This window comes from Jannaschia aquimarina, from assembly GCF_000877395.1.
GTDB classification, from domain to species: Bacteria; Pseudomonadota; Alphaproteobacteria; order Rhodobacterales; family Rhodobacteraceae; genus Jannaschia; species Jannaschia aquimarina.
In genome coordinates this window covers 1-54,904 of record NZ_JYFE01000049.1, presented here as the reverse complement: position 1 = coordinate 54,904, position 54,904 = coordinate 1, and the positions used below count along the sequence as shown (strand labels likewise).

Below are 54,904 nucleotides of genomic sequence, written 5' to 3'. Positions count from 1 at the left end.
GGCCCACCAGCCCCAGCCCGTCCATCGCCGCCCAGCCGTCACGGATCCCGTCCTCGGCGCCCACGTTCAGCAAGACGGACCGGCGAAAGGGCGAGCCGCTGTCGGTCAGCACGACGCCGGTCACGAAGGTCAGGCCGGGCGACAGGCGGACCTGGTTGAGATCCAGCAGGCGCGCATTTTCCTGCTCGAGCTGGATCGCCGCCTCCTGCCAGGCCTTCATCTGCTGAAGCTCGCGGCGCAGTTCCTGGTTCTGCTCGTAGACCCGGGCGTAGCCGCGGAAATCCTCGATCAGACGCCCCGCCCAGGTCACCGGCGCCAGCGCCCATTCGAAACTGGGCACGACCCGGTCGACCAGCCCGGCGCGGATCCGTTCGGCGCGCGGGTTGTCGATGCGCCACAACAGGACCAGCCCGATCAGAAGCAGGCAGGTCAAAGCGACCAGCAATCGCCGCAGCGGCCGGCCATAGACTTCGTCGTGGGATCGGGTGCGGGCCATGGCGCCCCCAGTTTGAACGACTTAGCTCTCGTAGTCGATGACGTGGGACAATTGGCGCTCGTATTCCAGTGCCTTCCCGGTCCCCAGAGCCACACAATGCAGGCTCTCGTCGGCGACGCTGATCGACAGGCCGGTCTGTTCCCGAAGGGCAAGGTCCAGCTCCCCAAGAAGAGCGCCACCTCCGGTCAGCATCACGCCCCGGTCGACGATGTCCGCCGCCAGATCCGGCGGCGTGGATTCCAGCGCCGTCATCACCGCCTCGCAGATCTGCTGGACCGGTTCGGCCAACGCCTCGGCGACCTGAGCCTGACTGACCTCGGTCTCCTTGGGGACGCCGTTCAGCAGGTCGCGGCCGCGGATCGTGACCACCTCGCCGCGTCCGTCCTCCGGCATCCGCGCGGTGCCGATCTCCTTCTTGATGCGCTCGGCGGTGGCCTCGCCCACCAGCAGGTTCTGGTGGCGCCGCAGATAGGAGATCAGCGCCTCGTCCATCCGGTCGCCGCCCACCCGGACCGAGCGGGCATAGACGATGTCGGCCAGCGACATGACGGCGACCTCGGTGGTGCCGCCCCCGATGTCGACGACCATCGAGCCGGTCGGGTCGGTGATCGGCATCCCCGCCCCGATGGCCGCGGCGATGGGCTCCGCGATCAGGCCCGCCTTGCGCGCGCCCGCGCCCAGCACCGATTGCCGGATGGCGCGCTTTTCCACGGGCGTCGCGCCATGGGGCACGCAGACGATGATCTTGGGCTTCGTGAAGGTCGAGCGCCGGTGCACCTTGCGGATGAAGTGCTTGATCATCTCCTCGGCGGTGTCGAAATCGGCGATGACGCCTTCGCGCATGGGGCGGATCGCCTCGATCGAGCCGGGCGTGCGCCCGAGCATCAGCTTCGCATCCTCGCCCACGGCCAGCACTTCCTTGCGGCCGTTCTTCATGTGGTAGGCCACGACCGAGGGTTCGTTCAGCACGACTCCCTTGCCCTTGACGTAGACGAGCGTGTTCGCCGTCCCGAGGTCGATCGCCATGTCGCTGCTGAACAGGCTGCCGAAAATGCCCATGAATTGCCCCTTGTTCCCCCAAACGTAACGACCCGGCGAACGGGGCCGGGCGCGGGTTTTGCTCTCTCTAGCGGGGGCCGCGCATGGGCGAAAGGGCGCTCATGCAGGGTGTCGGCTGCAAATCGCCGGTCTTTCATGGCGGGATCGGCGGCCGGGGCGCAGGGCACCCCGGCGGAGGTTTCATCCAATTGGCCCCATGCGCGACAGCGCGAGGGTGAAGAATGACTGCCCATTCGACTCGTCGTAGGTCCCGAAGATCAGCATCGTGTCATTGTCCGGCTGACCGCCGATGTCGAAATCCTGGTTCTTGCGATAGCGGCAATAGCGCGCCTGCCCTCTCAGCCGGGCGTTGCCCCAGGAATGCAGGACGATTTCGACCCGTCCCGATTGAGGATGCAGGATCACCGTGCTGCGATCCGTCCGCGTGTCGAACTCCTCCTGCATCCTCTGCGCCTGCAACGTTCCGTTCGAGGCGCGGACGAACGTGACATTCGCCGTCGAGTTGTGCGTCACCGCTCCGCGATCCTTGACCCGGGCATAGCTGCCGACGTACCACCCGGTCTCGCTGCGCAATTCTTCAGACATGTCCGCCAGCATGTCGCTGCACCGGACTTCCTGAGCAGCCGCGGGCGCGGCAAAGCCCAGCGCGGCCACCAGGATTGCAATTCTCGTTCTCAACATCTTCGACCTCTTCCACCTGATACGACGGACCGAAACATTCGATCCGCCAACAAGTTATCGAGATCGGGACTCATCGCATAAGTAAGCCATACCCTACTTCCGCGCGGCCGCGGACCGACGTGTCACCCCACATCCTTGTAGCTGACCTCGCGCGCGTCCTTGCCGGCCTTCTCGCGCCGGACCAGCAGGCGGTTGAGCGCGTTGACATAGGCCTTCACGCTGGCGACCACCGTATCCGTGTCCGCCGACTGGCCCGAGACGATGCGACCGTCCTCCTCCATCCGGACGGTGACGGTGGCCTGCGCGTCGGTGCCCTCGGTCACGGCGGAGACCTGATAGAGCTGCAGGCGCGCGCTATGATCGACCAGCGCCTTCACCGCGTTGAAGGCGGCATCGACCGGCCCGTCGCCCGTCGCGGTCGAGGACCGCTCTTCGCCATCGACGGTCAGCGTCAACTCCGCCTCCTGGGGGCCGTCGGTGCCGCAGACCACGCGCAGCCGCTCCACCCGGATGCGGTCCTCGGCGGCGCGCTCCTCGGCCTGGACGAGCGCGATCAGATCGTCGTCCATGACCTCCTTCTTGCGGTCCGCCAGCGCCTTGAAGCGCACGAACACGTCCTGCAACTGGTTGTCCGCCAGATCGTAGCCCAGATCCTTCAGCTTCGACCGCAGCGCGGCGCGGCCCGAATGCTTGCCCATCACCAGCGAGGTCTCGGTCAGACCCACATCCACGGGGCGCATGATCTCGAAATTCTCGGGATTCTTCAGCATCCCGTCCTGATGGATGCCGCTTTCGTGGGCGAAGGCGTTCTTGCCGACGATGGCCTTGTTGAACTGCACCGGAAACCCCGAGACGGCGCTGACACGGCGACTGATCGCCATGATCTTGCGGCTGTCGACGCCGGTCTCGTAAGGCAGGATGTCGCCGCGCACCTTCAGCGCCATGACGACCTCTTCAAGTGCGGTGTTGCCCGCCCGCTCGCCCAGACCGTTGATCGTGCACTCGATCTGCCGCGCGCCGCCCTCGACCGCAGCCAGCGAGTTGGCCGTCGCCATGCCCAGATCGTTGTGGCAATGGGTGGCGAAGGTCACGTCCGCCGCGCCGGGTACCTCGGCGATCAGGCGGCGGATCAGGTCCGCGCTCTCGACGGGGGCGGTGTAGCCCACCGTGTCGGGGATGTTGATCGTGGTGGCGCCCGCCTTGATCGCGATCTCGACGACGCGCGCCAGGTAATCCCACTCGGTCCGGGTGGCATCCATCGGCGACCATTGCACGTCCTCGCAGAGGTTCCGCGCATGGGTCACCGTCTCGTGGATGCGGTCGGCCATCTCGTCGCGGGTCAGGTTGGGGATGGCGCGGTGCAGGGGCGAGGTGCCGATGAAGGTGTGGATGCGCGGGCGCGCGGCATGGCGCACCGCCTCCCAGCAGCGGTCGATATCCTTGAGGTTGGCACGCGCCAGCCCGCAGATGATGGCCTGTCTGGCGTTCTTCGCGATCTCGCTGACGGCGGCGAAATCCCCGTCCGAGGCGATGGGAAAGCCCGCCTCGATGATGTCCACGCCCATCTCGTCCAGCATCGAGGCGATCTCGAGCTTCTCGTCGTGGGTCATGGTCGCGCCGGGCGATTGCTCGCCGTCGCGCAGGGTGGTGTCGAAAATCTTGACGCGATCCTTCGATGCGGTCGCGGAGGCGCCTCTGGGCTGGTCTGCCTGGGTCATCGTTCTGGTCCTTGTTCGCTTCTGCTTTCCCCGGCGCTGCGCCTATAGAGCGTGTCGCGCCGGATGGGCCACGCTCAGCGGAGGCTAAGAAGCAGAAGAAGGTCCAAGGTCGCCATGCGCGATAGGATACGGATCGCGGCGGCCATGTGAAGCCCCTTTCGCGCCACTGGCCGCGCCGCGTCCGGCGCGCTACACCGCCGCCGAACATATCTTCCGGGAGGCTGCCATGAAATTCTTCGTCGACACTGCCGATATCGACGCCATCCGCCGCCTGAACGAGATGGGCATGGTGGACGGCGTGACCACCAACCCCTCGCTCATCAAGAAATCGGGCCGCGACATCCTCGAGGTCACGAAAGAGATCTGCGACCTCGTCGACGGTCCGGTCTCGGCCGAGGTGGTGGCCACGGATTACGACCAGATGATGAAAGAGGGGCGCCATCTGGCCCAGATCGCCCCGAACATCTGCGTCAAGGTCCCGCTGACCTGGGACGGGCTGAAGGCGTGCAAGACGCTTTCGGACGAGGGGACCAAGGTGAACGTGACGCTCTGCTTCTCGCCGAACCAGGCGCTGCTCGCGGCAAAGGCCGGGGCGACCTACATCTCGCCCTTCATCGGCCGGCTGGACGACATCGTGCTCGACGGGATGGAGCTGATCCGCGACATCCGCGAGATCTACGACAATTACGATTTCAGGACGCAGATCCTCGCCGCCTCCATCCGCAGCGCGAACCACATGAAAGAGGCCGCGCTGATCGGCGCCGACGTGGCCACCGCACCGCCCAACGTGATCGAGGGCATGGTCAAGCATCCCCTGACCGCCGCGGGCCTCGACGCCTTCGTCAAGGATGCGGCCGATGCGGGGATCAAGATCGTCTGATCTGCACGGCGTCGGCGCCCCGCCGCCGGGGAGCGCTGCGTCCAGCCGGCGCTCCGCCCTCCCGGACGGCGAATGCTGTCCCGGATGCCAGACCGGACGGGGAGGCCGCGTTGCGGCCCCGTCACGGCGCCCCATCGGATCGCACCCCGCGGCAGGACATTGCCCTGCTTCTTCTCGGCTCAAATACTCCCGCCGGAGGCCCGGATCGGACGGGGCTCGATGCCCCGTGCGATCCGCTCCCGGGCGTGCCGCGCAAGGCGGCGCGCAACCGTCCCGGTGCCGATTTGTGCAGACGGGGGGTGCACAGGGGGTGCACAGAGGGTGTACGTAACATATCGGCAACAGAGGCCGCTTCTGATGCAAGCGCGCACCGCATCCGGCAGACCGCTTCGGGGCGGATATCCCGACCGCCCGACCTGTGCTAAACGACCCGAAAACGGCACTAGACCGGAGCAGAGGCAGATGACGGCAGATACCGCGCAGGACGCGTCCGATTGGCGTGACCGCATCCTCACCGACCCAGAGATGATCCTCGACGATCGCGACCTGATGCGCGCGCTGATCGCCGCCAACGAGGCGCAGATGGGCAAGAACATCGTGGACATGCGCGGCATCGCCATGGAGCGGCTGGAGGCCCGGCTCGACCGCCTGGAGGACACCCACCGCAATGTCATCGCCGCCGCCTACGAGAACCTCTCGGGCATGAACCAGATCCACCGCTGCGTGCTGCAATTGCTGGACTGCGCGACGATGGGAGAGTTGCTCGACGCGTTCGAGACGGACATCGCCCCGATCCTTCGGGTGGACCGGATCCGCCTCGTCCTCGAAAGCGCCGATCCGGCCTCCCCGCACCCTTCCGTCACCACCGTCCAACCCGGCGAGGTCATGCGGCTGGTCGGCCGCGGCGGCAATCTTCGCCCCGCCGTCCTGCGCCAATGCGCTCCGGGCGAGACCATGGTCTTCGGCAACGATGCGCAGGACCTCCGCTCCGAGGCGTTCCTCACGATGAACCTCGGCCCCGGCCGCCTTCCGGCGCTGCTGGCGATGGGGTCGGAGGACCCGCACCAGTTCCGCTTCGGCCAAGGCACCGATCTGCTCGTGTTCCTCGCCGAGACCCTCTCCCGGATCCTGCGACGCCATCTCGACGGATGAGTCTGGAGCTGTCCGCCGGCCTGCGCGACGCCCTGCAGGCTTGGGGAGAGCACCTTCGCGCGCTCGACGATGCGTCGGACGCGACGCTGCGCGCCTATCTGGCCGATCTGCGGCATTTTCTGACATTCCTCGCCGAGCATCGGGGCGGCCCGATGGGCGTGGCCGCCTTCAACGGGATCGGCGCGACGGACATGCGGGCCTGGATGGCCCATGAACGTCGCCGCGGCGTCGGCGCGCGATCGATTGCGCGACGGTTATCGGCGGTGAAGGCCTTCACACGGTGGTTGTCGGAGCGCGAGGGCTTCGACCCCTCCGCGATCCTCTCCACCCGCGCGCCCCGGTTCCGCGCGCCCTTGCCGCGCCCGCTGCCCTCGGACGCGGCGAAGGACCTGATCGACACGATCGGCCACCAGCATGCGGAGCCTTGGATCGCCGCCCGCGACGTGGCGGTCGCGACCCTGCTTTATGGCTGCGGGCTGCGGATCTCCGAGGCGCTCGGCCTCACCGGGGCGGCCCGGCCGCTGCCGGAGGTGCTCCGCATCACGGGAAAGGGCGGCAAGGAACGTCTTGTCCCGGTTCTCCCCGTCGCGGCCCGCGCGGTCGAGGCCTACGCATCCGCCTGCCCTTTCGACCTGGCGCCGGACGCGCCTCTGTTTCGCGGCATGCGGGGCGGCGCGCTGAACCCGCGTCTGATCTCTGGCGTGATGGCCCAGGCCCGGATGCAGTTGGGTCTGCCCGCGACCGCCACGCCGCACGCCCTGCGGCACAGCTTCGCCACGCATCTGCTCGAGGCCGGGGGCGACTTGCGCGCGATCCAGGAATTGCTGGGCCACGCATCGCTGTCGACCACGCAGGCCTATACGGCGGTGGACACGGCGCACCTGATGGAGATCTACGCCAAGGCCCATCCCCACGGCTGAAGCACGTATCTCTGCGCGTCAGACCGTGTAATTCAGCGCCAGCCGCCCGCCATCGACAAAGACCGTCTCGCCCGTGACGTAGCCGGCCTTGTCGGATGCGAGAAAGGCCACGACGTCGCCGATCTCTCTCGGAGTGCCCGGCCGGCCCAGCGGCGTACGGCTCATGGCGCGGCGATAGGCTTCCTCGTCGGCATTGACGGCGGCCATCATCGCGGTGTCGATGCTGCCGGGTCCGACCGCATTGACGCGGATGCCGTGGGGGGCCAGTGCCAACGCCGCGACCTTCGTCACCTGCGCCACCCCGCCCTTCGAGGCGCAATATCCGGCGATCGCAGGGATCGCGACCTGCTGGTTGATCGAAGACATGTTGACGACGGCGCCCCGGATCCCGTCGCGGACCATCGCCTTGGCCGCCCGCTGCGTGGCGAGGAAGACGCCGACGAGGTTGATGTCGAGCACCTTGCGGAATTGCACCTCGGTCATCTCCAGGAAATCGGCACCGATGGCGATCCCGGCATTGTTGACCAGCACGCTGGCCGTCCCGACCTCGGCCTCCATCCGGTCGAACAGATCCGCGATAGCCGCGCTGTCGCCCATGTCGACCACATAGCCGGTCCCGCCCAGCGCCTTGGCAGCCTCTTCGACCTCAGGCTTGATGTCGGCCAGGACAATCCGGCAGCCATCTTCCTTCAGCGCCTCGGCACAGGCATATCCGATCCCCTGTGCGCCACCGGTGACGAGTGCGATACGGTCCATCGTGGCCCCTCCCTGTTTATGCCTGCTTGAACCCGGCGGACGGGGGCGTCAACGTGAGCCCATGAAGACAGCCGAACAGATGGTCGCCGAAGCACGCACGCGCATCCGCGAGATCGACGTCGCGGATTTGCGGGCGATGGATCCGGACGACGTGGTGATCGTCGATATCCGCGACGTGCGCGAACGCGCCAAGGGCCGGATCCCCGGTTCGGTCCACGCGCCGCGGGGCATGCTGGAATTCTGGTGGGACCCGGAAAGCCCGTATCACCGCGATGTCTTCGCACAATCCGGCAAGACCTACGTGCTGCATTGCGCGATGGGATGGCGCAGCGCGCTTGCGGCCGACACGCTGACCGGGATGGGCTTCGACGTCGCCCATCTGGACGGGGGGCTCGACGCCTGGAAAGAGGCCGGGGGCGAGATTGAAATGCCGGAGCGATGAGTCGGTTCCGAAGGCGCCCTGTCAGCCCCCGGTGAAACGGTTTCCGGCCGCGTAGTCCGGCGGATCCTCCTGCATCTCCAGGTGCAGACGGTCGCCGGTAAAGGGATGCGCCCGCGCCAGATCCTCGTCGAAGGCCAGTCCCAGACCGGGCGTGTCCGGCACGGTCACGCAGCCGCCCTCGACACGGGGACCGCCGCCCAACGCGTGGTGAAACGGCGACTCTATGGCCTCGACCATCAGCAGGTTCGGGATCGCCGCACCGAGTTGCACCGACGCCGCGAACTCGACCGGTCCCGCGTAGAGATGGGGGGCCAATTGGACCCCGAATCCCTGCGCCATGGCCGCGATCCGCAGCCCCTCGCCCACGCCGCCCGCGCGTCCCAGGGCAGGTTGCAGGATCGACGCGCCCCCCGCCCGCAGGAGTGCTGCGAACTCGCTTAGGCCGCAGAGCCGCTCTCCACTGGCGACGGGCACCGGTTGGCCCGCCGCGACGGCCGCGTGGCCGGGCATGTCGTCGGGGGGCACCGGTTCTTCGAACCAGAGCGGGTCATGGGGCGCGATGGACCTGCCCAGCCGGATCGCGCCGGATGCCGTGAACTGTCCGTGGGTTCCGAACAGCAGGTCCGCGCGATCCCCGACGGCCTGACGGATCGCGCGACAGAACGCGACCGAAAGCGCGATATCCCTCTGCCCCGGCTCATGGCCCCCGCGGATCGTGTAGGGACCGGCCGGATCGAACTTGACCGCCGTCCAGCCCTCTTCGACGCGCTGCGCCGCGACTTCCGCGGCCATGTCCGGCGAAATCCAGAAGTCATCGCCCATACCCGGGTCGGGATACAGGTAGGTATAGGCCCGCAGACGATCGTTCAGCCGCCCGCCCAGCAGCTTGTGGACAGGCCGGTCCAGCGCCTTGCCCAGAATGTCCCAGCACGCGATCTCGATCCCCGACCATGCGCCCCAGACGGTGAGGTCGGGCCGCCCGGTAAAGCCGGAGCCCCAGACCCGCCGCCCCATCAGGGCGGTGTCGGCCGGGTCGCTCCCCTCGCAATGGCGGTCGAAGACGTCGGCGATGACCGCACTCATCACTTCGGGGCCTATGGCTGCCGCGTAGACCTCGCCATAGCCGGAGATCCCGCAGGCGGTCGTCACCTTGGGGAGGATCCAGTAGCGCCCGCCCCAGCCCGGCGCGGGTGGCGCGACGACGAAGACCTCGCATTCCGCAAGCTTCATGCGGGCCCCCCGATCCGGATCACGTTGCGACGGCCCCTCCCGGCTTCGGTCTCAGCGAATGCTTCATTGATGCGGTCGAGGGGGAAGACGTCGGACACCAGCTCCTCCAGCTTCAGCCGTCCCTGCGCGTAGAGGTCGAGGATCCAAGGCATGTCGCGCCGCAGCACGACATCGCCCATCCGCGTCCCTCGCAGTCCCTGTCCGTAATAGGAAAGCAGCACGGGATCGTAATGGCCGACCGTTCCCAGATGCGGCATTCCCACCAGATAGGCCGTTCCTTGCGGGGCGCACCAATCCAGCGCGCCGTCGATCACCGGTCCGGCGCCCACGGTCACGAAGACATGATCCGCCAGCCGGCCGAGACGCTTCAGCGCGTCGGGACCGTCCTCGGCGAGCGCCACGTCGGTCGCGCCGAATTCGCGGGCCGCTTTCAGCTTCGCGTCACTCAGATCCACGGCGAGGATGCGCGCGGCACCCGCCAGACGGGCGGCCTGGATCGCGTTCAGACCCACGCCACCCGCACCGATGATGACGCACCAGTCACCCGGCCGGACGCGCGCGGTGTTCACCACGGCGCCCAGGCCCGTGATCACCCCGCAGGACAGGATGGCGGCCGCCTCGGGCGGGATCGTGTCCGGGACGGCGGCAAGCTGGCTCTGATGCACGGTGACGGCCTCGGCGAAGGCCCCGCAATTCATCGCAGCCACCGCCCCGTCGAGGCCGGGATGGTCGCCGGGTGTCGCGCATTGGGCTGGCGCGCCCCCGGCGCAGGACGGGCAGTCGCCGCATGACCGCATCAGGGTGACCAGCACGCGTTGACCCACCGCCATGCGCGTGCCCGGCCCGACCGACGAGATCCGCCCCACCGCCTCGTGCCCGTAGATCGCAGGCAACGTCCCGCCCCAGCCTCCACGCCAGAAGGTCACGTCGGAATGGCAGACGGCGCAGGCGTCGACTTCCACAGTCGCCTCCGATGGACCCGGCGCCGGAAGGCCGACCTCTTCGATCGTCATGGGTTCGCCGAAAGCGCGGCAGATCGCGGCACGAATTCTTCGCAAGCGTTTCCCCTCGTTTCGTCCGAGCCTGAAAGCCTAGCGGCTTGCGGACAAGCCCCCGACCGGCCAATCAGGCCGGTGTTCCGACATCGGAGGCACGGATGACACAACGGATCGCAGCAACCGACGGAACCGGGCTTCACGTGACGGTCGACGGGAACGGGCCGCCGATCCTGATGGCGAACTCGCTGGGAACGGACGTCCGCCTCTGGGACGGGATAATCCCCTCTCTTGAAGGATACCGGGTCATCCGCTGGGACAAGCGAGGGCATGGGAACTCGGAGGTTCCCCCGCCTCCCTACAAGATGGGGACGCTGGTCTCGGATGCGGAAGCGGTTCTGGACGCGCTTTCGATCAAGGCCGCCGTCGTAGTCGGATGCTCCATCGGCGGCATGATCGCTCAGGGCCTTGCCGTGAAGCGACCCGATCAGGTCCGCGCCGTCGTCCTGTCGAACACGGCGGTCAAGATGGGGACGGCGCAGATGTGGCAAGAACGGATCGACGCGGTCCAGGCCGGAGGGATGGAGGCCGTCGTCGACGCCGTGCTCGACCGCTGGTTCGCGCCCCGCTTCCCGGATCGCGCGCTATGGCGGCAGCGCCTGCTCGAGACGCCGGCGGAGGGGTATGCGGGATGTTGCGCCGCGCTCGCCGGGGCGGATTTGCTGACCCCCACATCAGGGCTGAGGCTGCCTGCCCTCTGCGTGGCGGGCGACCGGGACGGCGCCTCGCCCCCCGACATGGTGCGCGAGTTAGCGGACCTGATTCCGGGCAGCAGGTTCCACCTAATCCGCGGCTCCGGTCATCTGCCGATGGTCGATGCCCCGGACGCCTTCGCCAACGCTCTGACCGACTTCCTGACGGCGATCGGACACTGACGCGGCATCTCGGCCAGACCCATGGGAAAGCAGCGGGGCTGGAATACCCCGCGCGGTCTTGCCAGAACCCGGCCAGACCCGATCCGGAGCGCGCCATGTCCGTCACCCCCTTCGACGCCCCCCTTCATCGCGATCTCTTCGGCGATGCGGAGATCGGACGCCTGCTTTCGGACAGCGCCGAGATACGGTCCATGCTGATCGTGCTGGGCGCGCTGGCGAAGGCTCAGGGCGAGGCCGGGCTGATCCCGGAGACCGCTTCCGCCTTCCTTCACCGTGCGACGCTGGAAGTGCAGATCGACCCGGAGGGCCTTGCGGACCGCACCGGGCAGGACGGGGTCTGCGTTCCCGCCCTTGTCGAAGCGACCCGCAAGGCTCTGGAGGCGCCGGAGCATGCCCAGTACCTGCATTGGGGCGCGACCAGTCAGGATGTCATCGACACCGGCTTCACGCTAAGACTGCGCCGTGTGCTGGACGTGATCGCCGAACGGCTCGACCGGACGCTCGAACGGCTCGCGGACCTTGCGGAAACCCATGCCGAGACTCCGATGGCTGCGCGGACCTACGGACAGATCGCGACCCCGACCAGCTTCGGCGCCGTCGTCGCGGCCTGGGGCGAGGGGTTGCTGGCCGCGCGCGCCGCCTTGCCCGACCTGCGCCAAAGGGTCGAGATCGTCACGCTGAACGGTGCGGCAGGAACCCTGTCGGTCATGGGAGAGGCGGGTCCGGAGATCCGCGCCCACATGGCTCGCGCCCTGGGGCTGCATGTGCCGGATCGTGTCCCCCACGCGGACCGGAGCCACGTCGCCGAGCTCGCGGCCTGGCTGACGCGCCTGTCCACGGCCTGCGGCAAGATGGCGACCGACCTCTTGCTGCTGACACGCGATGGAGATGTGCGTCTCGAAGGCGGCGGCGGGTCCTCGACGATGCCGCAGAAGGTCAACCCGGTCGGCCTCTCGGTGATCCGCGCCCTCGCCCAGCATGCGATCGGCCTGAACGCCTCTCTGCAATCCGGTGCGATGACGTGGGACCAGCGGGACGGAGCGGCCTGGTTCGCGGAATGGCTCGCACTACCCCAGCTCGTCCAGACGGCCGGCCGGGCGGTCGGCCTGACCGCGGAGCTTTCGGTCGCTCCCGACCCCGCCCGCCTGCGCGCGCGCGTGGACGATCCGTCCGGCCTGATCCATGCCGAGGCGCTGCAGTTCGACCTTGCACGAGAGATGTCCCGCCCGGAGGCGCAGGCCCGAGTAAAGGAACTGGCCGCCGAGATCCGTTCGGAGGGCGGGAACCTGATCGAGACCGCGGGCCGCGACCCCGGAGCCTATGCGCCCGAAGCGCAATGGGGCGGGGCGCCAGAGGTCGCCCGGACCTTCGCGAGGCGCGTGCGGGACCTCTGACCCCGCAGGAGTCCCGGTGCAGGCCTGAAACGCCCGCGCTGGCGCGAGCCGCAGCAAGAGGCTACCGAAGGGGATGACCAGCGCCGAGATCCCGCGCGACACGCGTTTGCCCGTCCTCTTCGTCATGCTCACCGTCATGATCGAAGCGATGTGCATCGGCCTTATCCTTCCGGTGATGCCCGCGCTTCTGGAAGAGGTTCAGGGGACCGACCTGTCCGGCGCGGCACTCTGGGGTGGGCTGCTTGCGGCGGTCTACGCCTTCATGCAGTTCCTCTTCTCCCCGACGATCGGCAACCTGTCCGACAGGTTCGGACGGCGCCCGGTGCTCTTGCTGTCGCTCGCCGTGATCGCCGTGGATCACGTGATTCTCGCCCTCGCGCAGTCGATCTGGGTTCTGCTGCTGGGTCGCATCATCGCGGGGATCGCGGCGGCCACGATGTCGACCGCGCAGGCATTCATGGCCGATATCTCGACACCGGACAAGAAAGCCCAGAACTTCGGCCTCGTCTCGGCCGGCTTCGGACTCGGCTTCGTTCTGGGCCCGGCGATCGGCGGGTTGCTGGCCGAATACGGGTCTCGCGCACCGTTCTGGGCGGCAGTCGTCCTCGGCACCGCGAACCTGATCTTCGGCTTCTTCGTCCTGCCAGAGACGCTGCGCACCCGCCGGCCCTTCGACTGGCGGCGGGCAAACCCACTCGGCGGATTGAAGGCCATCGGATCGCTTCCGGGGGTCGGCGCGCTGTTGGCGGTCTGGTTCTTCTACCAGGTCGCGAACTGGGTCTATCCTGCCGTCTGGGCCTATTTCACCCAAGCGGCCTTCGGCTGGACGGAAAGAATGGTCGGCGTGTCCCTGGCGGTCTACGGCATCTCGATGGTGCTGGTTCAGGGCGGATTGATCCGGCTCGTCATCCCCCGTCTGGGCGAGCGGCGGACGCTGGCCCTGTTCCTGCCCTATAACGCCGTGATCCTGTTCTGCGTGGCTTTCGTGCCCTCGGGCTGGCTGATGCTTTTGCTGACGCCGCTATCGGCGATGGGGGCGCTGGTGGCGCCGGCCCTCCAGGGACTGGCGAGCCGGATCGCCTCGGATGACCAGCAGGGAGAATTGCAGGGCGTCCTCGCCTCGATCACCGCGGTGGCCGCCATCGTCTCGCCGCTGGTCATGACGCAAGCCTTCTTCTGGGGAACCTCGGGTGCGCGCGACTTTGCGGGCGCGCCGTTCCTGGTCGCTTTTGTCTTGATGGGCATCGCCTGGGCGCTCTACCGCCGTCCGCAGGATGCGGAAGTGGGCGAGCCCCGCCGATCCGACGTCCGGCAGGGCGGCTAAGCTGTTGCGAGCGCCTGCTCGAAGACGGCGCGGTCGACGTTTCCGCCCGATGCGATAGCCACGCAATCCGGCCCCTCCCGGAACAACGCCGCCGCCAGCGCGACCGCGCCGCCCGGCTCAAGCACGATGCGCAGGTATTCCCACGCCAAGCGCATCGCGCGCAGGGCCTCCTCTTCGGAGACGACGATCCCCGCGCCGCAGCGGACGGCCATCACCGGAAAGGTGAGCCGCCCGGGGGCGGGCGTCAGGATCGCGTCGCACAGGCCGCCCGCTTCCCGGTCATTCCGCTCGATTTCTCCGGAAACCAGCGAACGCGCGACGTCGTCATAGCCTTCGGGCTCGACCGGGCGCACATGGGCTGCCTCGCCTACTGCGATCGCAATGCCCGACGTCAGGCCACCGCCCCCACAGCATACGAGCACGTCTTCCACGCCCTCGGGCATATCCTGCGCGACTTCGAGTCCGCATGTCCCCTGCCCTGCGATGACGCGGCCGTCGTCGAATGGCTTGATGAGGGTCAGACCGCGATCCCGTGCGAGCCGCGCGCCGATCTGACCGCGATCTTCCTCGCCGCGCCGGTAGAGCACGACCTCGGCACCGTATGCGCGCGTGCGTTCGATCTTCACCGCCGGTGCGTCGTGCGGCATCACGATGACCGACGGGATGTCGTGAAGTGCCGCGGCATGAGCCACGCCCTGCGCGTGGTTGCCCGAAGAGAAGGCGATCACGCCCCACGCACGCTCATCCGGCGCGAGCCCGGAGATCGTGGCAAGGGCGCCCCGGAACTTGAAGCTGCCGGTGACCTGAAGGCACTCGGCCTTCACCCAGACACGGCGCCCTGCGATCCCGTCCAGAAGCGGCGCGTTCAGAAGCGGCGTCCGCAGCGCTCTCCCCTTGATCCGACTCGCGGCCTGACGAATGTCCTCTAGCGTCGGGGTCGTCTCGAAAGGGGCCTCCCAGATGGTCGCATCCGGATCGTCCGAGAGCCCCGGGATCACAGGAGCATCGTCCATTCGTTCAGCGCCTCCAGCGCCTCGGGTTCGTCCAGAAACGGCACATGGCCACGTCCGGGAACGTCGGCGAAGATCATGTCCGGCCGCCGCCGCCGCATCTCTTCGACGGTCGCAGGTGCCAAGAGGTCCGAGTTCGCACCCCGGATCAGCGCGAGCGGCAGGCCGCCGAGCGCATCGAAGAGCGGCCAGAGATCCGGGGCGGGCTGGGCCCCGGCCTCGAGCACCGCGTCGCGCAGTTTCGCGTCGTAGTTGATGGCGAGGCCATCAGGCGTCTCGCGATAATGCTTCTCGACTTCCGAACGCCATCGGCTTTCGGGAACGCCTTCGAACCCGGCCATGAGGCTGGCGCGCATCGCCACCGCCTCGTCCAGCGTCGCGGCGGCCGGTGGTCTGCCAAGGTAGTCGGTTATCGCCTCAAGCCCTTTCGGGTCGAGTTCGGGACCGATATCGACCAGACAGACACCGGTCAGCCGGTCCTTGGCGAGAACCGCCAAGGACATGGCGATCAATCCGCCTCGTGACGTGCCCAGCACCGCGACCCGGTCGAGGCCGAGATGGGCCAAAAGCTCCATCACGTCGCGCGTTTCGGTCGGGACGGTATAGGTCTTCCAGTCCGGCGCGCGCTGCGACTTGCCTCGCCCGCGATAGTCGAGGCGTATGACGCGGTGCTCCCCCAGCAGATAGGGAAGGACATAATCGAAATCGGTCGAATTGCGGGTCAGGCCCGACAGGCACAGTATCGGTTCGCCCTCGCCCTGATCTTCATACCAGAGCCGCAGATTGTCGGAGGTCCGGAACTCAGGCATCGGCGACGAGGTCCGGTAGCGCGGCAAGGTCCGTCAGGATATGGGAGGGCGTGCCCGGCAGGCGGTCCATCGGCGCATCGGTGCGATTGACCCAGACTGTTGTGAAGCCGTAATCCGCCGCCGCCGCCGCATCCCATCCGTTCGCCGAGACGAACATCACCTCATCCGTTGGGACGTCGAAGGTGCGGCCCACCATGTCGTAGACCGCCTTGGCCGGCTTGAAGACGCCAACACTCTCGACCGAAAGAACGTGATCCAGAAGGCGCGCGATGCCCGCGTACTTGACCGCGGCCGACAGCATCTCGGGCGTGCCATTGGAGAGGATACCCGTTGCCTTTTTTTTGTCCTTGAGCGCCCCCAGCACCTCGGGCACTTCCGGATAGGGAGAGAGCTCCCAGTAGAGCTGCATCAGCCTTTCGCGCATGGCCGGATCGTCCAGCCCCGAGGCGTCCAGCGCCCAGTCGAGCCCGTCGCCGGTCACCTGCCAGAAATCGGTATGCGTGCCGGTCACCGCCCGGAGCCATGTGTATTGAAGCTGCTTGTCGCGCCAATCGGCGGCGAGCTTGGGCCAGATCTCCGCAAGTGCCTCGAATCCGTCCTCTGCGGCCGCCTGACGTGCTGCCGCGCCGACGTCGAACAATGTGCCGTAGGCGTCGAAAATGCACGTCGTGATGGCCATCGCCGCCCTCCGGTCCCTGACGTCGCGGACCGTGGCAGAGGCAGTCGGATGTGTAAATGTCAGCGTCCCGCGCGGCGCACCATCTCGCATTCGAGCGCGGTCATCTGCGCGGGATCGCGGTTCACGTAGCTGCGCAGCCGGTCGACTTCACGGACAAGCGCATTGTCGCTGAGGCTTCCGGCCCAGCTCTCGGCGGATTTGCCGCCATGCATGGCCCGCAACGCGTCGATTCCGCCGCGACATACGCCGGGCCCGAGGCTCTCTTCGAGAACCATGCCGCTGAGACCGCCACCGGAGACGCGTTCAGGCAGACGAGGGCCTTCGCCCAGCCCGCTCACGACCGCGTAGCCGGTCCCCAGCAGGGCCGCAGTGAGGATGATCCAGTCGGTCGAAATCGCACCGCGCTGATCCCTCAGAAATATTTCGAACAGCGTTTTCATAAATTCCGCGCTCAACAAGAACCTGCCACCGGTTATGTCCCTGTCTTCGCACGGAGAAGCGGCCAAAATTAGGCAATTACGTCACAAGTCTTAAGGGATCAGCGGAGTATTGCCTATCTCCCGAGAACAATCCCAGCCGATCATTGGCATTGATCAATCAAGCCCCTTCTCCTCGTACGACTTTCTCTCTGGAGAGCCGACTTTTCCCGGTTCAGAGGTTGTCCGGCCGCGGCATTCCCATGACGTGATATCCGCCGTCGACGTGAACGATTTCGCCGGTGGTCGACGCCCCGGCATCGGAGCATAGCCACAGCGCTGTTCCCCCGATCGCCTCGAGCGTCGCATTCGCCCTCATCGGGGCGTTCGCTTCCGCATGGCGGAACGTCTTGCGGGCCCCGCCGATGGCACTGCCCGCGAGAGTCTTCATCGGGCCGGGAGAAATGGCATTCACCCGAATGCCCTGCTCGCCCAGATCGGAGGCGAGATACCTGACGGAGGCCTCAAGCGCGGCCTTCGCCACCCCCATCACGTTGTAGTGCGGCATGACCCTTCTGGACCCCTCAAAGGTAAGGGTGACGATGCTGCCGCCGTCTTCCATCAGAGGCATGGCCCTCCGCGACAGGTCGATCAGGGAATAGCAGGATATGTCGAGAGAATTCCGAAAGTTGCCGCGCGTCGTGTCCGAAAACCGGCCCGTCAGCTCGGCCTTGTCCGAGAAGGCGACCGCGTGGATCAGAATGTCCATCGCGCCCCAGCGTTCGGCCACCGCATCAAACAGGCGATCCACCGAGGCATCATCGGTGACGTCCACGTCGTGGATGAAATCCGACCCAACCGACTCGGCCAGTGGTGCCAGCCGCTTGCCGAATGCCTCGCCCTGATGGGTGAAGCAAAGCTCCGCACCCGCCTCATGCAGCGATTGCGCGATCCCCCATGCGATGGAATGGGCGTTGGCCACGCCCATCACGATCGCCCGCTTGCCGTCCAGCCGCATGATCTCAGTCCTGCAGCCGCGACAAGATCATCGACCCGTTCGTGCCGCCGAAGCCGAACGAGTTGGTCATGACGCTGTCCAGTCCCGCATTCTCCACGAGGCTGGTGGCGATCTCATGAGGCTTCAGCCCGGGATCCAGCGTCTCGACGTTGATGGATGGAGCGATGAAGTCGCCCTCCATCATCAGAAGGCAATAGATCGCCTCCTGCGCGCCGGTCGCGCCCTGGCTGTGACCGGTCATGGACTTCGTCGAACTGATGGGCGGAACGGCGTCTTCACCGAAAACCCGGCGGACCGCTTCGACCTCGCCGACATCGCCGACCGGGGTCGAGGTGCCGTGGGCGTTGATGTAGCTGACCTTGCGGTCCTCCGGCAGGGTCTCGACGGCCAGGCGCATGGCCCGTTCCCCGCCCTCGCCGGACGGGGCGACCATGTTGACGCCGTCGGACGTGGCGCCGAAGCCCGTGATCTCAGCGTAGATCTTGGCGCCACGGGCCTTCGCATGCTCGTACTCCTCCAGCACGACCATGCCGCCGCCACCGGCGATGACGAAGCCGTCCCGATCCGCGTCGAACGCCCTCGACGCCTTTTCGGGCGTGTCGTTGTATTTCGAAGACATCGCGCCCATCGCATCGAAGAGACAGGAGAGGGTCCAGTCGACCTCCTCTCCGCCCCCGGCGAAGACGACGTCCTGCTTGCCGAGCATGATCTGCTCTGCACCGTTCTGGATGCAGTGCAGCGAGGTCGAGCAGGCCGAGGTGATGGAATAGCTCAAGCCCTTGATCTCGAAAGCCGTCGCCAGGTTGGCGCTGACGGTCGAGGACATGCAGCGGGGCACCATGTAGGGACCCATCCGCTTGGGGCTGCCCTTCTCACGAACGGTGTTGTGCGCGATGAAGAAGTTGGAGGTCGAAGGCCCTCCGGACCCGGCCACGAGGCCGGTGCGCGGGTTCGAGACGTCGGATGCCTCGAGACCGGCATCCGCGATCGCCTGTTCGAGCGAGAGATAGGCATAGGCGGCCCCCGGTCCCATGAACCGCATGTGCCGCTTGTCGATATGCTCGGCCGGGTCGATATCCGGCATTCCGTGGATCCGGCTGCGAAAACCGCGCTCTGCGTATTCCGGCGCGAAGGTGATCCCCGACTTCCCTGCCCTGAGCGAGGCGGTCACCTCTGCGGCGGAATTCCCGATGGACGAGACGATGCCCAGCCCGGTGACGACGACACGACGCATGGCGTTCCTCCCTCGGTCAGCTCTCGGAGAGCGCGACCTTCATGTCCTTGACCACGTAGATTTCCTCGCCATCCGCTTCGACCCGGCCGTCGGCGACCCCCATGGTCAGGCGGCGGGTCTGGATGGCCTTGGTGAAGTCGACGAAATAGCGCAGCATCTTCCGGTCCGGCCGGACCATTCCGGTCAGCTTCACCTCGCCCACGCCCAGCGCATAGCCCCGCCCCGTCCAGCCGCGCCAGCCCAGGTTGAAGCCGGTAAGCTGCCAGAGCCCGTCGAGACCCAGACAGCCCGGCATGATCGGGTTCCCCGGGAAATGGCAATCGAAGAACCAGAGATCCGGCGAGATGTCGAACTCGGCCACCACGTGACCCTTGCCGTGCAGACCGCCATCGCCGGAGATATCCGTGATCCGGTCCATCATCAGCATCGGCGGTTCTGGCAATTGCGCGTTGCCCGGACCGAACAGCTCGCCCCGGGCGCATTTCAGCAGATCGTCCTTGTCGAAATGAGTCGGATATTGGCTCATCGGGCCCCCTTCAGCCGTTCCGCCTCCCCTATCACCCGGTGTTTCAAAACCGCAACCCGGCGAGAGCATCGCCATGCGAAGGCGAATGGAATTGAAACCCGCCTGCAGGCCGCATAATATTCCACCTATGGATATTGCGTCCGATACACAGCGCGTGCGCGGCGAGGCTTGGCTGGCGGAGGCGGGCCTTCGCCCGACGCGTCAACGGGTGCTGCTCGCATCGCTTCTGGTGGGCGACGGGCGTGACCGGCACGTCACTGCCGAGTGGCTGCATGACGCCGCGCGGAAGACCGGGGACAAGGTGTCCCTTGCAACCGTCTACAACACCCTGCGGGCCTTCACCGAAGCCGGGCTCGTGCAGGAAATCACGGTAGACGGAACCGGCAGCTACTTCGATACCCGTCTCGACGATCATCCGCACTTCTACTGGGAAGACGGGCGGCTGTCGGATGCCGGAACGAAGGGGCTGACCATCTCCGATCTGCCCGAGCCGCCGGACGGAATGGAGATCGCCAAGGTCGATGTCGTCATCCGGTTGCGGCCCAAGAGCTGATCCGGCCCCACTTCCAAATCACGCATGCCGCGCTAGCCTGCCTCTGAAAAGGGGGAGGATTTAATGGAACGGATCGGATTCGTCGGCGTCGGCCTGATGGGCGAAGGCATGGCCGCATCGATGCTGAAGGCGGGATACCCAGTCACTGTGATCGCTCATATGAACCGCGCCCCGGTGGAGCGTCTGCTCGAGCTGGGCGCGAGAGAGGCGCAGACGCTGGAGGACCTCGCCGCAAATGCCGACGTCCTCCATATCTGCGCGCCCGGATCGCCACAGGTCGAGACCATCGTCGAAAAGGTGCTCCCCGAACTGCCGAAGGGCTCCGTCGTCATCGACTGCTCGACCTCTGACCCGGTTTCGACCGTCATGCTCGCGAAACGGATCGAGGCCGCCGGCAGCCACATGGCGGACGCCCCGCTCGGCGGGACGCCCGCGCAGGCGGCGGAAGGCCAGCTTGCCGCGATGGTAGGTGCCGACGAGACCACATTCGCGCGGATCGAGCCGATCCTCAGAAGCTGGGCGGGCGCTGCCGTCGCGCATCTGGGACCTGTGGGTACCGGCCACCGGATGAAGCTGCTCAACAACTTCCTGGCCATGGGGTACGGGGCGCTCTACGCCGAAGCTCTGGCGCTGTCCCGCAAGGTCGGCATCAGCACCGAAACCTTCGACGGCGTGATCCGGGGTAGCCGGATGGATTGCGGTTTCTATCAGACCTTCATGGGTTACGCGGTCGAGGGAAATCGCGACAGCCACAAGTTCACGCTGACCAACGCGCTGAAAGACATGACCTATCTGGCCTCGATGGCCGGGGCTGCCGGGATCGCGAATCCGGTCGGTGCCGCGATCCGCAATTCCTATGCCGGGGCGGTCTCTCAGGGTGGGGACGGGTCCGAAGACTACGTGCCCCATCTCGTCGATTTCGTGGCGCGCGCGAACGGGTTGGACGAGTGAGGTCTCAGCCAAGCCCCAGTTCGGAGAAGGGGATGTAGCGAACCGGATCCCCCGGCTTCACCGAGGCGGCCTCATCCGGCAATTCGACGAACCCCTCGGCCCAGGAGAGGCCGGAGACGCGGCCTGACCCTTCCGAGCGGAAGACCTCTGCACGGCCCTCGGGGTCGAGGCGGGACCGCAGGTATTCCCGCCGCCCCGGCTTCTTGGTCTTGGTGAACGCGGCCGGGACGGTCCAGCGTCTCGGAAGCAGCCAGTCCATCCCCGCGAGCCTGAGCAGCGCCGGCCGTGCGAAGAACGCCGCACAGGTAAAAGCGGCGACCGGGTTGCCCGGCAGACCGAAGAGCGGCGTGCCGCGCCACCGACCCAGGGCAAGCGGTCGACCCGGTTTCACCGCGATCCGCCAATGGGCCACGCTGCCCTCCGTCGACAGAAGTCTTGAAAGGTGATCTTCTTCCCCCGCTGACGCGCCTCCCGACGTGAGGATCGCGTCCGTCTCGGCGGCGCGATCGAGCGTGTCAGCCAACTCGGCGGCATCGTCGCCCACGTGACCGAGATCGACAGGCGTCACCCCCCACGCTTCGAGCATGGCCAGCAGCATCGGCCTGTTTGCATCGTAGATCCCGGTCCCGTCCGTTCCCGGCGGGACGATTTCATCGCCCGTCGACAGGACCGCGACACGAAGACGGACATGGATCGGGATCGACCCATGGCCTGCCGCGATGGCGAGCGCGATATCGGAAGGGCGCAGGCGGTTGCCAGCCCGCAAGATTGGGTCCCCCCTGGCCACGTCCTCTCCGGCCGCGCGGGTATTCGCGCCGGGCTTCGGGCGGTGCGCGAGTTGCAGATGGCCGTCTCGGACGGTCGCGTCCTCCTGGAGCACGATCGTATCGACGCCGTCGGGCAAGGCCGCCCCGGTAAGGATTCGAAGCGCCTGACCGGGTGGGACGGCGGTGCCATAAGGCTGTCCGGCCGCCGCGCGCCCCTCTGCCACCGGGATTTCGCCTTCCGGCAGGGTCGCGGCAGCATAGCCCCATCCGTCCACCGCCGCGTTCGGCGTCGGGGGATTGGCGCGCTTCGCCCGCAGGTCCTGGGCCAGCACACGGCCTGCCGCAGCCTCGACCGGGATCTCCTCGACCGACGTCACGGGCGTCAGGGCGGACAATGTCGCCATCGCCTCGTCCACCGGCGTCCAATGAACGCCCGGCGGAAGGGCGAAGCAATCATCCGGTGCGCGGCCCTGCGATGACATTGGACCGGTCGGGCCGACGCCCAGGATCCAGCCTTCCTCGCGCGCGATACGATCCCGGTCGGGCAGTCCTGCGGGCGCCGTGAACCAGTCGTCCGGCATTGCCGCGAAGGCACTGGCCGTCGCCAGGACCTGCCGAGCGTCCTTGATCTCGTGGGCCTCGACCACATCGTCGAAGAGGCTTGGATAGATCTCGACCAGGACGATCCGTCCCTCGGGCACCACGAACCCGGTCTGCTGTGGCCAGGCGACGATCTCGGGATGGGCAGCGCGCAGACGGGCAAGAGCAGCCTGCCCGACAAGGCTCTGCCCACCGACGGCGCCCGCATAGGCGAGTTGGAAGACGGACTTCGCACCGCTGCCGACTTCTTCGCATACACGGTGCTCCCCCAGATCGAGATCCCGCCGATCCGACTTGCGGGCCGGCAGACCGGGATAGGACCGGCCATGGGGATGCCCCCAAAGCGGCCCGACGCCCGGAAACGCGTCATTTATCCTGGCGGCGATGTCGAAGCGGTTGTTCGCGTTGTCGGGCCCGTCCTCAATCCGGTCGGCAAGCCAGTCCCAAACCGCGAGCGCGTCGGCCTGGCCGGTCAGGCGCTCGGCAAAGCCCGCAGGCCAACCGTAGGCGAAATCGAACCCCAGAAGCGTGCGATGCCCTTGGCCAAGCCAATCCTCGATCCAGCGCAACGCCGCATGGCGCGTGGGAAAATACTCCAGATGGACCTCATCCCAAAGCCGGGCACAGACCCAGATCGCGTCCTTGCGGGGCCGAGCGCCGGTCGCGACTTCGCCCGAGGACCAGTCCGCCGCGATGACCAGATCGAAACTCATCGCGAAATCCAATCGGCGATGCCCGCGATATCGTCGACATCCAGGCGTGGATGTTCCGTGCCGGGATCGGTATCGCAGGCAATCGCGGCGATCGTCGGGTCGTCTGCGGCCAGCGGGGAGGCGCCGCACGCCTCTCGCCAGACCTCGATCCGAGGATGAGAGCCGTGCTTCCACCCCTCGGCAAGCACGACATCGCAGGGCGCGAGACGCCCAAGCAGATCGGTCAGCGTTGGCTGACGGACTTCCTCCATCAGGGTGACGCGGGCGTCCGAGGCCAAGAGCACCTGACGCGCTCCGGCCTCGCGATGGCGATGGCTATCCGTCCCCGGCACGTCCAGATCCAGGGCGTGATGCGTGCGCTTTAGGGTACTGACGACCAAGCCGCGTCCGGTCAGTTCGGCCACCAGCCGCTCTGTCAGCGTGGTCTTGCCGGCATTCTTGCGGCCGACGATCCCCCAGAGGATCATGCGCGCACCTCCGCGGCCTGCAGATCCTCGGGCGTGTTCACGTTGAAGAAGGCGTCTTCCGGGAAGTCGGCATAGGTTGCCCCATGGGCGTCGGTCCAATGGAGGATCTTACGGGTCCCCGATGCGAGGGCCGAACGCAGGTCCTCGCGCAGAGCGACCGGCCAAAGCCCGAAGGTCGGCTGAGGGCGCCCGGCGCGCGCAAGAACCAGCCCGGATGGACCACGCGCAGACAAAAGACCCGGGACAAGGTCGGACGGCAGAAACGGGGTGTCGGCGGCGGCGGACACAATGGCCTCCGCACCTTGGTCGGCCGCCCAGTCAAGACCAGCCAGGACGCCGGCAAGGGGGCCAGGGTAGTCGGGAACCGTATCCGGCAGGACGGGCAATCCAAACTCGTCCCACCTCGCCGAGTCACCATTTGCGTTGATCGCGACCCGTCCGACCTGAGGCGACAGACGATCCAGAACATGAGTCAGGATCGGCTTGCCTGCGAGCATCAGACGCCCCTTGTCGCCCCCGCCCATTCGCCGGGCCAGACCGCCCGCCAGAACGACGGCCGGTATGTCCGACCGACTGCTCAAGCCGGCGCCTGTGCGACAGGCCCGCCGCGCGGCAGGCACGCTGGGCCATTCGCGCTGATCATTCTGCCGCCTCCGCATCCCGGACGATCCGGTCCTGCCCCGAGATGCACAGAAACCTCTTGCCTTTCAGACGGCCGATCACGGTGAGCCCGACCTGACGGGCGACCCGCACGCCCCAGGCCGTGAACCCCGAGCGGGAGACGAGGACGGGGATGCCCATCATCGCGCATTTGATCACCATCTCTGAGGTGAGGCGCCCCGTCGTATACATGATCTTGTCCCCTGCAGGGACGCGCTCGACCCGCATCCAGCCGGCCAGCTTGTCCACCGCGTTGTGACGGCCGACATCCTCGAAATAGGCGAGAGGCTCTGCCCCACGGCAGAGACACGTCCCGTGGATCGCACCTGCCTCGAGATAGAGCGACGGCGTCCGGTTTATCGCGTGGCTGAGCGCGAGGAGATCGCTGACCCGCACGGAAACGGCAGGAAGGGTAAGGCCCTCGAGACCCTCCATCATGTCACCGAAGACGGTTCCGACCGCGCAGCCCGACGTGCGTGTGGCGCGCGATAGCTTCGCTTCGTGATCCGTCTCGATGGCCGTGCGGACGACGACGACGCCAAGTTCTTCATCGTAGTCGACCCCGGTGACCTCTTCGTCTGGACGGAGCATCCCCTGATTGGCCAGGAACCCCAGCGCGAGCCATTCGGGGTGATCGCCGACCGTCATCGCGGTCACGATCTCTCGCGCATTGAGGTAGATCGTGAGCGGCCGCTCCTCGACGACGCGCAGGGCGACCTCCTCGCCGTGCTCGTCGATTGCCGTGACCGGCGCCGTCAGCATCGGATCGCCTGGATCGGGCGCGACGGCCAGGGTATCGGGACGGAGGGTCGCCATCGGTGCGGAAGGTGCGCCGTGGACGCGGAGGGTGCAAGCCGGTTCGGCAGCGCTTGCAAAACCGCGGGGAAGCCGGTTTGGCATCGCCATGAGGTCCGGCTTCAATCAGGGCATCCGCGACGGGATGCCGTTCGTGGTCATCATGGTGCCCTTCGGTGTCCTGTTCGGGGTGCTGGCCACGGAGGCGGGCCTCGACCTTGCGCAGACCATGGCCTTTTCCAGCCTCGTGATCGCAGGCGCCTCCCAGTTGACCGCCCTGCAATTGATGGAACAGGGCGCACCCACGGCGATCGTCATCCTGTCGGCGCTCGCGGTGAACCTGCGGATGGTCATGTACTCCGCCTCGATGGTTCCCCATGTCGGCAAGGCGGGACCGGGGACGCGGGGCCTGATATCGTATCTGCTCGTCGATCAGACCTATGCGCTGTCCGTGGAAACCTACGAGCGCCGGAGCGACTGGGACGTGGCCGAGAAGGTCCGCTATTTCCTCGGCACCGCCCTACCGGTCTTCCCGTGCTGGGTGGGATCCACGCTGGCCGGCGCGGTGCTGGGCACCCGGATCCCGGATGCGTGGTCATTGGACTTCGCGGTCCCCCTTGCCTTTCTCGCGCTGGTCGGTCCGATGCTGAAGACGCGCGCCCACGTCGCCGCTGCCTTCGTTTCGGCAGCGGGCGCGATGGCGCTGGCCTGGATCCCCTGGAACCTGGGTTTGATCGTGGCCGCCATGGCCGCCATGGCAGTCGGAGCGGAACTGGAGAGGCGCGCGGAATGAGCGACTATCCGATCTGGGCCATCATCGCCCTCCTGGGTGTCCTGACCTACCTGACCCGGTTCAGCTTTCTGGGTCTGGTTGGGGACCGGCCGCTGCCGCCATGGGTGTTGCGCCACCTTCGCTATACCGGGGTCGCGGTCCTTCCGGGTCTGGTCGCGCCGCTGGTCTTCTCTCCGGGCAGTGAAGCGGACCCGGTGAAGATCGCCGCAGCGGCCACCGCGCTCCTGATGGGGGCGTGGCGGCGGGATGTCATCCAGGCCGCTCTCGGCGGCGCGCTCGTTCTCGCGGCAGGAAACTGGATCCTCTGACACGGCCGTCCCGGGTCAGATCGGCAGTTCCGTCGTCGAAAGAACCGTCTTGAGAGCGAAAGAGGACTCGATCTTCGCGACGCCCGGCAGGCCGGCGAGATGGCGGCGATGGAGGCGCGCGAAATCCTCCGCATCCCGGGCGACGACCTTCAACAGATAGTCATGTCCGCCCGTGGTCAGGTGGCATTCCATAACCTCGGGAACCCGTGCGACCGCGGCCTCGAAGGCGCCCAGGACCTCGTCAGCCTGAGATGCGAGGCTGATCTCGACGAAGACGGTGACCCGGCGCCCAAGAGCCCGCGGATCGAGAAGCGCGACATGCCCCCGGACGACACCTTCCCGTTCCAACCGCTGCAGCCGGCGGTGGCAGGCCGACGGGGACAGGTTGACCCGTTCGGCCAGGTCGGCCGCGGTCAGACGCGCATCCCGCTGGATCAGACGCAGCAGCTTCCGGTCGGTGTCGTCGAAATCGGTCATGGCGCGCAGAACTTGCGCCAATTTCTACATGTGCGCCAGGATTTTCGCGCAAAGCGGCAGGTAACAGGAACTCTTTGCGAACTCCTCCTGCGGGGAAAGCCGTACCCTGTCCGCGACGCCAAGCGGGAGGAAACGTCATGCAGATCGGGTGCCCCACAGAGATAAAACCGCAGGAGTTCCGGGTCGGCATGACGCCGTCGACCGCCGGAGAGGCCATCGCGCACGGGCATTCCGTCATCGTGCAGTCAGGTGCCGGGCTGGGCTCGGGCTTTGCCGATGACGAATATGTCGCCGCCGGCGCGACGCTCGCCGACACGGCGGCAGAGGTGTTCGCGAACGCCGACATGATCGTGAAGGTGAAAGAGCCTCAAGCTCCCGAACGCGCCATGCTGGGCGAGGGTCAGGTTCTCTTCACCTATCTCCACCTCGCCCCCGATCCCGACCAGACACGGGACCTGATAGCGTCGGGCGCGACGTGCATCGCCTACGAGACCGTGACCGACCGTCGCGGCGGCCTGCCCCTGCTTGCACCAATGTCAGAAGTCGCAGGAAAGCTGGCGCCGCAGATGGGCGCCTGGACGCTTCAGAAGGCGAATGGGGGGCGCGGCGTCCTGATGGGTGGAGTTCCAGGTGTCACCCCGGCCCGCGTCGCCGTGATCGGCGGGGGCGTCGTCGGCACGAACGCGGCTCGCATCGCGGCGGGAATGGGCGCCGACGTCACGGTACTCGACCGCTCGCTGGACCGCCTTCGCTATCTCGACGATGCATTCGGCCCGGCGTTCCGCACCCGGTTCGCCAGCCGGGGGAACACCGCCGAAGAGGTGGCGCAGGCCGACATCGTCATCGGAGCCGTCCTGATCCCCGGCGCCGCCGCGCCGAAACTGGTCACGCGTGGCCAGCTCTCGACGATGAAGCCCGGCGCGGCCATCGTGGACGTGGCCATCGACCAGGGGGGCTGTTTCGAGACGTCGCGACCGACGACGCATCAGGACCCGATCTACGAGGTGGACGGCATTCTCCATTACTGCGTGGCCAACATGCCCGGCGCGGTCGCTCGCACGTCGACGCTGGCCCTTGGCAACGCGACGCTGCCCTATCTTCTGGATCTGGCGGACAAGGGATGGCGGGAGGCCTGCATGTCGGACCCGCATCTCCGCGCGGGTCTCAATGTCCATGCGGGACGGCTGACGGTCGCAGCCGTTGCCGAAGCTCAGGGCCTCGACGCCGTCTCGCCGGAGGCAGTTCTGGCGGCCTGAGGCTTGACGGGGCCCGCCGGGACGGGCCCCGTCATCGGCCTTATTCCGCCGGTGTCTGGCCGGACCGCAGGCTGTCGCGGATCTCCAGCAGGACGTCCAGTTCCGATGGTCCGGTCTCGACTTCCGGCGCGGCGTCATCCGGACGCTCGGCGGCGGCCTTGATCCGGTTGACCATCTTGACGAGCATGAAGACGACGAAGGCGATGATCAGGAAATTGATCACGGCCATAAGGAAATTGCCGATGGCGAAGACCGGCACGCCCGCCTCGGTCGCTGCCTCGACCGAACTGAACTCGCCATCGCCCATCACGTAGAACCAGCCTGAGAAGTCGATCCCGCCGGTAAAGAGAGCGATAATCGGGTTGATCAGATCGCCGACCAGCGACGTCACGATCGCCGTGAATGCCGCGCCGATGATGATGCCGACGGCCATGTCCATGACATTGCCCTTGGCGATGAAGTCCTTGAATTCCTGAATCACGGGTCGTTCTCCCCCAATCATTGTACTCGTGGCGTGCACCGCCGCAGGGATGCTTGTAGAATTGTGCACGAAAGTCATCCATTTTGTCGGGCCCGTGTTCGGTTAGTCAGAAGTCGGACCTCATGGAGACGATTATGGCCGACCTCAGTGCATTCCCGATTACCGAAAGATGGACCCCCGAGGATCCCTCCAAGCTGCAGCTCTTCAGCTTCCCGACCCCGAACGGGATCAAGGTCGCGATCATGCTCGAAGAGACCGGGCTTCCCTACGAAGCCCATCGCGTGACGCTCTCGGACGACGATGTGAAGTCCGACGCGTTCCTGTCCCTGAGCCCGAACAACAAGATCCCCGCGATCATCGACCCGGACGGCCCCGATGGCACGCCGGTCGGCCTGTTCGAAAGCGGCGCGATCCTGCTCTATCTGGGCGAGAAGACCGGCCGCTTCCTCGGCGAGAGCCCATCCGACCGCGCGCATGTCACGCAATGGCTGATGTGGCAGATGGGCGGTTTGGGTCCGATGCTTGGCCAACTCGGCTTTTTCGTGAAGTTCGCGGGCAGCAAGATCGAGGACCCGCGCCCGCGTCAGCGCTATGTGGACGAAGCGAAACGGCTTCTCTCGGTTGCGGACGGCGCGCTCGATGGCCGGGACTGGATCGCCGGACCCTACTCCGTCGCCGACATGGCCATCGCGCCCTGGCTCAACGCGTTGGACTTCTACGGCGCGCGGGAAATCGTGGGATGGCACGACTTCCTGAACCTTCAACCCTATCTCGACCGCTTCTTCGCGCGAGAGGCGGTTCAACGCGGCAAGAACATCCCGCCGCGCGAGGGATGAGGCGCTTGGGCCCAGCAGCCGGGCCATTGCCAGGCCTATCCGAATAGCCCATCACCGCCCGACCAGTCGGAGGGGCGTGGCCCCCTCCGCGTTCCAGTCGACACCGCCGGGCGGGAGGGGATCGTGAAGGGCAGGTCGGATCGACCCATCGGCCGAAAGATCGCGAAGATCGCGATGTCCATCCGTTACGGGCGCCGGGGCGCCCACGCGCAGGACTGGTGGCCGGGCCTTCGATTGACCCCCGCGGGACCGGATACGTCCGGCCGTATAGTCTGGCGAGGGACGCCGCTCGTGGACGTTGAGCCTGCATCTGCGTTCCTGTCACAAATGCCCAGACAGCGTGCGATCATCGGCACCGGTCCAAGTCTCCGGGGGCAGGATCTCTCCTCCCTGCCTGCACACGGCTCGATCCTCCTCAACGGCGCTCTGACACTTCTGGACGGCGCGCTCCCTTCACCGCTGGCGCTCTGCGTCGAGGATGAACGGTTTGTTCACCGGCACCACGCCATGTTCGCGCGCTTCGCCCCCGGCATCCCATGGTGGCTCCTGTCGGTATCGGCGATCCGAGCGTTGGCCAGCTACGATCCCGACCTCCTGTCCAAAGGACGGATCGTTTTGATCGATGACATCCGAAAGCCGTACATGCGGTCCCGGCAGGACGATCTTGACCTGGCCAGGCTCGACCATGTCGAAGCCGGCGACGGCGCCCTCTTTTCGCTGGACCCATCCAAGGGGATTGCGGGCTGCGGAACGGTCGCATTCACGGCGCTCCAATTCGCGATGGCGGCCGGATCCGGTGACGTCGTGTTGGCTGGGGTCGACCTGACTGACGGGACAAGCCGCTTCTACGAGGAAGGCGAGGGCGCCGGCTCGGGGCTGGACGCCGGTCAGGACCGGATCGCGGCACATTTCGCGCTGGCGCTGTCCGTTGCGGAGCGTGGGGACATACGCCTGCTCTGCGCGTCCGATCGCTCTCTCCTCCTGAGGCTCGGCTACTCTCCAGCGCCGCTTCCATCCGCAAGGGCCGCGCCGTGATCCCGGCAGTGGTGCTGAACGATACGAGGCCCGATCACCATCACGGCTGCGCGCGTGTCATGTCGGTGCTGGAGCGCAGATTGGCCAAGGTGGGGATCGGCATCTCCGCGTACGGGATGGTCGGCCTTCCCTGGCGGAAGCAGCCCGCTGTCGTCGCTGCCTTGCCTCAAGCCCGGCTCGTGATCGTGAATGGTGAAGGCACGCTCCATCATGGCAGCTGGCGCGGCGCAGACTTGCTATCCATTGCGGAGGCGCCCGAAGCCGCCCGGGCGCGGTGCGTTCTGGTGAATGCGCTTTTTCAGGACAATCCGGCGTCGTGGCGTGCGCCGCTCGACCGGTTTGATCTCGTCAGCCTGCGGGATGAGCGAAGCGCCGCCCATTATGCGGAATTGACGGGCCGGACCGGCCGGGTGGTGCCGGATCTGACCCTGTGCGACGGCGTCGTCGGAGAAAGACCCGGGAAACGCGACGGGCTGATCTTCGGGGATTCGGTCGATCCCGACGTTACAGCCACCCTATGGAAGACTGCGCGACAGATCCCCGGCGCCCGGATCGTCCCGACGGTGACCGTCCTCAAGAGGCCAAAGGGCCGGAATGCGGCGACGCGCGCGCTTCGCGGGCTCTATTCGGCCGCGTACCGGCACGCCGTGATGCGGCGCTTCCCGAGCTTGGAGGTGTTGCAGGACGAAGCGTCTTACGCGGCCGCGCTTCGATCGGCGGACCTCCATGCGACAGGGCGCTTTCACGGGCTGTGCTTTTCGCTGATCACCGGGACGCCGGCGCTCGCCGTTGCGTCCAATTCCTGGAAGATCGCGGCACTTCTGGAAGATGCGGGGCTGCGGCAGGATCGACAAGTCGCCCCCGAAGCGATTGCCGCAGCCGTCGAGCAGCCCGGTGACTGGGCCTACGACACTACGGAACGCGCCGCACTCGATGAGTTCCTCGCCAACGCGCGGCGGAAAGCGGATGCCCTGTTCAACGACATCGCCAACCTGGTCGCTTGATCAGATCACCAGCCAAGCCGCCCGCAGAAGGCAAAGCACACAGATGACCAAGCCGGAGGCCATGACGGAGATTTCGAATCGTGCGTTCATGCCGGGCAGAATCCCCGACACCGGTTGACACAACGTTAAGCGGGAACGTCGCCCTTGAGGACGTAGCGCAGGATTTCCGCCACTTGCCGGGGCGTTTCACAGACCGCCTGAGCGGCCGCATCGACTTCCTTGAGCGCATGCGCATGGTCGGGTCCGTGCATCACGACAAGCGATTTGCCCAGAGCCACCGCCTGACCCGCGTCGAAGGCCGCGTTCCATTGCCGATACTTGTCCCCGAACCGCACGACGATCACGTCCGCGTCCGCGATGGCTTTGCGTGTCCGGATCGCATTGAGCCCTGCGCCCTTGCGGTCGTGCCAGAACTTCTTCTCTTCGGATCCGAGAATGATTGCGCCGCAATCATCGCTGGCCGCATGATCCGTCACCGGACCGGTAAAGGTCACGTCCAGATCCCCGACAGCCGAACGGATCTCTTCACGCCAATCCGTATGGATCTCGCCAGCGAGGTAGACGGTGAGTTTCATGTAGCCCCCGGAACCGAACCTGGTTCCGTCGTAGACCGTCTAAAGGACGGATGCCACCGCACCCAGCCCGATACTCAACAGACAGAACGCAAGGGCTGCACTCAACGCATAATTCTGATACTTTTCATTCATTTCCCCGAGATCGCGAAACAAAGTTAACGTTGGGTTAACCTGACTGCCGGATCGGGGTCATTCGGCGGAAATCCGCCCCGGCTCGCAGGCCGGGGCGGATCGAGGGGAAGCGATCAGTCCGCCGCTTCTTCCTTCGCCTTCTCTTCGCCGGTCTCCTGGTCGACCATCTTCATGGCCAGCCGGACCTTGCCGCGATCGTCAAAGCCCAACAGCTTGACATAGACCTCCTGACCCTCCTTGAGCACGTCGCTGGGATGGTTCAGGCGGCGGTTCTCGATCTGGCTGACATGCACCAGGCCATCGCGCTTGCCGAAGAAGTTCACGAAGGCGCCGAAATCGACGATCTTCACGACCTTGCCCTTATAGACCTTGCCCTCTTCCGGCTCTGCCACGATCGAGTGGATCATGTCGTAGGCCTTCTGGATGGCCTCGCCGTTGGCGGACGCGATCTTGATGATGCCGTCGTCGTTGATGTCGACCTTCGCGCCCGACGTCTCGACGATTTCACGGATCACCTTGCCGCCGGATCCGATCACTTCGCGGATCTTGTCGGTCGGGATCTGCATCGTCTCGATGCGGGGCGCATGCTCGCTGAAACCACCGGCTTCGGAGAGCGTCTTGGACATCTCGCCGAGGATGTGGAGGCGGCCCTGCTTGGCCTGGGCCAACGCCTTCTCCATGATCTCGGGCGTGATGCCGGCGACCTTGATGTCCATCTGCAACGAAGTGATGCCCGCCTCGGTGCCCGCGACCTTGAAGTCCATGTCGCCGAGATGGTCTTCGTCACCCAGGATATCGGTCAACACCGCATAAGAGCCGTCATCCTCCAGCACGAGGCCCATCGCGACGCCTGCCACCGGTGCCTTCAGCGGAACGCCCGCATCCATCATCGACAGCGAGCCGCCGCAGACACTGGCCATCGACGACGACCCGTTCGACTCGGTGATCTCCGAGACCAGCCGGATCGTGTAGGGAAAATCGGTCGCCGCCGGCAGCACGGCCTGAAGCGCGCGCCAGGCTAGCTTGCCGTGGCCGATCTCACGCCGGCCCGGAGGGCCGAAGCGCCCGACCTCGCCGACCGAGTAGGGCGGGAAGTTGTAGTGCAGCAGGAAGTTGGACCGGAAGTTGCCGTGCAACGCGTCAATGATCTGCTCATCGTCGCCCGTGCCGAGCGTCGTCACGACCAGCCCCTGCGTCTCGCCCCGCGTGAACAGCGCCGAGCCGTGGGTCCGGGGCAGCAGGCCCGTTTCACAGACGATATCGCGCACTTCGTCCAGCGCACGCCCGTCGATACGCTTGCCGTTCTTGACGACATCGCCGCGCAGAACCTGGCTTTCCAGCTTCTTGAGCGCGGTGCCGAGGTTCGGATCCTCGAGCTGCTCCTCGCTCAGGCTCTCCTTGATCGCCTCTTTCGCAGCGGCAACGGCGGAGGTCCGCTCCTGCTTGTCGGTGATGGCATAGGCGTCGCGCATCTTCTGCTCGCCCGCCGATTTCACTGCGGCGAACAGGTCGGAATAGTCTGGCGCCTGGAAGTCGAACGGCTCCTTCGCCGCCTCTTCGGCCAGCGACACGATAAGGTCGATCACGGGCTGCATCTGCTCGTGCCCGAACTTCACCGCGCCAAGCATCTCGGTCTCGGACAGCTCGTAGGCTTCCGACTCGACCATCATCACGGCGTCCTTGGTCCCCGCGACCACGAGGTCGAGGCGCTGTTCGGGATCGTTCTTCAGCCCCTGCATGTCGTCCACGGCCGGGTTCAGCACATATTCGCCGTCGACGAAGCCCACGCGGGCCCCTGCGATCGGGCCCATGAACGGCGCGCCCGAAATGGTCAGCGCGGCGGACGCGGCGATCATGGCGACGATGTCGGGATCGTTTTCGAGGTCGTGGGACAGAACGGTGCAGATCACCAGCACCTCGTTCTTGAACCCGTCCACGAACAGGGGCCGGATCGGGCGGTCGATCAGCCGGCTCGTCAGGGTCTCCTTCTCGGTGGGCCGGGCCTCACGCTTGAAGAATCCGCCGGGGACCTTGCCCGCGGCGTAGTATTTCTCGTTGTAGTGAACCGTCAGAGGGAAGAAGTCCTGACCCGGCTTCGGTGCCTTGGCATAGGTGACGGCGGCCATCACGGAGGTCTCGCCATAGGTGGCGATCACGCATCCATCGGCCTGACGGGCGATCTTGCCCGTCTCCAGGGTAAGGGTGTCGTGCCCCCACTCCATCTCTTTCTTCACGATGTTGAACATATGTCATCCTGTCTGGGGACGATCCCGGCGGACCCGGGTTCCCCGTGCATATGGCGGCCCCATTGCCGCCGACCCCTGTTCCTTCGCACGGCGCCGGGGTCCGGGCGCCACGTCTCAGATGCGCGCCACATAGGCGGTTCTCGCGGAAATTGGAAGCGGGATGGCGCGGTTATGTCGCGGATCGCCGGGACCGTGGTCCGCACATGCGCGGATGTCGGCGATCCGCGCCACATTCCCCTCTTGCGAAATCGTGCCGCCGGTCTCTCGGCCCGGAAAGACGCCCGATAGAACGCCGACCACAGTCAGCTTACAAACGCCCTCTCGGTCGGGCGCGGCGCCGGGTGCGCAGGATTCTCTCGAAGCCGCAGTCGCCCTGTCGCGCGATCGCCAAAACGGCCTTCTGTCAGGCGATCTTTTCGATCCGCGAAAGCTGGGTATCCGGCCGGGCGTCGGTGATCGGGCGGATGATCCGCTCCATCTCGGCGTAGCTTGGCCCGTAGAAGTAGAGCATCGTCTCGCGGCTCCCTTCCCAATGGCCAAGTTGCTCGCCTGCGTCGCCCAAGGCCTCGTCCAGCATCCGGATCAATTCATTCACGTCCGAGTTCGCATAGACTTCCTCCGGCAGGTCGGTCCCGTTGAGGGCAAGAGACAGGCCTTCCATCCGGCCGAAGGCCACCTCGGGCCGCGCCTCGTCGTCGAACAGAAGCGTCGACCCCTTGGGGGCGCGCAGCTCTTCCAGCTTCGCGACGACCCGGGCGACGATGTCGTCGGACGCATCAGAGAGGCCGATTTCGACATCACAGAACTCGATCCCGAAAGGTTCCTCGATCAACTGCGTGCCGCCGCCAAGAACATCGCCGAGGTTCTCCGACTTCAGCCAATCCGCGAGGGGATCCTCGAAGATTTCGCCGCGATCCAGCGGCTGCACCTTGGCGTTGAGCCGGGCCGTCACCACAGTCAGCTCATCAGACGGTGCCAGTCGGAAAAGACGGTTCAGAAAGGACATCTCGGCCTCCGCATCTCGTTGGCGGTGGCCTAGACGGAAAATGCGGCGCTTCGATGACGCCCTTCGGAAACCGGACGGTCGCAAAGACAAAGGGCCGCCCGGACGGACGGCCCTGCATAACGGATGACGGCGTTCAGCGGCGGATGCCGAGACGCTTGATCAGATCCTGATAACGCGCTTCGTCCTTGGCGCGCGTGTAGTCCAGCAGCTTCCGGCGCTGGGCGACCAGCTTCAGCAGGCCACGCCGGGAGTGGTTGTCCTTCTTGTGCGTCTTGAAGTGCTCGGTCAGCGTGGTGATCCGACTCGTCAGGATCGCGACCTGCACCTCCGGCGAACCGGTATCGCCATCCTTGGTGCCGTATTCCTTGATCAGCTTCTGCTTCTCGTCTGCAGTTATCGACATCGGGGTCTCCTGGGTTTGGTGTGAATGGCGCCGTCCGGGATGTCGTCCAGTCCGGGCCCATGGAGCGAAGCCGCCCGCTAGACCATCGGACGGCAATTGAAAACCCCCTTCGGTATACGGCGTATTAACCCTGACGGCAGTCATTCGATGCATCGCCACTACTAGGCTGCTAAGAGACCCTGGGGTGTTCTCGATCGGTCGGAGTTCCGTGATGCTATCCATCTTTGCCGCGTTCGGCACCCTTCTTGGGGGTCTCGCCGTGCTGGATCCTTTCGGCGTCCGGTCCGACGGCGATGCCGACGAACAATCGGCCCGCGAGGCCGATATCGAACAGGCCCTGGACGAAGACATCTCGGACTTCCTCGACCTCGAAGAGAACGAGGCGGCCGGGATCGACGTCGCAGCCCCTGCCGCGGCTGAGGCCGGGACCACCGCCACCGAATGGAGGGTGCCGGGCGGGGAAATTGACGGCCATCACGCATGTGACGCCGTGCCGGGTCAGCATCTCAGCGACAGTCGCGGTGGCGACCTGTCCGTGCCGCTTCGCCTGCTCGACGACGGCATCACAGGCGGTTCCGACGAAGATCTCCTGACCGGCAGCGAACGCTCCGACCTGATCATGGGGAACGACGGGTCTGATACGCTGTCAGGCGGATACGGGGCGGATTATCTCGACGGTGGTTCCGGGGACGATGTCGTCCGCGGCGGTCGGGGGGACGACCATATCGTCGGCGATACCGGCGACGATATCCTCGCCGGTGCGGACGGTGACGACCTGATCGACGGGGGTGACGGCGACGACACGCTCTATGGCGGCGACGGGGATGACAGGCTCTTCGGGCAACTCGGCGCGGACATGCTCAAGGGCGGCGGCGGCAACGACCTTCTTGACGGAACCTACGCTGACGAAGGGGTATACCCCGACGGAGGCGATACGCTGATGGGCGAGGACGGCGACGACATCCTTGCGCTCGGACAGGGCGACGTCGCTTTCGGTGGCGATGGCGCGGATCTCTACCTTTTCTCCGGCCCCGGGATCGGCGCCTTCGGAACGGAGGCGCTGGCGGATCTGCCGCGCGTGGCGGATTTCGACATTCAGCACGACATGCTGGAGATCTTGATCGAGGATGGCCGGCCCGGCGAAATCGCGACCCGCGCAGAGGATGGCGGGCTGACAGTGCTGATCGACGGTCAAGCGGTAGCGCGGCTTGACGGCCTCACATCACTGGACCCCGCCCTAATCCGCTTCGCGGCCGCCTGACCACCCGGAATCGGCAGGGGGCGAACCGCTGACGAATCCGACCGGGCAGCGGGATAGCCCGCAGGTCTCGCGCGCGAGCGGGCACCGGCTCGATGCGCCAGCGACACTAGGCGGGCCCTTGATGCTCGAAATGACCGAGAAGCGCCGACGATACCGCATCGGGAACTTCTTCCGGCGCAAAATGCCCTGACGGCACCGCAACGTCTTCCAAAGGCCTGGCACACCAGTCGCGCCAGATCCCGGCGGGATCACCGGTCCGCGCGGGAAACCCCGTTTCGGCCCAGATGAAGCGCATCGGAGCGCGGATCTGCTGACCGGCTGCCCGGCTCTCCGCGTCGATCCGTCGGTCCGCATGAAAGCCGGCGCGGTAATCCGCGCACATCGCCGTCAGACGCGCCGGGTCGCAGGCTTGCGCACGATAGCTGTCCAGTGCCTCCGCTTCGAAGCAATCAAGCGACTTCGCGCGGGTCCAACTTGCCAGTGTGTGATCGATCCAGCCGGACGGGTCCGCGGATAAGAGACGCTCCGGCATCGGCGCGGGTTGAGCGAGGAATGTCCAATGGTAGGCGGCAAACCCGAGATCCGCGTCCCACGCTTCCCAGAAGTCGAGCGTTGGCACGACCTCCAGGATCGCGAGGCGGTCCAGACGGTCGGGGTGATCCAAGGCGAAGCGATACGCCACACGCGCACCGCGGTCATGACCCGCGACATGCGCCCTCGCATGGCCCAGGTCGTCGAGGATCGCCACGAGATCCAGCGCCATGCGCCGTTTCGAATAGGTCTCGTGCTGCGGGTCGTCGGCAGGCGCGTCGCTATCGCCGTACCCCCTGAGATCGGGGAGGATGCATGTAAATCGCTCCGACAGGGCAGGCAGCAGGGGCAACCAGCATCGATGATTCTGCGGGAACCCGTGCAGGAGGACCAAGGGCGGTCCGCTGCCAGCCACCCGAACGGCGAGGCGGGTTCCGTCGGGGGCGGCTACGAAACGGGGTGTCATGCAACCTCCCAGGGTTCTGGCTGAACGGCATATCCGATGTAGAGCGGATGCTTCGGATGCCCGGCCTTGGACAGCCCCAGCGACAGGAGCCGATGCCCCCTTCGGCGCAGCAGGGCCTCGACCTCCGGGCCGCGATGCAGGTGCTCCCCGTGGGTCCCCCAGGCGCAGATGATCTCATCGGCCCAGTCGGCGGCTTCCAGGATCGCGGCATCGTTCTGAGGTCGGCCCACGGGATCGGGCTGCGCCCGCATGTCGCGCGGATCCGTCGCTCGATACGCGAAGATATTCGTGACCCGGAACGCGCCGAACCCCAGGGCCCGCGCGCGCCGCTCGCACCGCTCGACTGTCGGGTCATTCGAGAGTTCCGTCGCGGTGGAAGGGTTGAGCATCACGAAGTTCGCCCGCCTGCCGTCAGGCTCCCAGATGCGCGTGAGATCGTAACGATAGGCAAGGCAGTCGGAATAGGTCGCCGTGGACGGCGCATCGCCTTTGATATGCTCTTTGCGGATCATCGCCGCGCTTCTTGCATGACAGACGAGGACGAAGCCAGTGCGGCAGGAGAGAAGGGCTCCTCCGGCGAAAAGGACGCGCCGGAAGAGCAGCGATCATCCGCCTTCAGGCAAGTGCAGGCACAGCATCCTGACGGGGCAGCATTTGCTCGATCACCGCGGCGGCGACCATGCCATAGAGCACATGCCCCCAGAGCGCGACCCAGGTGATCCCGGTGAAGCCAAGGAAGGCCGGGTTGCCCGCAACCAGATGCGCCATGACGTAGAGCGCGAAAATCCAAAGGCCGACGCCGTAGGCAGCCGACACGAGGCTCCAATGCATCCAGGGTGTGACGCGTGCGGCGACCTGGCGCGCGACCAGCAGATAGCCCAGCGGATAGGCCATCAGACCCGTCAGGATATGGAGGATTTCGGCCAAGGATTTGGAATTGATGCCGGTGACGGTGTTGATCGTCTGTTGCGCCAGGCCGACGGGCGCAAGCGTGGCGTATCCGGCCAGCGGCGAAAGGCCTTGTCCGAAGAGGTCGAAGGCGATCGTCGCGAGGGCGCCGGAAACGAGAAGGGTCCAGAAGGTGCGTGTCATGGATGCGGGTCCTTGAGATCTGAGGGCGAGAGGTCGCCCGTTGCTTGGCCAGACCCTACCCGGCCGCCCCGCGATCGAGGCAGCCCCCCTCACGCGACTGTGCCCCGCCCGGGACGGCCAGCCGCGAATTCCGTGATCGAATGAAACAAAACCGCCCTTTGACAGGCGAACGGTATTTCAGAACCGGAACACCCGCGTGGGGTGCAACTGACCGGCGCGATAAATGCCGATAGCGACCGGACGGCCGTGATCCGAGGCCCAGGCTTCCGCGCCGTAATCCACACCCCGGATCACATCCCCCGGATTGCCATTCGCGATCCGCGAGGCGTCCCCCATCGCGCACGGCAGTTCGGGCAGGGAAGCGAGGCCCAGCTCCATTGGCAGGAGCCTTGCATCCAGCGCCGGGCTCCGGGCCTCGGCCTCAAGCGTTTCGAGCGAGACGCCCTCCTCGACCCGGAACGGGCCGGACCATTCGCGGCGCAGCCATGCGACATGCCCCAGGCAGCCCAGCGCGCGGCCAAGATCACGCGCGATCGCGCGAACGTAGCCGCCCTTGCCGCATGTCATCGCAAGCTCTGCCCCATCCTCGTCGGACGCGACCACTTCCAGCGATGCGACATGCAGGGGGCGCGACTGCAACTCGACCACCTCTCCGTCCCGAGCGAGATCGTAGGCGCGCGCGCCATCCACCTTCACGGCGGACACCTGCGGCGGGATCTGCTCGATAGTGCCCCGGAATGCCGGTAGGGCGTCGGCCAGGGCCTGATCGTCGGGGCGCTGCTCGGACGTCCGCACCACCTCGCCGGCGGCATCATCCGTGCTCGTCTCGGCGCCCCAGGCAATGCGGAAACGGTAGTGTTTGTCCGCATCGGTCACGTAGGGAACCGTCTTCGTCGCCTCACCCAGTGCAACGGCCAGAACACCGGTCGCGTCTGGGTCGAGCGTGCCGGCATGGCCCGCCTTCTTCGCATCGAAGGCCCAGCGGACCTTGTTGACGACGGCCGACGATGTGATCCCTGCGGGCTTGTCCACGACCAGCCAGCCATGGACGTCCCTGCCCTTTCGCCTCCGTCCCATCAGCGCGGCCTCACCGCAACGATGGGCCCCATCGGCAGGCCCCGATCCGAACGCCCCATGACCGGCGCATGCAGCTTGGAAACGCGGCCGTCCAGATAGAGCGCATCCCGCACGCCGAGGCGGTCACGGAACAGCGTGGCGAGGTCATGGAACGGGACGGGACCCTCTGAGATGACGAAGTGCACGCGCTCGCCATCGGGCGTGGCGCCCACACCGTTCCGGACGGCGGTATAGGGGCTGTCCGGTATGAAGCGGGGATGGAGGTCCCCGTCGATCACCAGCATCGGGCCCGACTGCGTGGCATGCGTGCAGTCCGGCGGATCGGCAGCGTAGGCGCGGCTTTCGATCACCCGGGCGCGGGCGCCCTCAATGCAGAGCAACCCGTTGGGGAGCATGCCGAAATTCCCCGGACCGGCGCGCGTCACGAGCGGCGCGGACTGGTGTCCGTCTTCGATATAGAGCCCGACCGGCGCTCGGTCCCGGTGGTACATCCCGGCATTCATCGCGAACAGCGCGGCACCACCTGCCGCCTCCATCGCGGCAAACGTATACAGAGGGCTGCCGTCGGGACCCGTCAGATGGAGATCGATGCGATGGCGGGAGAGGTCGGCGGTACAGATCACGTAGGTCGAGCCCTTGTGTTCGGCAGTCTCGCACGGCTCTGCCGCGGTAACAAAGGGCAACAGGATCAAGAAGATGACGAGGCGGATCATGACTCCTGCTCTCCGCCCTCCTCATCCGCATCGAGATCCTGACGGACCTTGTCCTGGGCGAAGAGGCGGCGGGTATCGTCCATGCGGTCGAAGGTCTCGTCGATCCGGAAACGAAGGTCGGGCGTGCTCTTGGTCGTCAGCTTGCGGCCGAGAGCGCGACGCAGCTCTCCCCGGTTGCGGGCGAGCGCGGCGATGGCCTCGTCCCGGCCCTTGCCGCCCAGCGGCATGATCCAGGCGGTCGCGACGCGCAGGTCCGGAGAAACCGTGACTTCTCCGACGGTTATGGACATGGCGTTCAATTCGGGATCGTGAACCTCTCCCTGCATGAGAACGTCTGAAAGCGTCCGGCGAACCAATTCGCCCACGCGGAGCTGGCGTTGGCTGGGGCCGGGACCGGTGTCGAAACGCTTGGCCATGTCGTCCTCCGGGATGGGGTGAGGGGCGGCAGATAGGCTGTCTGACAGGGCGCCGCAACCGCGGAAACTGTTGTGCACCCCCCGTGCACCCCCTGTGCACCCCCCGTCTGCACAAATGGCACCGGCTCGGTACCTTCGTCTTTGCCCGCTCGCAGGCGGACCGGTTGCGCGCCGCCCTTGGCGGCACGCCCGGGAGCGGATCGGACGGGGCATCGAGCCCCGTCCGATCCGGGCCTCCGGCGGGGATACTTGAAAAGCAGAGAAGGCGCGCACGTCCATGCGGGCGGCGCGATGACTTTGCGGTAGACGCGGCGTGCCGATCCATGGGTCCGGGCGGTGGTTCATCCGGGACAGTGTCGCTTTCCCGGTCGATTGCGGATGCGCTGCGGAACAGGCCCGGCTATGCACCCTGTCGAGATGGCGAGGGAGTTTCGGAGATGAGCGTTCGCATCGTGGTGATGGGCGGATCGGGCCGGATGGGCCGGATGCTGTGCGAGGTGATCGACGCGAGCGCCGAGGCCAGCCTGATCGGCGTGACCGAAGCACCCGACCACCCCTGGGCCGGGCGCGATCTGGGCGAGGCGATGGGCGGTGCGGCCAATGGCGTGAAGGTGACCGACGACCCGATCACCGTGGTCAAGGACGCCCATGCGGTGATCGACTTCACAACCCCCGCCGCGACCGTCGCCATGGCCGAGCTGTGCGCGCAGGCCCGCGCCGTCCATGTGGTCGGGACCACCGGGCTGGCGCCGGACGACCTCGCCGCCCTGGGCCGTGCCGCGCGTCATGCCCCCGTCGTGCGAGCGGGCAACATGAGCTTGGGGGTGAACCTGCTGACGCAGCTTGTCCGGCAGGCCGCGGGTGCCTTGGGCGAGGATTACGACATCGAAATCGTCGAGGCCCATCATCGCCACAAGGTCGATGCGCCATCCGGCACGGCGCTGATGCTGGGCGACGCGGCCGCCGAGGGTCGCGGCGTCTCGCTGGACGAGGTGGCCACTCGCGGGCGGGATGGCATCACCGGTCCGCGCAAGGCGGGCACGATCGGCTTTCACGCCATCCGGGGCGGCGACGTCGTGGGCGATCACGAGGTGATCTTCGCCGCGGACGGAGAGCGGATCACGCTTGGGCACAAGGCCTCGGACCGGTCGGTCTTTGCCCGCGGCGCGCTTCGGGCGGCGATCTGGGGGCAGGACAAGGGGCCCGGCGAATACGATATGCTGGACGTGCTGGGATTGTGATAGACGGATCGGACCGCGCCGGGCATCGAGCCCGCCCCGGTCCGGCGAGGGGCGCTGCCCCTCGTGCTCCCCGGGATATTTGAAGCAGGATGAGGAGGGTTCGGAAACGCTCCGCACGGTTCGGGATGGTTTCGCTTTCGGTCTCGTGCGCCCCGCCGTCCGCCGTCGCCACGCGGTCAGCCGGGACTCTCCGGTTGCGGATCAAGCGGACTCATCCGAAGCCGCCCGGTCCGCGTATAGTCTTCATGCGCTTCCTTCTCGTTGCTCTCCTGTTTGCCATGCCGTTGCCGGCCGCCGCCTTCGAGCGGGTGACGTCGCGCGATGCCTTCCTGTCCGTCGTCGAGGGCAAGCGCCTGATCGGGGCGCGCGGTGTCGTGCTGGCCGTCGGTCGAAACGGCACGATCGCGGGACGCGGGTTCGGGCTGCGGGTGCGCGGCGGCTGGCGCTGGGCGGACGGGTTCTTCTGCCGGACGCTGGATACGGCGCTGCGCGACTTTCCCGAGGATTGCCAACTGGTGCAGGTCCAGGGCGACGTCGTACGCTTCACCGCACAGCGCGGCCGGGGCGACGTGGCGGATCTGCGGATCGAGTGAGGCGCGGCGGCCTCAGAAGTCGATCGCCAGCCCCTTCTTTTCCCAGTCTCCGTAGCGCACCGGCTCTGGTCCGTCGCGGCCGCCGAGTTCGACCGGCAGGTCAGGGAGTTCATTGCGTCGCGCCTCCGCCTCTTCCAGCGCGCGGCGCGCGGCGGGCGGCAGGGCAGCGCGGCGCGCGGCCTCCTGCTCGGGCGTGAGGGGGGCGGGCGTCTCTGCCACGTGACGGGGCGCGGTGGGACAGGCGGGCGCGTCCTCGGACGCCTGCGGAAGGTCGGCGGGATCGACGGTCATGCGCTGCATCGCGGCCTCCTTGCCCTGAGCCTGCCTAGGATATACGCGCCCCGGGATGTCGAACAAGAGCATGTCAGAGGGTCTGGAGGCCCGCCGCGCCGCCTTGCGCCTGCTGGGACAGGTCACGCGCGACGGCGAGATGCTGGGCGATACCGGAGGGCGCGGGGCGCTGGGCGCGCGGGCGCTGCGGCTGGCCGGGCTGGCGCTGCGCCATCTGGGCCGGTCGGATGCCATCATCGCCGACCGGCTGGAGCGGCCACCCGCGCCCCGAACCCGCGACGTGCTGCGGTTGGCCCTGGCCGAGATCCATGCGGGCGACGGGGCGGCGCATGGTGTGGTGAACGATGCGGTGGCTCTGGCGAAGATGTCGCCCAAGACGGCCAAGCAGGCGGGCCTCGTCAACGCGGTTCTGCGGGGCGTGACGGCGGATGATTGGGACGCGGCCCCGCCGCCGCGCCTGCCGCGCTGGCTGAGGGCGCCGGTGCACAAAGCCTGGGGTGACCGGCTGGACGGGATCGAAGCGGCGCACCTCGTGGGCGCGCCGCTGGACCTGACGGTGAAGACGGATGCCGATGGCTGGGCCGCGCGGCTGGGGGCGCAGGTGCTGCCGACCGGGTCGCTGCGCCTGCCAAGCGGGCAGGTCACGGCGCTGGAGGGTTATGACGACGGCGCCTGGTGGGTGCAGGACGCCGCGGCCGCGATCCCGGCGCGCGCGCTGGGCGACGTCTCCGGCCTGCGGGTACTGGACCTGTGCGCCGCGCCGGGCGGTAAGATGCTGCAACTGGCCGCCGCTGGCGCGCAGGTGACGGCGCTGGACGTGTCGGAAGGGCGCCTGAGGCGCTTGCGGCGGAACCTGGAGCGCACCGGTCTGTCCGCCGAGATCGTCGTGGCCGACGCCCTGGATTGGGAGCCGGAGGCGCCGTTCGACGCGGTGCTGCTGGACGCGCCCTGCTCGGCCACGGGGACGATCCGGCGGCACCCGGACCTGCCCTGGCGCAAGGGCGTGCGCGACGTGGAGGCGTTGACGAAGCTGCAATACCGCCTGCTGGACCGCGCCATCGGTTTTGCGGCACCGGGAGGGCGGATGGTGTTCTGCACCTGCTCGCTGCTGCCGGTGGAGGGGGAGCATCAGGTCCGCGCGGCGCTCAAGCGGCACGAGGGGCTGGAGGCGGTGACACCGGAGCCGGGAACGTTGGGTCTGCCGGAGGAGGCCGCCTCGCCGAATGGGCTGCGGCTATTGCCCGACCTGTGGCCGGAACTCGGCGGAATGGACGGCTTCTACATCTCGGTGCTGCGGCGCGCGTGACAGCGCCGTCCGCGCTTTCTAGGGTGTGCGAAAGCCCCGGGCAGAGGGCGTGAGGATCGAATGGGCAGCTTCGTGACCGATCTGACCACCCGCTGGCGGGTGGCCCGCGCCGCTCCGGGTCGGGGGGCGCGCAGCCTCGTCTGGCAACCGCATCCGCGCGGCGTGGGGTCGGCGCATGTGGGCCGGCGGATCCTGGGCGGAACCTGGCATCTGACGGGTCAGGTGGTCGAGGGGAGCGATCCCTGGGCGTTGAAGGCGCCGTCGCTGGCCTTTGCGCGGGCGCTGCACGGCTTCGGCTGGCTGGACGACGTGATGGCGGTGGGCGACGCGCGGGCCCGGCATGCGGCGCAAGGCTGGATCGCGGGGTGGCTACGCCGGTACGGGCGCGGGCGGGGACCGGGCTGGGCGCCCGCCTTGGCGGGGCGGCGGCTGCTGCGCTGGCTGGCCCATGCGCCCGCGCTGCTCGGCGACATGGACGACCGCGACCAAGCGGCGTGGTTCGAGGCGGCGTACCGCCATGCGGGATATCTGCGTCGCCATGCACGTGACGCGCCGGCGGGGCTGGCGCGGATGGAGGCGGCGGTGGGGTTGCTCTATGCCGGGCTAGTTCTGGAGGGCATGGACGGGCTGCGCGAAGACGCGACGTCGGTCCTGGCGGAAGGATTGCGCCTCGACATCGCAGAGGATGGAGGCATCGCGTCGCGCAATCCCGAGGCGCTGCTGGAGATGATGACGCTGCTGGGCTGGGCCGTGGGCGCATTGCGCGACGGCGGACACGAGGTGCCCCGCGCGCTGGTCTGGGCGCAGGCGCGCGCGATCCCGGCCCTGCGCTCGCTGCGCCACGCCGATGGCCGCCTGGCGCGGTTCCACGGCGGATCGGGCGGACGCGACGGGCAGCTCGACCGGGTCTTGGCCGAAAGCGGGATCCGCGACCGGGCCGAAGACGGCATGGCGATGGGTTTCCTGTCGGTCGCCCATGGCCGCACCTCGCTGATCGTCGATGCGGCGGTGCCGCCGCGCGGGGAGGCGTCGGCGTCGGCCCATGCATCGACCGGCGCGTTCGAGCTGAGCTCGGGCGCGGGGCCCGTCATCGTGAGCTGCGGACCCGGAGGCGCGTTCGGGCCGGACTGGCACCGGGCCGGGCGGGCGACGGCCTTCCACTCGACGGTCGAGATCGAGGGCGCCTCGTCCTCGCGGATCGGGCCGGTCGAAGGGGGGCCGGGCGCCCGCTACGCACCGCTGATCCAAGGCCCTACCGGCGTGCAGGTCCAGCGCGCGTCCAAGGCCGGGGCCACAACCGTGATCCTGCGCCATGACGGCTATGCCAGGAGCCACGGGCTGCACCATCTGCGCCGGCTGGTCCTGTCGACGGACGGGCGGCGCGTGCAAGGCGAGGACGCGCTTCGCGCCATCGGTGCCGCGGACAAGGACCGCTTCGCGCGCGTGCTGGACGACGGCAAGCCCGACGGGCTGACCTTTCACGTGCGGTTTCACTTCCATCCCGATACCAGCGTCGAGCTGGGCATGGGCGGGACCGCCGCCGCGATCGAGTTGCCCACCGGCGAGACCTGGGTGCTGCGCACCGGGCGGCCGGTCTCGATGCGGCTGGATAGCTCGGTCCATCTCGATCCCGCGCGCCTCTCTCCCCGACCGGCGCAACAGGTGGTTTTCACCGACCGCGTCCTGTCCTATTCGGCCACCATCGACTGGACCCTGACCCGGACACAGGAGGCGCGCGACCTGCCGCCTTCGCCTGCCGAACGCCCGGGTCGCTTCTGACCTGTGAGGCCCCGATGACCGCCATTCCCTGCAAGCGCGCCCTGCTTTCCGTCTCCGACAAGGCGGGGCTGGTGGATCTGGGGCGGGCCCTGGCCGAACGAGGGGTCGAATTGCTGTCCACCGGCGGCTCGGCCAAGGCGTTGCGCGAGGCGGGCCTGGAGGTGCGCGACGTGAACGACCTGACCGGTTTTCCCGAGATGATGGACGGACGGGTCAAGACGCTGCATCCCAAGGTGCATGGCGGGCTGCTGGCGCTGCGCGATGCCCATGCTGACGACATGGAGGCCCACGGGATCGAGCCCATCGACCTGCTGGTCGTGAACCTCTACCCGTTCGAGGCCACCGTGGCATCCGGCGCGGACGAGGTGACGTGCATCGAGAATATCGACATCGGCGGCCCGGCCATGATCCGCGCGGGCGCAAAGAACGTGGGCTTCACCTGCGTGATCACCGACCCCGAGGATTACGACGCGCTGCTGGCCGAGCTCGAGGCAAATGACGGCGCGACCACCTTGCCCTTTCGCAAGCGGCAATCGGCCCGCGCCTATGGCCGGACGGCCGCCTATGACACGGCGGTCTCGACCTGGATGGCCCGCTTCGAGGAGACGCCGCGCCGGGTGGCGGCGGCCGCCCTGCTGCGTCAGGAGTTGCGCTACGGCGAGAACCCGCATCAGGCGGCCGCCTTCTATGCCGATGGCAGCGACCGGCCCGGCGTGGCGACGGCTGTGCAGCATCAGGGCAAGGCGCTGAGCTACAACAATATCAACGACACCGACGCGGCGGTCGAGCTGGTGGCCGAGTTCGACGGCCCCACGGTTGCGATCATAAAGCATGCCAATCCCTGCGGCGTCGCTTCGGGCGCCACGCTGGCCGAAGCCTATGGCCGCGCCTTCGATTGCGACCGGACCTCGGCCTTCGGGGGCATCGTCGCGCTGAACGGGACGCTGGACGCCGAGACGGCGCGCGCCATCGCCGAGATCTTCACCGAGGTGGTCATCGCCCCCGACGCGACGGAGGAGGCCCGCGCCGTCTTCGCCGCCAAGAAGAACCTGCGCCTGCTGACGACGGGCCGCCTGCCCGACCCCGCCGCCCCGCGCCGGGCGATGAAGCAGGTCGCGGGTGGCTGGCTGGTGCAGGACCACGATACCGGGACGCTGTCGGCGTCGGACCTGAAGGTGGCCACCAAACGAACGCCCTCGGACGCCGAGATGCGCGACATGATGTTCGCCTGGCGCGTGGCCAAGCACGTGAAGTCGAACGCCATCGTCTACGCAAAGGACGGCGCGACCGTGGGCATCGGCGCGGGCCAGATGAGCCGTCTGGACAGCTCGCGCATCGCCGCGCGCAAGGCGGCCGACATGGCCGAGGCGCTCGGCCTGCCTGATAGCGCCGCGGCGGGGTCCGTCGTCGCGTCGGACGCCTTCTTCCCCTTCGCCGACGGGTTGATGGCGGCGGCCGAGGCGGGGGCGACCGCGGTGATCCAGCCCGGCGGGTCCATGCGCGACGACGAGGTGATCGCCGCCGCCGACGAGGCCGGGCTCGCCATGGTGCTGACCGGCCAGCGCCATTTCAGGCACTGAGCGATGGGCAAGCTGTGGATCGCGGCCCTCGCGGCCTTCGGGATCGATCAGGCGTCGAAGGTACTCGTGGTGCATATGCTGAACCTCAAGGAGGTTCTGATCATGCCGGTCCTGCCGCCCTACCTCGTCTTCCGGATGGGTTGGAACGAGGGGATCAACTTCGGCATCCCGCTGGCATCGAAATGGGTGCTGGTCGCGCTGGCGGTGGGGATCTGCGCAGCATTGCTCTGGTGGGCGCGGGGCTTCACCCGGCCGATCGCGCTGATCTCGGCGGGGCTGGTCGTGGGCGGCGCGCTGGCCAACGTGCTGGACCGGCTGATCTACGGCGCGGTGGCGGATTTCCTGAACATGTCGTGCTGCGGCATCCAGAACCCGTTCTCGTTCAACCTCGCGGACGTGTTCATCTTCGCGGGCGCGGCGGGTCTGGTGATCTGGGCGGACGATCCGAAGGCGGGTGACGACGCCGCGCGAAGCCGCTAAGACAGCCCCAGGAACGAGGGAAGACGAATGCGCCTGATCGCCACCGGACTGATCCTGACGCTGGCCGCCTGCGGCGGGGGCGATCCGCAGCTCTTCAACCTGCGCAAGACGGACCGGACGCCGGACGAGTTCTCGATCCTGCCGACGAAGCCGCTGCAGCAACCGCCCAGCTACCGCGAATTGCCCCCGCCCATGCCGGGCGGAAACAGCCGCACGGACCCAACGCCGAATGCCGACGCCGTGGCCGCGTTGGGCGGGAACGCGGCCCGTGGCGTGGGCGCGGATGCGGCCCTGATCGGGACCGTGACGCGCTACGGCATCGCGGAGAACATCCGCGGACAACTCGCCGCCGAGGATCTGGACTACCGCCGCCGCAACGACGGCCGCCTGCTGGAGCGGCTGTTCAACGTGAACGTCTATTTCGACGCCTACGAGCCGCTTTCGCTGGACCAGTACGCCGAACTCGAACGCTTGCGCCGCGCCGGCGTGCGTACGCCGGCGGCCCCGCCCGACCCGGCCCGTTGAGGGCAGGTCCGTTCTGACATTTCCGTGACTTCGGTCCGGCGGGTTTCTTCGCCGGGTTGGACTTCGCGGCCCGCGCGCACATCTCCTGTTGCAACAGACAGACGCCCCCGGAGGTCCGATTGCTTCGTTTCATCCCCGCCGCCCTGCTGGCCGCCGCCCCTGCCTTCGCGCAGGAAACCGGCGACGATACGGTCACGACATTCACGCTCGAGAACGGCATGGACGCCATCGTGATCGAGGATCACCGCGCTCCCGTCGTCGTCCACATGGTCTGGTACGATGTCGGCGCCGCGGACGAGCCGCCGGGCAAGTCCGGCATCGCCCACTTCCTGGAACACCTGATGTTCAAGGGCACCGACGACCTGGAACCCGGTGAGTTCAGCCGCACGGTTGAGGCGCAGGGCGGCAGCGACAATGCCTTCACCAGCCTGGATTACACCGGCTACTTCCAGCGGGTCGCCGCCGACCGACTGGGCCTGATGATGGAGATGGAAGCCGACCGGATGCGCGATCTCGTCCTGGACGACGAGGACATGCTGACAGAGCGGGACGTCGTGCTGGAAGAGCGCGCGCAGCGGACCGACAGCAATCCGGGCGCGCTGTTCACGGAACAGCGCATGGCGGCCCAGTACCTGAACCATCCCTACGGCGTTCCGATCATCGGCTGGCAGCACGAGGTCATGGAACTGACGCTGGAGGACGCGCTGGACTTCTACCGGGAATTCTACGCGCCGAACAACGCGACGCTAATCGTCGCGGGCGACGTGGACCCCGCCGAGGTGGAGCGTCTGGCGCGTGAGCATTACGGCCCGATCGAGCCGACCGAGGGTCTGGGCGAGCGCGAGCGGCCGGTCGAGCCGCCTCAGATCGCCCCACGCCGGCTGACGCTGGAGGATACGCGCGTCAGCAACCCTTACGTTATCCGCACCTATCTCGCGCCCGAGCGCGACCCCGGCGACCAGGAAGACGCGGCCGCTCTGACGATCCTGGCGGAACTGCTGGGCGGCTCGTCCCAGACCTCGCTCATGGGTCGGGTCCTGGAGCAGGAAGAAAAGACGGCGGTCTACACGTCGGCCTTCTACAATGGCACCTCCTATGACGACACGACGTTCGGGCTGGTCGTGATCCCGACGCCCGACCGCACGCTGGAGCAGGCCGAGGCCGACCTGGACCGCATGATCGCGCGCCTCTTGGAAGAGGGGATCGACGACGCGGACCTCGAGCGGATCAAGGCGCAGGTGCGCGCCTCGGAGATCTACGCGCGCGACAGCCTTCAGGGCCGTGCACGCAGCTACGGCGTGGCGATCACATCGGGCCTGACGGTCGAGGATGTGCAGCAATGGCCCCGCGTGCTGGAGGCCGTCACCGAGGAAGACGTGCTGGAGGCGGCCGAATTGCTGTTCGACCCGAACCGCTCTGTCACCGGCTATCTGACGCGCCCTGCCGAAGAGACGCCCAGCCCCGCCAGCGCATCCGGCGATGACGTGGATGCAATGAATGCGCCCGACGCGGCGGTCGAGGAGGAAAGCTGATGACGATGCTGTCCCGTTTCCTGGCACCGGTCGCCTTGTTCGCGGCGTTGACGTCCGCCGCCTGGGCCGAAACCGATGTGGATGTTCAGGAAGTCGTCTCTCCGGGCGGGATCACCGCCTGGCTGGTCGAGGAGCCGTCGATCCCCTTCGTGGCGATCGAACTGCGTTTCAAGGGAGGTGCGAGTCTCGACGCCCCCGGCAAGCGCGGCGCGACCAATCTGATGATGGCCACGCTCGAAGAAGGCGCGGGCGAACGCGATGCGCTGGCCTTCGCGCGCGAGGTGGAAACGCTTGCCGCGCGGTTCAGCTTCGAGGCCTACAACGACAGCGTCTCGGTCAGCGCCGCGATGCTGACCGAGAACCGCGACGAGGCGGTGGCGCTGCTGCGCGAGGCGCTGATCTCGCCGCGCTTCGATCAGGCGGCGGTGGACCGGGTGCGCGATCAGGTGCTCGCCGTCATCGCGCAGGACAGCACTGACCCCGGCGAGATCGCCTCGCAGACGATGGCGGCGCTGGCCTTCCCCGACCATCCCTACGGCACGGTGCTGGAAGGAACGCGCGAGACCGTCAGCAGCCTGACGCCGGACGATCTGCGCGAGGCCCATGCCGCCGCTCTGACGCTGGACCGCGTTCGTGTGGGCGTGACCGGCGACATCACCGCTGCCGAACTCGGCCCGCTTCTGGACGAGCTTCTGGGCGATCTTCCGGCCACCGGCGGCCCGGTCGTCGAGGAGGCGGACTATTCTCTGGCCGGCGGTGTGACGGTCGTGGATTTCCCCTCGCCGCAATCGCTGGTCCTGTTCGGCCATGAGGGGATCGAGCGTGAGGACGACGATTTCTTCGCCGCTTTCGTGCTGAACCACATCATCGGCGGACGCGGCTTCAATTCGATCCTCATGAACGAAGTCCGGGTCGAGCGTGGCCTCACCTACGGGATCGGCACGTTCCTCGTGCAGCGCGACCATGCGGAGCAGTATATGGGCCAGTTCTCGTCCTCGAACGACAGGACCGCCGAAGCGGTGCAGATCGTCCGCGACGTCTGGGCCCGCAAGGGCGCCGGCGACATCGACCCGGATGCGCTGGAGGCGGCGAAGACCTACCTGACGGGGGCCTACCCGCTGCGCTTCGACGGGAACTCGAATATCGCCTCGATCCTCGTCGGGATGCAGATGGACGGCATGCCCATCGACTACGTCGCCACGCGCAACGACAAGATCGAAGCGGTCACGGCCGAGGATCTGTCGCGGGTGGCGCAGCGGCTGCTGGACCCGGAGGCGCTGCATTTCGTCGTGGTCGGCCAGCCGGAGGGTCTGGTGACCGGGCCGCTGACCGACTGACCCGACTTACCGGGCCGCGCGCGTAACCATCCACAGGAAAAACCGGCCGCATCGTTGCGGCCGGTTCTAGAATCGGCGGCGTTCATGCTAGATGCAGCGTCATGGGCGCCGCCGACCACAAGATGACCCCCCGACCGATCCGCCAGCTGGATGAAGGCGCGATCAACCGCATCGCCGCGGGCGAAGTGGTCGAGCGCCCCGCCTCGGCAGTCAAGGAACTGGTTGAGAACGCGCTGGACGCCGGGGCCAGCCGCATCGCCGTCGAAATCGCCGAGGGCGGGCGCGCCCTTATCCGGGTGACCGATGACGGCCATGGGATCGCCGCCGCCGATTTGCCGTTGGCCCTGTCACGCCACGCGACCTCCAAGCTGGACGGTGACGATCTGCTGGCAATCCATTCCTTCGGCTTTCGCGGCGAGGCATTGCCCTCGCTCGCCGCGGTGGGACGCCTGAAGATCACCTCGCGCGCCGCGGGGTCGCCGGAGGCCGCGCAGATCCGCGCCGTCGCTGGAAGGGTGGAGGAGGTGCGCCCCGCCGCGCTGACGCGCGGCACCGTGGTCGAGTTGCGCGACCTGTTCTTCGCCACGCCCGCGCGGCTGAAGTTCCTCAAGACCGAGCGGGCCGAGACGATGGCCGTCACCGACACGATCCGCCGCCTCGCCATGGCCGCGCCGGAGGTGGCCTTCACGCTGAGCGATGGGGATCGCGTGCTGTTCCGGGCCGACCCCCACGGCGACCCGCTGGATCGGCTGGCGCTGGTCATCGGGCGTGACTTCCGGGCCGACGCGCTGCCGCTGGATGCAGAGCGGGACGGCTTCCGCCTGGGCGGCCATGCGGCGCTGCCGACATATTCGCGGGGGAACGCGGCGCATCAGTACCTGTTCGTGAACGGCCGACCGGTGCGCGACCGAATGCTGCAGGGCGCCCTGCGCGCGGGCTACGCGGACGTGCTGGCGGGGGGTCGGCACCCGGTGGCCGCCCTGTTCCTGAGGTGCGACGTGCGGCTGGTGGATGTGAACGTGCACCCGGCCAAGACCGAAGTGCGGTTCCGCGAGGCGGGGGTGGTGCGCGGGCTGATCGTCAGCGCCCTGCGCCATGCGCTGGCGCAGGGCGGACATCGCAGCGCGCGCGTCGTCTCGGGCGCGGCGCTGGGGGCCATGGTGCCCGAGCGGCCCGCCGCCCCACGCTACCAGATGGACCGCGCGTCCGCCCCGGCGCGCGCGGCGGCCTACCAGGCGCAGGCACCGATGGAGGGGCTGTCCGAGGCGTCGGGCCGCTTTGAAGAGCCGGACGCCGAGGCCGACCCGGTGGGGCATCCGCTGGGCGCGGCCCGCGCGCAGCTGCACGAGAACTGGATCGTGGCCCAGACCGCCGACGGGATGGTGCTGGTCGACGCCCACGCCGCCCACGAGAGGCTGGTCTACGAGCGGATGAAGGCGCAGGCCCATGGACGCGGCATCCCTGCCCAGGCGCTCCTGATCCCGGAAGTGGTCGAAGTCGGCGACCGGGCCGAGGCGCTGCTGGCGCTGGACCTCGCGCCGCTGGGGCTGGAACTGGAGGCATTCGGGCCGGGCACCGTCGCCGTCCGTGCGACGCCCGCACCGTTGGGGCCATGCGACGCCAAGGCGCTGGTACGGGACCTGCTGGACGAAGTGGAGGATGGGTCGGGCGAGGCGCTGACCCTCAGGGGTCGCGTCGACGCGGTGCTGAGCCGGATGGCCTGTCACGGCTCCGTCCGCACGGGCCGGCGCATGTCGGCGGCCGAGATGAACGCCCTTCTGCGTGAGATGGAGGCGACGCCCCGCTCGGGCCAGTGCAACCACGGACGACCGACCTACGTGAAGCTGGCACTGGCGGATATCGAACGGCTGTTCGGACGCTAGATCGTACGCGGCAGCGGGAGTCGAGGCGGAACAAAACCGGCCCGATGCCCAATTTCCGCCGCAATCCCCTCCCAGATGATGCGGAATGTCGGTCGAAGGCCCCATCATCTGGCTGATTGCGGCGCTTTCGGCGACGATCTGCGTCCTGCTGATCCTGCTGCTCCGCCCCCGGCGGGACCCGCTGGCGGCGCGCACCCACAGGACGCTCGGCGCGTTGCACGAACGTCTGGCCCGGATCGACGCGGCCCAGACCCGGATCGAGACACTCTCCGCGGATGTGCTGGGATTGCAGGACATCCTGTCGAACAAGCAGGCGCGCGGCGCCTTCGGAGAGATCCAGCTGCGCGACATCGTCGGCCGGGCCCTTCCACCGGACGCGGTAAGCTGGCAGGCGACCCTGCGCAACGGACGGCGCCCGGATTGCCTGATCCACCTGCCGGACGCGCCAATGGTCGTGGACGCGAAATTCCCGCTCGAAAGCTTTGAGGCGCTGGCCGCCGATCCGTCAGAGGCGAATGCCCGCGCCTTCCGGTCCGCGATCCGCACCCACCTGCGCGCCATCCACGAGCGTTACCTGATCCCCGGCGAGACGGCGGAGGCGGCGCTGATGTTCCTGCCCTCCGAGGCGATCTTTGCCGAACTGCATGCCCATCACGGCGTCGTCGTGCGCGAAGGGTTCGATCTGGGCGTCTTCACCGTCTCGCCGACGACCTGCATGGCGGTGGTGAACACGTTGCGGGCGGTGCTGCGCGATCACCGGATGCGCGATGCGGCGCGCGACCTGCGGCGTCATCTGGGGCTGTTGCAGCAGGATGTGGCGCTGGTGGTCGAATGGACGGCGAAGCTGGTGGCGCACATGGATCAGGCGCGGCGCGACCTGGACGGGATCGCCACGGCGTCCGAGCGGCTGGCCGGTCGGGCCGCGCGCCTTGAGACGATGGAGATCGAGGCGGATCGCCCGGTGCCCCGGGTGATCCGCCGCGCCTCCGTCTGAGCGGGCAGGTTTCAGAAACACCCCCCGCGCTCACGGCGGCGCGCGCGAGGGCTCACGGATCGTGAGGCCCGTGCG

Annotated in this window: 58 protein-coding genes (1 of these 58 cut by a window edge); 27 read left to right on the top strand and 31 right to left on the bottom strand. The window is 67.4% G+C overall.

Annotation, left to right across the window (positions count from 1 at the left end):
• The 4 genes from mreC to jaqu_RS13735 all read right to left on the bottom strand — a co-directional run.
• On the bottom strand, positions 1-496 hold the 5' portion of the coding sequence (gene mreC, locus jaqu_RS13750; RefSeq protein ID WP_043919568.1) for a rod shape-determining protein MreC. It extends 407 nt beyond the left edge of the window; the window shows 496 of its 903 coding nt (coding positions 1-496); the start codon lies at positions 494-496; its stop codon lies off the left edge, out of view.
• Positions 497-517: 21 nt separating this feature from the next.
• On the bottom strand, positions 518-1,555 hold the full coding sequence (locus jaqu_RS13745) for a rod shape-determining protein (protein ID WP_043919567.1): 1,038 nt from the start codon (positions 1,553-1,555) through the stop codon (positions 518-520).
• Positions 1,556-1,735: 180 nt separating this feature from the next.
• Positions 1,736-2,236 carry a hypothetical protein gene (locus jaqu_RS13740; protein ID WP_141134389.1) on the bottom strand — a complete coding sequence of 167 codons (501 nt, stop codon included), beginning with the start codon at positions 2,234-2,236 and terminating at the stop codon, positions 1,736-1,738.
• 122 nt (positions 2,237-2,358) lie between these two features.
• Positions 2,359-3,954 (bottom strand): 2-isopropylmalate synthase, encoded by a 1,596-nt coding sequence (locus tag jaqu_RS13735; protein ID WP_043919565.1) that lies wholly within the window; start codon positions 3,952-3,954, stop codon positions 2,359-2,361.
• A gap of 226 nt (positions 3,955-4,180) precedes the next feature.
• Here jaqu_RS13735 and fsa point away from each other — a divergent pair, with 226 nt between their 5' ends.
• The 3 genes from fsa (at position 4,181) to jaqu_RS13720 (ending at position 6,906) form a co-directional block, all read left to right on the top strand.
• On the top strand, positions 4,181-4,834 hold the full coding sequence (fsa, locus tag jaqu_RS13730; RefSeq protein ID WP_043919564.1) for a fructose-6-phosphate aldolase: 654 nt from the start codon (positions 4,181-4,183) through the stop codon (positions 4,832-4,834).
• A 462-nt stretch (positions 4,835-5,296) separates the two neighbouring features.
• A complete protein-coding gene (locus jaqu_RS13725; RefSeq protein ID WP_043919563.1) occupies positions 5,297-5,986 on the top strand; it encodes a DUF484 family protein in 690 nt (229 codons plus the stop codon).
• Positions 5,983-6,906 (top strand): tyrosine recombinase XerC, encoded by a 924-nt coding sequence (locus jaqu_RS13720; protein ID WP_043919562.1) that lies wholly within the window; start codon positions 5,983-5,985, stop codon positions 6,904-6,906. The genes jaqu_RS13725 and jaqu_RS13720 overlap by 4 nt, the downstream gene beginning before the upstream one ends.
• Before the next feature lie 18 nt (positions 6,907-6,924).
• Here jaqu_RS13720 and jaqu_RS13715 read toward each other — a convergent pair whose 3' ends face one another.
• Entirely contained in the window at positions 6,925-7,662 is a 738-nt protein-coding gene (locus jaqu_RS13715; protein WP_043919561.1) for an SDR family NAD(P)-dependent oxidoreductase, read from the bottom strand.
• Positions 7,663-7,723: 61 nt separating this feature from the next.
• Here jaqu_RS13715 and jaqu_RS13710 point away from each other — a divergent pair, with 61 nt between their 5' ends.
• The gene (locus jaqu_RS13710) at positions 7,724-8,104 is read left to right on the top strand and encodes a rhodanese-like domain-containing protein (protein ID WP_043919560.1); all 381 of its coding nucleotides are present in this window, start codon (positions 7,724-7,726) and stop codon (positions 8,102-8,104) included.
• 21 nt (positions 8,105-8,125) lie between these two features.
• Here jaqu_RS13710 and jaqu_RS13705 read toward each other — a convergent pair whose 3' ends face one another.
• A complete protein-coding gene (locus jaqu_RS13705; protein ID WP_043919559.1) occupies positions 8,126-9,334 on the bottom strand; it encodes a mandelate racemase/muconate lactonizing enzyme family protein in 1,209 nt (402 codons plus the stop codon).
• Positions 9,331-10,347: an alcohol dehydrogenase catalytic domain-containing protein gene (locus tag jaqu_RS13700; protein WP_084629847.1), complete on the bottom strand. Its 1,017-nt coding sequence runs from the start codon at positions 10,345-10,347 to the stop codon at positions 9,331-9,333. The genes jaqu_RS13705 and jaqu_RS13700 overlap by 4 nt, the downstream gene beginning before the upstream one ends.
• 143 nt (positions 10,348-10,490) lie before the next feature.
• On the opposite strand from jaqu_RS13700, the gene pcaD reads away from it, so the two are divergent.
• The 3 genes from pcaD to jaqu_RS13685 all read left to right on the top strand — a co-directional run bounded on the left by pcaD (position 10,491) and on the right by jaqu_RS13685 (position 13,982).
• A complete protein-coding gene (gene pcaD, locus jaqu_RS13695; protein WP_043919557.1) occupies positions 10,491-11,264 on the top strand; it encodes a 3-oxoadipate enol-lactonase in 774 nt (257 codons plus the stop codon).
• Positions 11,265-11,359: 95 nt separating this feature from the next.
• Positions 11,360-12,658, top strand: a complete 1,299-nt coding sequence (locus tag jaqu_RS13690) for a lyase family protein (protein ID WP_043919556.1) — start codon at positions 11,360-11,362, stop codon at positions 12,656-12,658.
• A 73-nt stretch (positions 12,659-12,731) separates the two neighbouring features.
• Positions 12,732-13,982 (top strand): TCR/Tet family MFS transporter, encoded by a 1,251-nt coding sequence (locus tag jaqu_RS13685; protein WP_043919555.1) that lies wholly within the window; start codon positions 12,732-12,734, stop codon positions 13,980-13,982.
• Here the strand turns inward: jaqu_RS13685 and jaqu_RS13680 are convergent.
• The 7 genes from jaqu_RS13680 to fabA form a co-directional block, all read right to left on the bottom strand.
• The gene (locus jaqu_RS13680) at positions 13,979-14,995 is read right to left on the bottom strand and encodes a threonine ammonia-lyase (RefSeq protein WP_084629841.1); all 1,017 of its coding nucleotides are present in this window, start codon (positions 14,993-14,995) and stop codon (positions 13,979-13,981) included. The genes jaqu_RS13685 and jaqu_RS13680 overlap by 4 nt on opposite strands.
• Positions 14,977-15,801, bottom strand: a complete 825-nt coding sequence (locus jaqu_RS13675) for an alpha/beta fold hydrolase (protein ID WP_043919554.1) — start codon at positions 15,799-15,801, stop codon at positions 14,977-14,979. Before jaqu_RS13675 ends, jaqu_RS13680 begins: the two co-directional genes overlap by 19 nt.
• Positions 15,794-16,480 carry a haloacid dehalogenase type II gene (locus jaqu_RS13670; protein ID WP_043919553.1) on the bottom strand — a complete coding sequence of 229 codons (687 nt, stop codon included), beginning with the start codon at positions 16,478-16,480 and terminating at the stop codon, positions 15,794-15,796. Before jaqu_RS13670 ends, jaqu_RS13675 begins: the two co-directional genes overlap by 8 nt.
• A gap of 59 nt (positions 16,481-16,539) precedes the next feature.
• The gene (locus tag jaqu_RS13665) at positions 16,540-16,920 is read right to left on the bottom strand and encodes a hypothetical protein (RefSeq protein WP_043919552.1); all 381 of its coding nucleotides are present in this window, start codon (positions 16,918-16,920) and stop codon (positions 16,540-16,542) included.
• Between the two features lie 211 nt (positions 16,921-17,131).
• Entirely contained in the window at positions 17,132-17,914 is a 783-nt protein-coding gene (locus jaqu_RS13660; RefSeq protein ID WP_043919551.1) for an enoyl-ACP reductase FabI, read from the bottom strand.
• A gap of 4 nt (positions 17,915-17,918) precedes the next feature.
• Positions 17,919-19,148, bottom strand: coding sequence for a beta-ketoacyl-ACP synthase I (gene fabB / locus jaqu_RS13655; RefSeq protein WP_043919550.1), 1,230 nt, complete (start codon positions 19,146-19,148; stop codon positions 17,919-17,921).
• 16 nt (positions 19,149-19,164) lie between these two features.
• The gene (fabA, locus tag jaqu_RS13650; protein WP_043919549.1) at positions 19,165-19,674 is read right to left on the bottom strand and encodes a bifunctional 3-hydroxydecanoyl-ACP dehydratase/trans-2-decenoyl-ACP isomerase; all 510 of its coding nucleotides are present in this window, start codon (positions 19,672-19,674) and stop codon (positions 19,165-19,167) included.
• Between the two features lie 127 nt (positions 19,675-19,801).
• On the opposite strand from fabA, the gene irrA reads away from it, so the two are divergent.
• Together irrA and jaqu_RS13640 are read left to right on the top strand one after the other, a co-directional pair.
• Positions 19,802-20,227 carry an iron response transcriptional regulator IrrA gene (irrA, locus tag jaqu_RS13645; RefSeq protein ID WP_043919548.1) on the top strand — a complete coding sequence of 142 codons (426 nt, stop codon included), beginning with the start codon at positions 19,802-19,804 and terminating at the stop codon, positions 20,225-20,227.
• A gap of 63 nt (positions 20,228-20,290) precedes the next feature.
• Entirely contained in the window at positions 20,291-21,178 is an 888-nt protein-coding gene (locus jaqu_RS13640; RefSeq protein ID WP_043919547.1) for an NAD(P)-dependent oxidoreductase, read from the top strand.
• 4 nt (positions 21,179-21,182) lie between these two features.
• Here jaqu_RS13640 and jaqu_RS13635 read toward each other — a convergent pair whose 3' ends face one another.
• From jaqu_RS13635 to jaqu_RS13620, 4 genes are read right to left on the bottom strand one after another with little or no spacing between them, the layout of a single operon-like run.
• Positions 21,183-23,258, bottom strand: a complete 2,076-nt coding sequence (locus tag jaqu_RS13635; protein ID WP_043919546.1) for a molybdopterin-binding protein — start codon at positions 23,256-23,258, stop codon at positions 21,183-21,185.
• Positions 23,255-23,725, bottom strand: a complete 471-nt coding sequence (gene mobB / locus jaqu_RS13630; RefSeq protein ID WP_043919545.1) for a molybdopterin-guanine dinucleotide biosynthesis protein B — start codon at positions 23,723-23,725, stop codon at positions 23,255-23,257. The genes jaqu_RS13635 and mobB overlap by 4 nt, the downstream gene beginning before the upstream one ends.
• Positions 23,722-24,306 carry a molybdenum cofactor guanylyltransferase MobA gene (gene mobA, locus jaqu_RS13625; RefSeq protein WP_269078994.1) on the bottom strand — a complete coding sequence of 195 codons (585 nt, stop codon included), beginning with the start codon at positions 24,304-24,306 and terminating at the stop codon, positions 23,722-23,724. Before mobA ends, mobB begins: the two co-directional genes overlap by 4 nt.
• Before the next feature lie 58 nt (positions 24,307-24,364).
• The gene (locus tag jaqu_RS13620; RefSeq protein ID WP_043919594.1) at positions 24,365-25,201 is read right to left on the bottom strand and encodes a formate dehydrogenase accessory sulfurtransferase FdhD; all 837 of its coding nucleotides are present in this window, start codon (positions 25,199-25,201) and stop codon (positions 24,365-24,367) included.
• An 88-nt stretch (positions 25,202-25,289) separates the two neighbouring features.
• Between jaqu_RS13620 and jaqu_RS13615 the strand changes: the two genes are divergently transcribed.
• Together jaqu_RS13615 and jaqu_RS13610 are read left to right on the top strand one after the other, a co-directional pair.
• Positions 25,290-25,973, top strand: a complete 684-nt coding sequence (locus jaqu_RS13615) for an AzlC family ABC transporter permease (protein WP_043919544.1) — start codon at positions 25,290-25,292, stop codon at positions 25,971-25,973.
• Positions 25,970-26,281, top strand: a complete 312-nt coding sequence (locus jaqu_RS13610; RefSeq protein WP_043919543.1) for an AzlD domain-containing protein — start codon at positions 25,970-25,972, stop codon at positions 26,279-26,281. Before jaqu_RS13615 ends, jaqu_RS13610 begins: the two co-directional genes overlap by 4 nt.
• Before the next feature lie 15 nt (positions 26,282-26,296).
• Here jaqu_RS13610 and jaqu_RS13605 read toward each other — a convergent pair whose 3' ends face one another.
• Complete coding sequence (locus tag jaqu_RS13605; protein WP_043919542.1) at positions 26,297-26,758, bottom strand: Lrp/AsnC family transcriptional regulator; 462 nt, start codon at positions 26,756-26,758, stop codon at positions 26,297-26,299.
• A gap of 137 nt (positions 26,759-26,895) precedes the next feature.
• Here jaqu_RS13605 and ald point away from each other — a divergent pair, with 137 nt between their 5' ends.
• Entirely contained in the window at positions 26,896-28,014 is a 1,119-nt protein-coding gene (ald, locus tag jaqu_RS13600; protein WP_043919541.1) for an alanine dehydrogenase, read from the top strand.
• A gap of 40 nt (positions 28,015-28,054) precedes the next feature.
• On the opposite strand, the gene mscL is transcribed toward ald, so the two are convergent.
• Positions 28,055-28,495 (bottom strand): large conductance mechanosensitive channel protein MscL, encoded by a 441-nt coding sequence (mscL, locus tag jaqu_RS13595; RefSeq protein WP_043919540.1) that lies wholly within the window; start codon positions 28,493-28,495, stop codon positions 28,055-28,057.
• 134 nt (positions 28,496-28,629) lie between these two features.
• Here mscL and jaqu_RS13590 point away from each other — a divergent pair, with 134 nt between their 5' ends.
• From jaqu_RS13590 to jaqu_RS13580, 3 genes are all read left to right on the top strand, one after another.
• On the top strand, positions 28,630-29,331 hold the full coding sequence (locus jaqu_RS13590) for a glutathione S-transferase N-terminal domain-containing protein (RefSeq protein ID WP_043919593.1): 702 nt from the start codon (positions 28,630-28,632) through the stop codon (positions 29,329-29,331).
• Positions 29,332-29,658: 327 nt separating this feature from the next.
• Complete coding sequence (locus jaqu_RS13585) at positions 29,659-30,366, top strand: hypothetical protein (protein WP_052500973.1); 708 nt, start codon at positions 29,659-29,661, stop codon at positions 30,364-30,366.
• Positions 30,363-31,370, top strand: a complete 1,008-nt coding sequence (locus jaqu_RS13580; protein ID WP_043919539.1) for a polysaccharide pyruvyl transferase family protein — start codon at positions 30,363-30,365, stop codon at positions 31,368-31,370. The genes jaqu_RS13585 and jaqu_RS13580 overlap by 4 nt, the downstream gene beginning before the upstream one ends.
• Positions 31,371-31,495: 125 nt before the next feature.
• Here the strand turns inward: jaqu_RS13580 and jaqu_RS13575 are convergent, their stop codons facing one another.
• From jaqu_RS13575 to rpsO, 4 genes are all read right to left on the bottom strand, one after another.
• Positions 31,496-31,945 (bottom strand): YtoQ family protein, encoded by a 450-nt coding sequence (locus jaqu_RS13575; protein ID WP_043919538.1) that lies wholly within the window; start codon positions 31,943-31,945, stop codon positions 31,496-31,498.
• Between the two features lie 245 nt (positions 31,946-32,190).
• Complete coding sequence (gene pnp / locus jaqu_RS13570) at positions 32,191-34,323, bottom strand: polyribonucleotide nucleotidyltransferase (RefSeq protein WP_043919537.1); 2,133 nt, start codon at positions 34,321-34,323, stop codon at positions 32,191-32,193.
• A 403-nt stretch (positions 34,324-34,726) separates the two neighbouring features.
• Positions 34,727-35,329, bottom strand: a complete 603-nt coding sequence (locus jaqu_RS13565) for a hypothetical protein (protein ID WP_043919536.1) — start codon at positions 35,327-35,329, stop codon at positions 34,727-34,729.
• A 133-nt stretch (positions 35,330-35,462) separates the two neighbouring features.
• Positions 35,463-35,732 (bottom strand): 30S ribosomal protein S15, encoded by a 270-nt coding sequence (gene rpsO, locus jaqu_RS13560; protein ID WP_043919535.1) that lies wholly within the window; start codon positions 35,730-35,732, stop codon positions 35,463-35,465.
• A gap of 211 nt (positions 35,733-35,943) precedes the next feature.
• Between rpsO and jaqu_RS13555 the strand changes: the two genes are divergently transcribed.
• Entirely contained in the window at positions 35,944-36,993 is a 1,050-nt protein-coding gene (locus jaqu_RS13555; protein ID WP_052500972.1) for a calcium-binding protein, read from the top strand.
• 106 nt (positions 36,994-37,099) lie between these two features.
• On the opposite strand, the gene jaqu_RS13550 is transcribed toward jaqu_RS13555, so the two are convergent.
• From jaqu_RS13550 to rbfA, 6 genes are all read right to left on the bottom strand, one after another.
• Positions 37,100-37,990: an alpha/beta fold hydrolase gene (locus jaqu_RS13550; protein ID WP_043919534.1), complete on the bottom strand. Its 891-nt coding sequence runs from the start codon at positions 37,988-37,990 to the stop codon at positions 37,100-37,102.
• Positions 37,987-38,502 (bottom strand): DUF1643 domain-containing protein, encoded by a 516-nt coding sequence (locus jaqu_RS13545; protein WP_043919533.1) that lies wholly within the window; start codon positions 38,500-38,502, stop codon positions 37,987-37,989. The genes jaqu_RS13550 and jaqu_RS13545 overlap by 4 nt, the downstream gene beginning before the upstream one ends.
• A 103-nt stretch (positions 38,503-38,605) precedes the next feature.
• Complete coding sequence (locus jaqu_RS13540) at positions 38,606-39,082, bottom strand: hypothetical protein (protein ID WP_043919532.1); 477 nt, start codon at positions 39,080-39,082, stop codon at positions 38,606-38,608.
• Between the two features lie 177 nt (positions 39,083-39,259).
• Positions 39,260-40,159 carry a tRNA pseudouridine(55) synthase TruB gene (gene truB / locus jaqu_RS13535; RefSeq protein WP_043919531.1) on the bottom strand — a complete coding sequence of 300 codons (900 nt, stop codon included), beginning with the start codon at positions 40,157-40,159 and terminating at the stop codon, positions 39,260-39,262.
• Positions 40,159-40,872 carry a phosphodiester glycosidase family protein gene (locus jaqu_RS13530; RefSeq protein WP_052500971.1) on the bottom strand — a complete coding sequence of 238 codons (714 nt, stop codon included), beginning with the start codon at positions 40,870-40,872 and terminating at the stop codon, positions 40,159-40,161. Before jaqu_RS13530 ends, truB begins: the two co-directional genes overlap by 1 nt.
• On the bottom strand, positions 40,869-41,288 hold the full coding sequence (gene rbfA, locus jaqu_RS13525; protein ID WP_043919530.1) for a 30S ribosome-binding factor RbfA: 420 nt from the start codon (positions 41,286-41,288) through the stop codon (positions 40,869-40,871). The genes jaqu_RS13530 and rbfA overlap by 4 nt, the downstream gene beginning before the upstream one ends.
• Before the next feature lie 437 nt (positions 41,289-41,725).
• Here rbfA and dapB point away from each other — a divergent pair, with 437 nt between their 5' ends.
• The gene (gene dapB, locus jaqu_RS13520; RefSeq protein WP_043919529.1) at positions 41,726-42,529 is read left to right on the top strand and encodes a 4-hydroxy-tetrahydrodipicolinate reductase; all 804 of its coding nucleotides are present in this window, start codon (positions 41,726-41,728) and stop codon (positions 42,527-42,529) included.
• 245 nt (positions 42,530-42,774) lie between these two features.
• A complete protein-coding gene (locus tag jaqu_RS13515; RefSeq protein ID WP_043919528.1) occupies positions 42,775-43,122 on the top strand; it encodes a hypothetical protein in 348 nt (115 codons plus the stop codon).
• Between the two features lie 12 nt (positions 43,123-43,134).
• On the opposite strand, the gene jaqu_RS13510 is transcribed toward jaqu_RS13515, so the two are convergent.
• A complete protein-coding gene (locus jaqu_RS13510) occupies positions 43,135-43,422 on the bottom strand; it encodes a DUF1674 domain-containing protein (RefSeq protein WP_236687860.1) in 288 nt (95 codons plus the stop codon).
• 46 nt (positions 43,423-43,468) lie between these two features.
• On the opposite strand from jaqu_RS13510, the gene jaqu_RS13505 reads away from it, so the two are divergent.
• The 9 genes from jaqu_RS13505 to jaqu_RS13465 all read left to right on the top strand — a co-directional run bounded on the left by jaqu_RS13505 (position 43,469) and on the right by jaqu_RS13465 (position 54,829).
• Positions 43,469-44,719 (top strand): RsmB/NOP family class I SAM-dependent RNA methyltransferase, encoded by a 1,251-nt coding sequence (locus jaqu_RS13505; RefSeq protein WP_236687859.1) that lies wholly within the window; start codon positions 43,469-43,471, stop codon positions 44,717-44,719.
• 60 nt (positions 44,720-44,779) lie between these two features.
• Positions 44,780-46,498: a heparinase II/III family protein gene (locus jaqu_RS13500; RefSeq protein WP_043919527.1), complete on the top strand. Its 1,719-nt coding sequence runs from the start codon at positions 44,780-44,782 to the stop codon at positions 46,496-46,498.
• Between the two features lie 14 nt (positions 46,499-46,512).
• Complete coding sequence (purH, locus tag jaqu_RS13495; RefSeq protein WP_043919526.1) at positions 46,513-48,078, top strand: bifunctional phosphoribosylaminoimidazolecarboxamide formyltransferase/IMP cyclohydrolase; 1,566 nt, start codon at positions 46,513-46,515, stop codon at positions 48,076-48,078.
• A 3-nt stretch (positions 48,079-48,081) separates the two neighbouring features.
• Positions 48,082-48,558: a signal peptidase II gene (lspA, locus tag jaqu_RS13490; protein ID WP_043919525.1), complete on the top strand. Its 477-nt coding sequence runs from the start codon at positions 48,082-48,084 to the stop codon at positions 48,556-48,558.
• A gap of 27 nt (positions 48,559-48,585) precedes the next feature.
• Positions 48,586-49,083, top strand: coding sequence for a DUF3035 domain-containing protein (locus jaqu_RS13485; protein ID WP_043919524.1), 498 nt, complete (start codon positions 48,586-48,588; stop codon positions 49,081-49,083).
• A gap of 119 nt (positions 49,084-49,202) precedes the next feature.
• On the top strand, positions 49,203-50,615 hold the full coding sequence (locus jaqu_RS13480; RefSeq protein ID WP_043919523.1) for a M16 family metallopeptidase: 1,413 nt from the start codon (positions 49,203-49,205) through the stop codon (positions 50,613-50,615).
• A 5-nt stretch (positions 50,616-50,620) separates the two neighbouring features.
• Positions 50,621-51,952 (top strand): M16 family metallopeptidase, encoded by a 1,332-nt coding sequence (locus jaqu_RS13475; RefSeq protein ID WP_043919587.1) that lies wholly within the window; start codon positions 50,621-50,623, stop codon positions 51,950-51,952.
• Between the two features lie 101 nt (positions 51,953-52,053).
• The gene (mutL, locus tag jaqu_RS13470; protein WP_043919522.1) at positions 52,054-53,835 is read left to right on the top strand and encodes a DNA mismatch repair endonuclease MutL; all 1,782 of its coding nucleotides are present in this window, start codon (positions 52,054-52,056) and stop codon (positions 53,833-53,835) included.
• An 85-nt stretch (positions 53,836-53,920) separates the two neighbouring features.
• Entirely contained in the window at positions 53,921-54,829 is a 909-nt protein-coding gene (locus jaqu_RS13465; protein ID WP_052500970.1) for a DNA recombination protein RmuC, read from the top strand.
• The last annotated feature ends 75 nt before the right edge of the window (positions 54,830-54,904 follow it).

Bases quoted from the DNA above. Each gene is read 5' to 3' on its own strand.
- jaqu_RS13670 (WP_043919553.1), bottom strand. From the start codon at position 16,480: ATGGCCATCACGACGTGCATTTTCGACGCCTACGGCACATTGTTCGAC.
- jaqu_RS13720 (WP_043919562.1), top strand. From the start codon at position 5,983: ATGAGTCTGGAGCTGTCCGCCGGCCTGCGCGACGCCCTGCAGGCTTGG.
- jaqu_RS13610 (WP_043919543.1), top strand. From the start codon at position 25,970: ATGAGCGACTATCCGATCTGGGCCATCATCGCCCTCCTGGGTGTCCTG.
- jaqu_RS13660 (WP_043919551.1), bottom strand. From the start codon at position 17,914: ATGCGGCTGGACGGCAAGCGGGCGATCGTGATGGGCGTGGCCAACGCC.
- rpsO (WP_043919535.1), bottom strand. From the start codon at position 35,732: ATGTCGATAACTGCAGACGAGAAGCAGAAGCTGATCAAGGAATACGGC.
- jaqu_RS13585 (WP_052500973.1), top strand. From the start codon at position 29,659: ATGCCCAGACAGCGTGCGATCATCGGCACCGGTCCAAGTCTCCGGGGG.
- irrA (WP_043919548.1), top strand. From the start codon at position 19,802: ATGGATATTGCGTCCGATACACAGCGCGTGCGCGGCGAGGCTTGGCTG.
- jaqu_RS13605 (WP_043919542.1), bottom strand. From the start codon at position 26,758: ATGACCGATTTCGACGACACCGACCGGAAGCTGCTGCGTCTGATCCAG.
- jaqu_RS13465 (WP_052500970.1), top strand. From the start codon at position 53,921: ATGTCGGTCGAAGGCCCCATCATCTGGCTGATTGCGGCGCTTTCGGCG.
- jaqu_RS13635 (WP_043919546.1), bottom strand. From the start codon at position 23,258: ATGAGTTTCGATCTGGTCATCGCGGCGGACTGGTCCTCGGGCGAAGTC.
- jaqu_RS13685 (WP_043919555.1), top strand. From the start codon at position 12,732: ATGACCAGCGCCGAGATCCCGCGCGACACGCGTTTGCCCGTCCTCTTC.
- jaqu_RS13740 (WP_141134389.1), bottom strand. From the start codon at position 2,236: ATGTTGAGAACGAGAATTGCAATCCTGGTGGCCGCGCTGGGCTTTGCC.
- jaqu_RS13705 (WP_043919559.1), bottom strand. From the start codon at position 9,334: ATGAAGCTTGCGGAATGCGAGGTCTTCGTCGTCGCGCCACCCGCGCCG.
- jaqu_RS13550 (WP_043919534.1), bottom strand. From the start codon at position 37,990: ATGACACCCCGTTTCGTAGCCGCCCCCGACGGAACCCGCCTCGCCGTT.
- jaqu_RS13675 (WP_043919554.1), bottom strand. From the start codon at position 15,801: ATGCCTGAGTTCCGGACCTCCGACAATCTGCGGCTCTGGTATGAAGAT.
- jaqu_RS13530 (WP_052500971.1), bottom strand. From the start codon at position 40,872: ATGATCCGCCTCGTCATCTTCTTGATCCTGTTGCCCTTTGTTACCGCG.
- ald (WP_043919541.1), top strand. From the start codon at position 26,896: ATGCAGATCGGGTGCCCCACAGAGATAAAACCGCAGGAGTTCCGGGTC.
- jaqu_RS13485 (WP_043919524.1), top strand. From the start codon at position 48,586: ATGCGCCTGATCGCCACCGGACTGATCCTGACGCTGGCCGCCTGCGGC.
- jaqu_RS13640 (WP_043919547.1), top strand. From the start codon at position 20,291: ATGGAACGGATCGGATTCGTCGGCGTCGGCCTGATGGGCGAAGGCATG.
- mobB (WP_043919545.1), bottom strand. From the start codon at position 23,725: ATGATCCTCTGGGGGATCGTCGGCCGCAAGAATGCCGGCAAGACCACG.
- lspA (WP_043919525.1), top strand. From the start codon at position 48,082: ATGGGCAAGCTGTGGATCGCGGCCCTCGCGGCCTTCGGGATCGATCAG.
- jaqu_RS13545 (WP_043919533.1), bottom strand. From the start codon at position 38,502: ATGATCCGCAAAGAGCATATCAAAGGCGATGCGCCGTCCACGGCGACC.
- jaqu_RS13475 (WP_043919587.1), top strand. From the start codon at position 50,621: ATGCTGTCCCGTTTCCTGGCACCGGTCGCCTTGTTCGCGGCGTTGACG.
- fabB (WP_043919550.1), bottom strand. From the start codon at position 19,148: ATGCGTCGTGTCGTCGTCACCGGGCTGGGCATCGTCTCGTCCATCGGG.
- jaqu_RS13540 (WP_043919532.1), bottom strand. From the start codon at position 39,082: ATGACACGCACCTTCTGGACCCTTCTCGTTTCCGGCGCCCTCGCGACG.
- pnp (WP_043919537.1), bottom strand. From the start codon at position 34,323: ATGTTCAACATCGTGAAGAAAGAGATGGAGTGGGGGCACGACACCCTT.
- rbfA (WP_043919530.1), bottom strand. From the start codon at position 41,288: ATGGCCAAGCGTTTCGACACCGGTCCCGGCCCCAGCCAACGCCAGCTC.
- jaqu_RS13590 (WP_043919593.1), top strand. From the start codon at position 28,630: ATGGCCGACCTCAGTGCATTCCCGATTACCGAAAGATGGACCCCCGAG.
- purH (WP_043919526.1), top strand. From the start codon at position 46,513: ATGACCGCCATTCCCTGCAAGCGCGCCCTGCTTTCCGTCTCCGACAAG.
- fabA (WP_043919549.1), bottom strand. From the start codon at position 19,674: ATGAGCCAATATCCGACTCATTTCGACAAGGACGATCTGCTGAAATGC.
- jaqu_RS13620 (WP_043919594.1), bottom strand. From the start codon at position 25,201: ATGGCGACCCTCCGTCCCGATACCCTGGCCGTCGCGCCCGATCCAGGC.
- jaqu_RS13745 (WP_043919567.1), bottom strand. From the start codon at position 1,555: ATGGGCATTTTCGGCAGCCTGTTCAGCAGCGACATGGCGATCGACCTC.
- pcaD (WP_043919557.1), top strand. From the start codon at position 10,491: ATGACACAACGGATCGCAGCAACCGACGGAACCGGGCTTCACGTGACG.
- jaqu_RS13505 (WP_236687859.1), top strand. From the start codon at position 43,469: ATGTCGAACAAGAGCATGTCAGAGGGTCTGGAGGCCCGCCGCGCCGCC.
- jaqu_RS13735 (WP_043919565.1), bottom strand. From the start codon at position 3,954: ATGACCCAGGCAGACCAGCCCAGAGGCGCCTCCGCGACCGCATCGAAG.
- jaqu_RS13690 (WP_043919556.1), top strand. From the start codon at position 11,360: ATGTCCGTCACCCCCTTCGACGCCCCCCTTCATCGCGATCTCTTCGGC.
- jaqu_RS13680 (WP_084629841.1), bottom strand. From the start codon at position 14,995: ATGGACGATGCTCCTGTGATCCCGGGGCTCTCGGACGATCCGGATGCG.
- jaqu_RS13725 (WP_043919563.1), top strand. From the start codon at position 5,297: ATGACGGCAGATACCGCGCAGGACGCGTCCGATTGGCGTGACCGCATC.
- fsa (WP_043919564.1), top strand. From the start codon at position 4,181: ATGAAATTCTTCGTCGACACTGCCGATATCGACGCCATCCGCCGCCTG.
- truB (WP_043919531.1), bottom strand. From the start codon at position 40,159: ATGGGACGGAGGCGAAAGGGCAGGGACGTCCATGGCTGGCTGGTCGTG.
- jaqu_RS13700 (WP_084629847.1), bottom strand. From the start codon at position 10,347: ATGACGATCGAAGAGGTCGGCCTTCCGGCGCCGGGTCCATCGGAGGCG.
- jaqu_RS13565 (WP_043919536.1), bottom strand. From the start codon at position 35,329: ATGTCCTTTCTGAACCGTCTTTTCCGACTGGCACCGTCTGATGAGCTG.
- jaqu_RS13555 (WP_052500972.1), top strand. From the start codon at position 35,944: ATGCTATCCATCTTTGCCGCGTTCGGCACCCTTCTTGGGGGTCTCGCC.
- jaqu_RS13715 (WP_043919561.1), bottom strand. From the start codon at position 7,662: ATGGACCGTATCGCACTCGTCACCGGTGGCGCACAGGGGATCGGATAT.
- jaqu_RS13510 (WP_236687860.1), bottom strand. From the start codon at position 43,422: ATGCAGCGCATGACCGTCGATCCCGCCGACCTTCCGCAGGCGTCCGAG.
- jaqu_RS13615 (WP_043919544.1), top strand. From the start codon at position 25,290: ATGAGGTCCGGCTTCAATCAGGGCATCCGCGACGGGATGCCGTTCGTG.
- jaqu_RS13500 (WP_043919527.1), top strand. From the start codon at position 44,780: ATGGGCAGCTTCGTGACCGATCTGACCACCCGCTGGCGGGTGGCCCGC.
- jaqu_RS13665 (WP_043919552.1), bottom strand. From the start codon at position 16,920: ATGAAAACGCTGTTCGAAATATTTCTGAGGGATCAGCGCGGTGCGATT.
- jaqu_RS13575 (WP_043919538.1), bottom strand. From the start codon at position 31,945: ATGAAACTCACCGTCTACCTCGCTGGCGAGATCCATACGGATTGGCGT.
- mutL (WP_043919522.1), top strand. From the start codon at position 52,054: ATGGGCGCCGCCGACCACAAGATGACCCCCCGACCGATCCGCCAGCTG.
- dapB (WP_043919529.1), top strand. From the start codon at position 41,726: ATGAGCGTTCGCATCGTGGTGATGGGCGGATCGGGCCGGATGGGCCGG.
- jaqu_RS13515 (WP_043919528.1), top strand. From the start codon at position 42,775: ATGCGCTTCCTTCTCGTTGCTCTCCTGTTTGCCATGCCGTTGCCGGCC.
- jaqu_RS13710 (WP_043919560.1), top strand. From the start codon at position 7,724: ATGAAGACAGCCGAACAGATGGTCGCCGAAGCACGCACGCGCATCCGC.